Source organism: Corynebacterium sp. KPL1995 (assembly GCF_000477935.1).
Taxonomy (GTDB): Bacteria; Actinomycetota; Actinomycetes; order Mycobacteriales; family Mycobacteriaceae; genus Corynebacterium; species Corynebacterium pseudodiphtheriticum.
Genome location: NZ_KI515715.1, coordinates 697127 through 754797 on the forward strand (window position 1 = coordinate 697127; position 57671 = coordinate 754797).

48 protein-coding genes and 3 pseudogenes are annotated in these 57671 nt (G+C 54.7%); 29 read left to right on the top strand and 22 right to left on the bottom strand.

Features of this window, described 5'->3' with window-relative positions; all coding sequences use genetic code 11:
• Window positions 1-203 precede the first annotated feature (203 nt).
• Window positions 204-1955 (top strand): HNH endonuclease signature motif containing protein, encoded by a 1752-nt coding sequence (locus HMPREF1292_RS03085; RefSeq protein WP_023018705.1) that lies wholly within the window; start codon window positions 204-206, stop codon window positions 1953-1955.
• Window positions 1956-2012: 57 nt separating this feature from the next.
• Here HMPREF1292_RS03085 and HMPREF1292_RS03090 read toward each other — a convergent pair whose 3' ends face one another.
• A complete protein-coding gene (locus HMPREF1292_RS03090) occupies window positions 2013-3044 on the bottom strand; it encodes an LLM class flavin-dependent oxidoreductase (protein WP_021353324.1) in 1032 nt (343 codons plus the stop codon).
• A gap of 232 nt (window positions 3045-3276) precedes the next feature.
• Here HMPREF1292_RS03090 and HMPREF1292_RS03095 point away from each other — a divergent pair, with 232 nt between their 5' ends.
• Complete coding sequence (locus HMPREF1292_RS03095; RefSeq protein WP_034645658.1) at window positions 3277-4668, top strand: aldehyde dehydrogenase family protein; 1392 nt, start codon at window positions 3277-3279, stop codon at window positions 4666-4668.
• Here HMPREF1292_RS03095 and HMPREF1292_RS03100 read toward each other — a convergent pair.
• Entirely contained in the window at window positions 4665-5987 is a 1323-nt protein-coding gene (locus HMPREF1292_RS03100; protein WP_023018707.1) for an ATP-binding protein, read from the bottom strand. The two genes, HMPREF1292_RS03095 and HMPREF1292_RS03100, sit on opposite strands and share 4 nt — an antisense overlap.
• 239 nt (window positions 5988-6226) lie before the next feature.
• A complete protein-coding gene (locus tag HMPREF1292_RS03105; protein WP_023018708.1) occupies window positions 6227-7960 on the bottom strand; it encodes an alpha-keto acid decarboxylase family protein in 1734 nt (577 codons plus the stop codon).
• Between the two features lie 61 nt (window positions 7961-8021).
• Between HMPREF1292_RS03105 and leuS the strand changes: the two genes are divergently transcribed.
• The 4 genes from leuS to HMPREF1292_RS11220 all read left to right on the top strand — a co-directional run bounded on the left by leuS (window position 8022) and on the right by HMPREF1292_RS11220 (window position 13883).
• Window positions 8022-10907, top strand: coding sequence for a leucine--tRNA ligase (gene leuS, locus HMPREF1292_RS03110; RefSeq protein ID WP_023018709.1), 2886 nt, complete (start codon window positions 8022-8024; stop codon window positions 10905-10907).
• Between the two features lie 38 nt (window positions 10908-10945).
• Entirely contained in the window at window positions 10946-11866 is a 921-nt protein-coding gene (locus tag HMPREF1292_RS03115) for a hypothetical protein (RefSeq protein WP_023018710.1), read from the top strand.
• Window positions 11867-12070: 204 nt separating this feature from the next.
• Window positions 12071-13357: a Na/Pi symporter gene (locus HMPREF1292_RS03120; protein ID WP_023018711.1), complete on the top strand. Its 1287-nt coding sequence runs from the start codon at window positions 12071-12073 to the stop codon at window positions 13355-13357.
• A 64-nt stretch (window positions 13358-13421) separates the two neighbouring features.
• Complete coding sequence (locus tag HMPREF1292_RS11220; RefSeq protein WP_023018712.1) at window positions 13422-13883, top strand: hypothetical protein; 462 nt, start codon at window positions 13422-13424, stop codon at window positions 13881-13883.
• Window positions 13884-13907: 24 nt separating this feature from the next.
• Here the strand turns inward: HMPREF1292_RS11220 and HMPREF1292_RS03130 are convergent, their stop codons facing one another.
• The 6 genes and pseudogenes from HMPREF1292_RS03130 to HMPREF1292_RS03155 form a co-directional block, all read right to left on the bottom strand.
• A complete protein-coding gene (locus HMPREF1292_RS03130; RefSeq protein WP_023018713.1) occupies window positions 13908-15368 on the bottom strand; it encodes a hypothetical protein in 1461 nt (486 codons plus the stop codon).
• Between the two features lie 51 nt (window positions 15369-15419).
• Window positions 15420-15797, bottom strand: a complete 378-nt coding sequence (locus tag HMPREF1292_RS03135) for a DoxX family protein (protein WP_034654929.1) — start codon at window positions 15795-15797, stop codon at window positions 15420-15422.
• A 16-nt stretch (window positions 15798-15813) separates the two neighbouring features.
• Window positions 15814-16437: a response regulator transcription factor gene (locus tag HMPREF1292_RS03140; RefSeq protein ID WP_023018715.1), complete on the bottom strand. Its 624-nt coding sequence runs from the start codon at window positions 16435-16437 to the stop codon at window positions 15814-15816.
• Window positions 16434-17555 (bottom strand): sensor histidine kinase, encoded by a 1122-nt coding sequence (locus HMPREF1292_RS03145; RefSeq protein ID WP_023018716.1) that lies wholly within the window; start codon window positions 17553-17555, stop codon window positions 16434-16436. The genes HMPREF1292_RS03140 and HMPREF1292_RS03145 overlap by 4 nt, the downstream gene beginning before the upstream one ends.
• A gap of 58 nt (window positions 17556-17613) precedes the next feature.
• Window positions 17614-18474, bottom strand: a complete 861-nt coding sequence (locus HMPREF1292_RS03150) for an ABC transporter permease (RefSeq protein WP_023018717.1) — start codon at window positions 18472-18474, stop codon at window positions 17614-17616.
• 43 nt (window positions 18475-18517) lie between these two features.
• A pseudogene (locus tag HMPREF1292_RS03155) lies at window positions 18518-19419 on the bottom strand (ABC transporter ATP-binding protein); the annotation flags it as partial.
• Window positions 19420-20336: 917 nt separating this feature from the next.
• Here HMPREF1292_RS03155 and HMPREF1292_RS03165 point away from each other — a divergent pair.
• Window positions 20337-20690, top strand: a complete 354-nt coding sequence (locus tag HMPREF1292_RS03165; protein WP_021353308.1) for a hypothetical protein — start codon at window positions 20337-20339, stop codon at window positions 20688-20690.
• A 249-nt stretch (window positions 20691-20939) separates the two neighbouring features.
• Here HMPREF1292_RS03165 and HMPREF1292_RS03170 read toward each other — a convergent pair whose 3' ends face one another.
• The gene (locus HMPREF1292_RS03170; RefSeq protein WP_023018721.1) at window positions 20940-22364 is read right to left on the bottom strand and encodes an FAD-dependent oxidoreductase; all 1425 of its coding nucleotides are present in this window, start codon (window positions 22362-22364) and stop codon (window positions 20940-20942) included.
• A gap of 399 nt (window positions 22365-22763) precedes the next feature.
• Between HMPREF1292_RS03170 and HMPREF1292_RS10660 the strand changes: the two are divergent.
• A pseudogene (locus tag HMPREF1292_RS10660) lies at window positions 22764-23285 on the top strand (nitrite/sulfite reductase); the annotation flags it as partial.
• 109 nt (window positions 23286-23394) lie between these two features.
• The gene (locus HMPREF1292_RS03185) at window positions 23395-23805 is read left to right on the top strand and encodes a hypothetical protein (RefSeq protein WP_023018723.1); all 411 of its coding nucleotides are present in this window, start codon (window positions 23395-23397) and stop codon (window positions 23803-23805) included.
• A gap of 60 nt (window positions 23806-23865) precedes the next feature.
• Here HMPREF1292_RS03185 and HMPREF1292_RS11005 read toward each other — a convergent pair whose 3' ends face one another.
• Window positions 23866-24060, bottom strand: coding sequence for a hypothetical protein (locus tag HMPREF1292_RS11005; RefSeq protein ID WP_156912278.1), 195 nt, complete (start codon window positions 24058-24060; stop codon window positions 23866-23868).
• Window positions 24061-24797: 737 nt separating this feature from the next.
• Between HMPREF1292_RS11005 and HMPREF1292_RS03195 the strand changes: the two genes are divergently transcribed.
• Window positions 24798-25475, top strand: a complete 678-nt coding sequence (locus HMPREF1292_RS03195) for a type 1 glutamine amidotransferase domain-containing protein (protein WP_023018726.1) — start codon at window positions 24798-24800, stop codon at window positions 25473-25475.
• A gap of 91 nt (window positions 25476-25566) precedes the next feature.
• On the opposite strand, the gene HMPREF1292_RS03200 is transcribed toward HMPREF1292_RS03195, so the two are convergent.
• Window positions 25567-27183, bottom strand: coding sequence for an FAD-binding dehydrogenase (locus HMPREF1292_RS03200; protein ID WP_051137355.1), 1617 nt, complete (start codon window positions 27181-27183; stop codon window positions 25567-25569).
• 441 nt (window positions 27184-27624) lie between these two features.
• On the opposite strand from HMPREF1292_RS03200, the gene HMPREF1292_RS03205 reads away from it, so the two are divergent.
• Both HMPREF1292_RS03205 and HMPREF1292_RS03210 read left to right on the top strand, forming a co-directional pair.
• Complete coding sequence (locus HMPREF1292_RS03205) at window positions 27625-28302, top strand: ATP-binding cassette domain-containing protein (protein WP_023018728.1); 678 nt, start codon at window positions 27625-27627, stop codon at window positions 28300-28302.
• The gene (locus HMPREF1292_RS03210; protein ID WP_023018729.1) at window positions 28295-29617 is read left to right on the top strand and encodes a hypothetical protein; all 1323 of its coding nucleotides are present in this window, start codon (window positions 28295-28297) and stop codon (window positions 29615-29617) included. The genes HMPREF1292_RS03205 and HMPREF1292_RS03210 overlap by 8 nt, the downstream gene beginning before the upstream one ends.
• A gap of 65 nt (window positions 29618-29682) precedes the next feature.
• On the opposite strand, the gene HMPREF1292_RS03215 is transcribed toward HMPREF1292_RS03210, so the two are convergent.
• Together HMPREF1292_RS03215 and HMPREF1292_RS03220 are read right to left on the bottom strand one after the other, a co-directional pair.
• Window positions 29683-30300 (bottom strand): response regulator transcription factor, encoded by a 618-nt coding sequence (locus HMPREF1292_RS03215; protein WP_023018730.1) that lies wholly within the window; start codon window positions 30298-30300, stop codon window positions 29683-29685.
• 15 nt (window positions 30301-30315) lie between these two features.
• On the bottom strand, window positions 30316-31704 hold the full coding sequence (locus HMPREF1292_RS03220) for a sensor histidine kinase (RefSeq protein ID WP_232218003.1): 1389 nt from the start codon (window positions 31702-31704) through the stop codon (window positions 30316-30318).
• Between the two features lie 112 nt (window positions 31705-31816).
• Between HMPREF1292_RS03220 and HMPREF1292_RS03225 the strand changes: the two genes are divergently transcribed.
• The 4 genes from HMPREF1292_RS03225 to HMPREF1292_RS03240 are packed head-to-tail and all read left to right on the top strand — an operon-like array spanning window position 31817 to window position 35779.
• Window positions 31817-33022, top strand: a complete 1206-nt coding sequence (locus HMPREF1292_RS03225; protein ID WP_023018732.1) for an ABC transporter permease — start codon at window positions 31817-31819, stop codon at window positions 33020-33022.
• Window positions 33022-33717 (top strand): ABC transporter ATP-binding protein, encoded by a 696-nt coding sequence (locus HMPREF1292_RS03230; RefSeq protein WP_023018733.1) that lies wholly within the window; start codon window positions 33022-33024, stop codon window positions 33715-33717. The genes HMPREF1292_RS03225 and HMPREF1292_RS03230 overlap by 1 nt, the downstream gene beginning before the upstream one ends.
• Before the next feature lie 54 nt (window positions 33718-33771).
• Window positions 33772-35127, top strand: a complete 1356-nt coding sequence (locus HMPREF1292_RS03235) for a TrkH family potassium uptake protein (protein ID WP_023018734.1) — start codon at window positions 33772-33774, stop codon at window positions 35125-35127.
• Complete coding sequence (locus HMPREF1292_RS03240; RefSeq protein WP_023018735.1) at window positions 35120-35779, top strand: TrkA family potassium uptake protein; 660 nt, start codon at window positions 35120-35122, stop codon at window positions 35777-35779. Before HMPREF1292_RS03235 ends, HMPREF1292_RS03240 begins: the two co-directional genes overlap by 8 nt.
• Before the next feature lie 28 nt (window positions 35780-35807).
• Here HMPREF1292_RS03240 and HMPREF1292_RS03245 read toward each other — a convergent pair whose 3' ends face one another.
• The gene (locus tag HMPREF1292_RS03245; RefSeq protein ID WP_021353292.1) at window positions 35808-36074 is read right to left on the bottom strand and encodes a YdeI/OmpD-associated family protein; all 267 of its coding nucleotides are present in this window, start codon (window positions 36072-36074) and stop codon (window positions 35808-35810) included.
• A 1248-nt stretch (window positions 36075-37322) separates the two neighbouring features.
• Between HMPREF1292_RS03245 and HMPREF1292_RS03250 the strand changes: the two genes are divergently transcribed.
• From HMPREF1292_RS03250 to HMPREF1292_RS03265, 4 genes are all read left to right on the top strand, one after another.
• Window positions 37323-38543, top strand: a complete 1221-nt coding sequence (locus HMPREF1292_RS03250; protein WP_023018737.1) for a sensor histidine kinase — start codon at window positions 37323-37325, stop codon at window positions 38541-38543.
• Window positions 38544-38589: 46 nt separating this feature from the next.
• Window positions 38590-39261: a response regulator transcription factor gene (locus HMPREF1292_RS03255; protein WP_023018738.1), complete on the top strand. Its 672-nt coding sequence runs from the start codon at window positions 38590-38592 to the stop codon at window positions 39259-39261.
• Window positions 39262-39402: 141 nt separating this feature from the next.
• The gene (locus tag HMPREF1292_RS03260) at window positions 39403-40128 is read left to right on the top strand and encodes an ATP-binding cassette domain-containing protein (RefSeq protein WP_034645686.1); all 726 of its coding nucleotides are present in this window, start codon (window positions 39403-39405) and stop codon (window positions 40126-40128) included.
• On the top strand, window positions 40125-41657 hold the full coding sequence (locus tag HMPREF1292_RS03265; protein ID WP_023018740.1) for a hypothetical protein: 1533 nt from the start codon (window positions 40125-40127) through the stop codon (window positions 41655-41657). The genes HMPREF1292_RS03260 and HMPREF1292_RS03265 overlap by 4 nt, the downstream gene beginning before the upstream one ends.
• Window positions 41658-41738: 81 nt before the next feature.
• Here HMPREF1292_RS03265 and HMPREF1292_RS03270 read toward each other — a convergent pair whose 3' ends face one another.
• A complete protein-coding gene (locus tag HMPREF1292_RS03270) occupies window positions 41739-42170 on the bottom strand; it encodes a hypothetical protein (protein ID WP_023018741.1) in 432 nt (143 codons plus the stop codon).
• 88 nt (window positions 42171-42258) lie between these two features.
• Here HMPREF1292_RS03270 and HMPREF1292_RS03275 point away from each other — a divergent pair, with 88 nt between their 5' ends.
• A complete protein-coding gene (locus tag HMPREF1292_RS03275; RefSeq protein WP_232218004.1) occupies window positions 42259-42666 on the top strand; it encodes a hypothetical protein in 408 nt (135 codons plus the stop codon).
• A gap of 72 nt (window positions 42667-42738) precedes the next feature.
• Here the strand turns inward: HMPREF1292_RS03275 and HMPREF1292_RS03280 are convergent, their stop codons facing one another.
• Together HMPREF1292_RS03280 and HMPREF1292_RS03285 are read right to left on the bottom strand one after the other, a co-directional pair.
• Window positions 42739-44649, bottom strand: a complete 1911-nt coding sequence (locus tag HMPREF1292_RS03280) for a bifunctional ADP-dependent NAD(P)H-hydrate dehydratase/NAD(P)H-hydrate epimerase (protein WP_023018742.1) — start codon at window positions 44647-44649, stop codon at window positions 42739-42741.
• Window positions 44650-44705: 56 nt separating this feature from the next.
• A complete protein-coding gene (locus HMPREF1292_RS03285; RefSeq protein ID WP_023018743.1) occupies window positions 44706-45599 on the bottom strand; it encodes an Fpg/Nei family DNA glycosylase in 894 nt (297 codons plus the stop codon).
• A gap of 177 nt (window positions 45600-45776) precedes the next feature.
• Here HMPREF1292_RS03285 and HMPREF1292_RS03290 point away from each other — a divergent pair, with 177 nt between their 5' ends.
• Window positions 45777-47270 carry a DUF1846 domain-containing protein gene (locus HMPREF1292_RS03290; RefSeq protein WP_023018744.1) on the top strand — a complete coding sequence of 498 codons (1494 nt, stop codon included), beginning with the start codon at window positions 45777-45779 and terminating at the stop codon, window positions 47268-47270.
• A gap of 157 nt (window positions 47271-47427) precedes the next feature.
• Entirely contained in the window at window positions 47428-48411 is a 984-nt protein-coding gene (locus HMPREF1292_RS03295) for a rhodanese-related sulfurtransferase (RefSeq protein WP_023018745.1), read from the top strand.
• A gap of 60 nt (window positions 48412-48471) precedes the next feature.
• Here HMPREF1292_RS03295 and HMPREF1292_RS03300 read toward each other — a convergent pair whose 3' ends face one another.
• From HMPREF1292_RS03300 to HMPREF1292_RS03315, 4 genes and pseudogenes are all read right to left on the bottom strand, one after another.
• Window positions 48472-48939 (bottom strand): hypothetical protein, encoded by a 468-nt coding sequence (locus tag HMPREF1292_RS03300; protein ID WP_023018746.1) that lies wholly within the window; start codon window positions 48937-48939, stop codon window positions 48472-48474.
• Window positions 48940-48982: 43 nt separating this feature from the next.
• Window positions 48983-49975 carry a universal stress protein gene (locus HMPREF1292_RS03305; RefSeq protein ID WP_023018747.1) on the bottom strand — a complete coding sequence of 331 codons (993 nt, stop codon included), beginning with the start codon at window positions 49973-49975 and terminating at the stop codon, window positions 48983-48985.
• 19 nt (window positions 49976-49994) lie between these two features.
• Complete coding sequence (locus HMPREF1292_RS03310) at window positions 49995-50450, bottom strand: MarR family winged helix-turn-helix transcriptional regulator (protein ID WP_023018748.1); 456 nt, start codon at window positions 50448-50450, stop codon at window positions 49995-49997.
• A 78-nt stretch (window positions 50451-50528) separates the two neighbouring features.
• Window positions 50529-51272, bottom strand: a pseudogene (locus HMPREF1292_RS03315) (inositol-3-phosphate synthase); the annotation flags it as partial.
• A 193-nt stretch (window positions 51273-51465) separates the two neighbouring features.
• Between HMPREF1292_RS03315 and HMPREF1292_RS03320 the strand changes: the two are divergent.
• The 6 genes from HMPREF1292_RS03320 (at window position 51466) to rplI (ending at window position 57221) form a co-directional block, all read left to right on the top strand.
• Window positions 51466-53757 carry a transglycosylase domain-containing protein gene (locus HMPREF1292_RS03320; protein WP_023018750.1) on the top strand — a complete coding sequence of 764 codons (2292 nt, stop codon included), beginning with the start codon at window positions 51466-51468 and terminating at the stop codon, window positions 53755-53757.
• Window positions 53757-55283: a glycosyltransferase family 87 protein gene (locus tag HMPREF1292_RS03325; protein ID WP_023018751.1), complete on the top strand. Its 1527-nt coding sequence runs from the start codon at window positions 53757-53759 to the stop codon at window positions 55281-55283. Before HMPREF1292_RS03320 ends, HMPREF1292_RS03325 begins: the two co-directional genes overlap by 1 nt.
• Window positions 55280-55471, top strand: coding sequence for a hypothetical protein (locus HMPREF1292_RS03330; RefSeq protein WP_023018752.1), 192 nt, complete (start codon window positions 55280-55282; stop codon window positions 55469-55471). Before HMPREF1292_RS03325 ends, HMPREF1292_RS03330 begins: the two co-directional genes overlap by 4 nt.
• A 275-nt stretch (window positions 55472-55746) precedes the next feature.
• Window positions 55747-56034: a 30S ribosomal protein S6 gene (rpsF, locus tag HMPREF1292_RS03335; RefSeq protein WP_023018753.1), complete on the top strand. Its 288-nt coding sequence runs from the start codon at window positions 55747-55749 to the stop codon at window positions 56032-56034.
• Between the two features lie 61 nt (window positions 56035-56095).
• Window positions 56096-56671 (top strand): single-stranded DNA-binding protein, encoded by a 576-nt coding sequence (locus HMPREF1292_RS03340; RefSeq protein ID WP_023018754.1) that lies wholly within the window; start codon window positions 56096-56098, stop codon window positions 56669-56671.
• A gap of 88 nt (window positions 56672-56759) precedes the next feature.
• Window positions 56760-57221, top strand: coding sequence for a 50S ribosomal protein L9 (rplI, locus tag HMPREF1292_RS03345; RefSeq protein ID WP_023018755.1), 462 nt, complete (start codon window positions 56760-56762; stop codon window positions 57219-57221).
• Window positions 57222-57671 lie beyond the last annotated feature (450 nt).

Consider the following 57671-nt stretch of genomic DNA (forward strand, 5'->3'; position numbering starts at 1 on the left):
CCTCGATGAGTGAAATGTTGTGCTGTCCGTGAATATAATCGAGTTATGCAGCGATTATCTGGTGTGCTGGTTATGGATATTTAGGTTCCGTGGCGTAGTGCCCCAAGTTTCGGGGGTTTATTTGTGTTCGAACAGGGTTGTGGTTGTGTCTTTGTTTCGTTAAACTGGAACCATCTTAATTCGCACGAAAGTTCGGGGGTTCCATGACGAAAAAACAAGATGACGATCGTCGTGAGGTACGTGTGCCGTCCGAGTTTCCAGAAGGTTATTTCACGCATTGCAATCCGTATAATCGGCAAGCTGTGGCGATGTTGGAGTTACGGCGGCATAAATATTTAGTGTGGGAAAAGGCCGTCGAGCTCAATGTCGATGATTACGACGAACTACAGACCCTGTTGGTGGCTGATAGTGGCGAAACCGTTGCCCGGGTGGGTGATATCATCAGTGCTTTTTATCGCATGAGTGATTTGCCGAAGCTGCATGAGCTGGCAATGAAACTGTGGCATTTGGATATTGAGCATTGGGTGGCTATTGATCGGGCGATGCAGAAAGCGGGTGATGCTAGCGCGCATATCTTTTCTGTTATCGATGATCTTTTGGTTGATTTGTTAACTCCGACAAAGCCTGCCCAGCAGATGGTTAGCAAACGTACGATTAGTAGCCGGATTAATCGGGAGATTGAAGCTCTTGATTCCGCGGTGCGTACAGGTAAAACAAATAAGTCTCAGACTTCCCGGAAACCCTATGGGGTAGAACATATCCCTGTATCTGTGGCCAATGGGCATGATAGTCATGTGTTTCGGTTTGATACTGATGCTGCGACTGCGGTTGAGATTGATGCGCATATTCGTAATTATGCAAAGCAGGCTGGTATTTCGTTGCGTGATGCCACCGTGGAGTTGTTGTTAGGTAAGGCTGAAACTTCGGTGACGTTGAATTGTTATCGGGCTACAGATGTAGACGATGCTCCGTTGTTTGTGGCTACTGATACCGGTGGTGGGGTGGCCACGGTTTTTGCTGAGGCAGCCGATGTTTTAGCTGCTCGGGCGGGTAAGCATTATGACATGGATGCGGCGATGGGCGCTGTGGTATCTGGTTATGCGGCTACCCCGATGATGCGTTCTGCGGTGACTGGTAGGGATGGGCATTGTCGCTACCCAGGTTGTAGTAGGCCTGCCACGGTGTGTCAGATGGATCATGTGGTGGAATTTGCTGCTGGTGGTTCGACATCGCCGAGTAATGTGATCTCTTTGTGTCAGCATCACCATAATATTAAAACTGATAAACGTGTCCGGCCTATTTTTGAGCCTGTGAGTGGCAGTGTGGTGTGGTTGTTTGCGGATGGTTCGTGGCAGTCGACTGAGGCTGATGGTCCATTGGCTGCTCCGAATCGTAGGTGGGTGCAGTCGGTGCAAGAAAAGATGGATAGCTACCGGCAAGCAGTACGTGAGGAGGCAGAAGAACGGGCCCGCCGGTTGGAAGAACAAGAAGAAAAGTGGAACCGGAAGCAGCAAGCTTGGCAAGCTAAGTGGTGCCAGGAATGGAAAGAAAAATACGGCACAGAATACCGCGATCCGAATGATGACAGCGGTGCGGAGCGCGATGAGTATGGGGCGTATAAGTTTAAGCACCCCTGGGAGAGTTTCTGTGAAACTTGGGGCGCGGGTTCCTCGGAATTAGCAGAGATGTCGGCACGGATGACGAAAACGCAAGAGGAGCAGCGCTGGGCGAACAATATCTCCCACTTGGAGCGGACTTTAGTGGATCGTGATTTTGCTTTTGTGACGATTCCGAAGTGCCGCAGGCAGGTTGAGCGTATTCGGGAGGCGATTGCGGTGCTGCGGGACAACGGCCCCGGTTCTGCTGCGGATGGTCCGGCACATGAATCGTCGTATGATTTCAGCAAAGGTAAAACGAATGCACATACCGCTGACCCAGGCGAGCCACCCTTTTAAAGAAGAGACCAGGCCCAACTACTGCCTGGTCGTCGCCCTATAAAACGAAGTGCAGAACTAACGGTTCGCCGGCTCCCAGCCCAAAGCAGGGGCCACATGCTCGGCGAAATTCTGCAGAAGCCGCAGGTTCAGATCCACACCCAGCTGGTTCGGGATCGTCAGCATCAAAGTGTCCGCCTCCATCACGGCGGCGTCGTCCTTGAGCTGTTCGATCAATTGCTCCGGCTCGCCGGCATAAGTGCGACCAAACGTCGACTCATAACCATCAATAATGCCGATCTGATCATTCCCGCCGCTCATGCCAAACAACGCGCGATCCCGGTCGCTGACAATCGGGAACACGCTGCGGCTCACCGACGTCCGCGGAGTCCAATCATGCCCAGCCTGCTTCCACGCCTCGTGATAAGCCTGCAACTGCGCCGCCTGCAAATCACCAAAAGCCTCACCAGTGGCCTCCGTCAGCAACGTGGAACTCATCAGGTTCACACCCTGCTCAGCGGCCCACTCGGCAGTTTTCTTCGTTCCAGCACCCCACCAGATATTGCGCTGCAAACCAGGCGAATGCGGCATCACCGGTAGCGGAGTGCCCGGCTGATAAATCGGTGGATACGGGTCCTGTGCAGACTTGACGACGGCCTCACCACGCACGCCCTGCATAAACTTCGCGAACTTCTCCCGGGCAAGATCTGCCCCGCGCGGATCATCGGAACCGGTGTAGCCGAAAGCCTCCCAACCACGGTGCGCAGGCTCCGGTGATCCCCGTGAAACCCCCAACGCGACCCGGCCGTCGGCAAGCAAATCCAGTGCAGCGGCCTCTTCTGCCAAGTACAACGGGTTTTCGTAGCGCATATCGATCACGCCGGTACCGACCTCAATGTGCTTGGTGCGCGCGGCAATCGCAGAAAGCAATGGCATCGGCGCCGCCCCCTGCGGGGCAAAGTGGTGCACGCGGAAATACGCGCCATTCACGCCAATCTTGTCTGCCTCCACGGCAAGCTCCAGCCCCTGCTTGAGGGTCTGCTGGGCATTAGGTCCACGCTGGCCGGGGAACTTGTAATGGCCGAAGCTAAGGAATCCGAATTTCTTCATGACACCATGATAGATGATGTGTCAACTAACCGGTGGTGGTTGTGTGGCCCGTTTAATTTTCTCGCCCAGGTGGAAAATTGTAGACCGGTAATTAATTTTAGTGACTCGCGGCACTATCCCTGGGAAAGGCGGTTGTATATGCTGGCACTCAGATCACAACAGAAACTTCTGTAACAGACACTAAGGAGTTCCCGTGTCCGAAACCCATACCCTGACCACCTACGACGCCATTATGGACGCCATCACCACCGACGGTGGCAGCGATGGCAGCGCTGAGATCCACAACCCCGCCACCGGCGAGCTCGTCGGCACCTACCAGGTCCAAAACGAAAGTGACCTCAACGATGCCGTCGCTGCCGCACGTGCCGCGCAACCAAACTGGGAAGCACAAGGCGATCACGCTCGCTGCGAACTGCTGAACAAATTCGCTGATGCCATCGAAGAAGCTGCAGAACCACTGGCTAAGTTGCTTTCGCAAGAACAAGGCAAACCACTTAACGGACCCAATGCCCGATTCGAGGTAGGCGCGTGTGCCGCGTGGCTGCGGGCAACCGCCTCGTTTGAATCCCCGGATTACACCGCCGTTGATGATGACATCACCGCTACTGTGCACTACCGGCCGCTGGGTGTTGTCGGTGCGATTGGTCCATGGAACTGGCCGATGATGATCACCATCTGGCAAATCGCACCAGCACTACGCATGGGCAACACCGTCGTCGTCAAGCCTTCTGGGTATACCCCGCTATCGGTCAGTGCGCTGGTGGCCATTGCTAATACTGTGTTGCCACAGGACGTGCTGCACATTGTCACTGGTTCGGGTGGGGTTGGCGCAGCACTGACCACTCACCCGGACGTCGACAAGATCATGTTCACCGGTTCGACGGAAACCGGCAAGAAAATCATTGAGGCTTCTGCCCATAACGTCACCCGCCTGACCCTGGAACTCGGCGGTAACGATGCTGCCGTGGTGCTTGATGATGTCGACCCGCAGGCGATTGCCGAAGATCTGTTCTGGGGTGCGTTCATCAATACCGGGCAGACGTGTGCCGCAGCCAAGCGTATCTATGTTCCGGATGCGATTTATGATGAGGTCGCTGAAGCCTTGGTGGCTATTGCGAAAAAGATGCCGATGGGCAATGGTCTGGATGAGAACAACGTGCTAGGCCCGCTGCAGAACAAAGCACAGTTCGACATTGTCGATGGCCTGGTCAAAGCCGCAAAAGATGGTGGCGGGCGTGTGCTTGTTGGTGGAGATCCAGACTATGACGCGCCGGGCTATTTCTATCCGGTAACGATCGTGGCTGATATTGATCCAGATAACCCATTGGTTGCGGAAGAGCAGTTCGGTCCGGCTGTGCCGCTGATTCGTTATTCCGAGCTGGATCAGGCGATTGCGTGGGCGAATAGTTTGGATGTGGGGTTGGGTGCTTCGGTGTGGTCGGCGGATGCACAGAAAGCCCGCGAGGTTGCTGGTCGTTTGCAGGCTGGGACGGTGTGGATTAATAAGCATGGTGCGGTGGATCCGCGGGTGCCGTTTGGTGGTATTAAATCCTCCGGTTATGGCGTGGAGTTTGGTACTGAGGGGTTGAAGGGACTGGCCTACCCGCAAGCGATTAACGCTTAGCGGGGAGTGTTTGGCGCTGTTGCGATCCAGCGGGTTCCCGAGCCGCGTTGTGGACCAGCTGGATCGATTTGTGCTCGACCCAATGTGCGCAGATGGCGCAGCACGTTGGTGATTTCACCACGCGATATGCCGAAACGTTCTGCTAATTCCGCTGCAGCAACGGAGTTGCCGTCCTGGAGCTGCGCCTCAATGCGCTCTTGGACGCTGGCAGCCGCGGTGGGCAGATCCTTGCCAGACAATTGTGCCACCTGCGCGGATAACACCCATTCGTCTGCATTATTTATGCGCTGAACAACGCCGTAGTCTTCGAGTGCATTTAATAGTTCACTAGCTTCGAGCTGAGATGTTTGGGTGCTATGAGCAGTTTGCTTGAGGGTTATAAGCGGTGCGTGCCAGAGCTTCCACAGCACGAGCATCGTGTTTAAATTGTTGATTACTTCGTCACTGAATCGTTCTTGGAGCTCGTGGATTGCTTTGATAAAAGCAACGTCAGGGTTTCCAGCTGCAAAAATGATTTCGACAAATTCGTCGGTAGCGGTTACCTCTGGGACTTCACGTCCAGTGTTCAGCATCGCCAACCACATACGGTCAAAACCGCGAGATGATTCTTCGGCTAGCCCAATTGAACGCATGCTCGCTATTAACCGTCCGTTTCGGGGGACGGATTGTGTTGTGAGGAGACGGTTTTCGTCGACACCAGGGACCAATGGACCGGGTGACCACACTTTCAAGATGCGTGGCGACTGGTCGATGACGACCGGCTTCTCCGTGCGCCAGTCGCGATGGATGATGGCATTGGTGATGGCTTCGTCGATAGCCTGCGCAGGAAAACGAGGGATCGCCGATTCTTGCCCGCTGTCGAATTGCACCCGGACCATTTCTTGATCAGCTCGTTCTAGAATGAGCCGACGCAACGCTGGCAGTGCCTCAAGTAATGGAGTAGAAAACTCTGTGGCTTTTGGGTCTGCTCCGGGTAATGCTCGCCATAGGTGGCGAATTGTGACTTGGGTTGTGGATGCAGGCGTAAGCAGAATTTCACCTGCACGTTTGAGCCTGCCATCATCGCTGAGTAAACCGACCTCGCGCAAGAGTGCTTGGGTACCGGTTGGGGTGGCAGCGTCGATGCCGCGACGTTGGCGGTGTGAGCGTAACAGTCGCCGTAATTCAGTGAGGACTTCATGAGACAAATCTTCCACCGGATAGGAAGAAATACGATTGGAATAGTCATCATCCTCTCGGATGCGACGGATCAGGCGGCGTTCTTCTTCAGACATCGCACGGCAATTAGTGCCATCACGTTTTGTGGGCGTGACATCCATAGCGTCGAATATAGACAAAACCCCAGGAAGTTGTTTTCTGCGCGGTTTTTCTTCTTCTAAAACAACTAGCAAACAACTTGGGAACAACTTGCGCGATGTCAAAGCGGGCAAAGTCGTATATTTTCGCAGCTCAGAATAGTTGTTGCTAGTTGTTTAGAGTTGTTGTTAGTTGTTTCAATAAATAACAACAACTGCAATTCCTGACCTCTTAATTCCGCGGCGCCTTAGTTCCGTGACCTCTAGTTCCTAGGCCCGCGTGGTCCGTAATCGAATTCCGCGGTCATCGGCCCGAATGCCTGCAGGCCAGCTGGGGCGTCTTCTGGGTCCAGGTGGATTTCCAGGAACGCGCCCTGTTCGCTGTTATTAATAGCGGCGAAGGCGTCGGCAAGCTCGTCTTCGGTGCGTGCGGTATAGGAAACCATCTCGGTTCCGGGGACAAAAACCTGCGGTAACTTGTGATAAGCCCAATCGGCGATGTCGTTGTACTCGCGGTCCATGCCCAGGATGTAGCGCTCGATGGTGTAGCCACGGTTGTTCAACAATACGATGATTGGCTTTTGCTTCTCTCGCAGAATCGTCGACAATTCCTGGGCGGTCAGCTGGAAAGAACCATCACCGATGAACAACAGGTGGCGTGTGTCCGCATCCGCCATTTGGCTGCCCAGCAAAGCGGGCAGGGTATAACCAATCGAACCCCAAATGGCACTGTTGATGTAGCGAACATTTTCCGGCATGCGCTGTGGGCCCAAACCAATATTAGAGGTTCCGGCCTCCGCGATAACCGTGTCACCAGGGCGGATGAACTCGCGAACCTGCGGCCACAAGCGCGCTTGCGTCAGCTCGGCACCGGCGCGGACCTCAAAAGGCTCCGACAGTACTGCCTCCGGGTTCACGCTGCTGGGTTGCTTGGCTGCACTGTCCCCCGTGCTGTCTCCGGCGGCGCTAGTGCCCGAGCCAGCTCCGTCGGCAGAAGGTAGCCGCTCCAGCAATTTGGCCAACACTTCTGTGGTGTCCAAGCCCACGATGTGCTCGCCGTAAATATTGACGTGCTGGTCACCGAAATCCACGATATTTTCTTCGTACAACTCATGCGAGAAGCTACCCGAATTCACCTCGATGAACCGTGGGGTGCAGGTGAGCAAGAAATCCGAGCCTTCTACGCGCTCGCGCACACCCGGCCACGAGGCCTTGCCGTTATAGGTGCCCAAAAACAGTGGGTGCTGCTCACTCAGTAAAGCTTTGCCGGAAGCCATCTGGGCATAAGGCAGCTGAATCTTGTCGACGATCTGGGCAAACAAATCCAAAAACCCGTGGCGCTGCGCGTCCTGGTCGACGAGCAATACCGGGTTTTCCGCCGCCGCGAATTCCTGCACCAGCCGGTCCAACACTGCCTCGAGTTGCACCGGATCCGACGGTTCGAGCGAGGTATCCAGTGGTTCGTCCGGCACGGTGATGCTCAAGTGGGAAATATCGGAGGGCAGCTGCAGGTGCACTGGCCGCTTTTCCCGCAGGCAGGTCCGCAACGCGCGATCAATTTCGGTAAGCGCATTCATGGGGCTGATGCGTTCGGCCAGCGCGGTGAATGGGCGGAGTGAATCGAGCATGTTGCCGAAGTTGCCGTCGGCAAGCGTATGGTGCAGCAACCAGCGTTTTTCCGTGGCAAACAGCGGGGGAGCACCGGCGATCGAGACCATCGGGATGTGCTCGCAGGCGGCCCCGGCCAGGCCGTTGAGTGCGGAGAGCTCACCGACACCGTAGGTGGTCAAAAGGCACGAGACCCCGCGGGCGCGCGCATAGCCGTCGGCAGCATACGCGGCGTTGAGCTCATTGGTGCTGCCTACAAAGCGGATGCCGTCGGCGGCTTCAATTTGCTCCAGCCAGTTCAAGTTGAAATCACCCGGCACACCAATAACTTCAGTGATGCCGATTTCTTGCAAGCGGCGGATGAGGAAATCGCCAATCGTCATGCGCATGTTGTACTAGCCCTTCTGTGAAAACGGGACGGATCCCGTAAAGCTATTAGACTATAAAACCATGACCGAAGCGCGCGAAAACACAGAAAATCTTAGTGCTGAAAATGTCAGCAACACTGGCCCGGAACACCGTTATACCCCGCAGCTTGCCAACCAGATTGAGTCGCGTTGGCAGCAGTACTGGGACGACAACGGAACGTTTCATGCGCCAAACCCAACCGGTGATTTAGCTCTTGCCGACGGCACCCTGCCCGAAGACAAGCTCTTCGTCCAGGATATGTTCCCCTACCCGTCTGGCGCGGGCCTGCACGTGGGGCACCCGCTGGGCTATATCGCCACGGATGTGTTCGCCCGGTTCAACCGCTTATTGGGCAAAAACGTGCTGCACACCTTGGGCTATGACGCTTTTGGTCTGCCGGCTGAGCAGTATGCGATCCAAACCGGAACCCACCCGCGCACGACGACGGTGGCGAATATCGCGAATATGCGTCGCCAGTTGGGATCGTTGGGGTTGGGCCATGATAAGCGCCGTTCGGTGGCCACCATTGATCCCGAATTTTATCGTTGGACGCAGTGGATTTTCTTGCAGATCTACCAGTCGTGGTTCGATGAGCAGCAGCAGAAGGCCCGCCCGATCGACGAGCTGTACCCGATGCTGGAATCTGGCGAGCTGGCCACCAAGGACGGCCGCGAGTATGCGTCGTTAAGTGAAAAAGAAAAAGACCGGGCCGTGGATGAATTCCGCCTGGTGTATCTGAGCGATTCCACAGTGAATTGGTGCCCGGGCTTGGGCACGGTGTTGGCGAATGAAGAGGTCACCGCCGATGGCCGTTCTGAGCGCGGCAACTTCCCGGTGTTCCGCAAGAATTTAAAGCAGTGGATGATGCGCATTACCGCGTATTCTGACCGCCTGTTGGATGATCTGGAACTGCTGGATTGGCCGGAGAAGGTGAAATCCATGCAGCGCAACTGGATTGGTCGCTCGCGCGGTGCCGAGGTGGATTTCCGCTGCGAGGGCCACGACATCACGGTGTTTACCACGCGCCCGGACACGCTTTTTGGCGCGGAATACGTTGTGCTGGCCCCGGAGCACCCGCTTGTCGACGCTTTGCTCTCGCCGGTTCCGTACGACGATGACGTCGACGCACGCTGGACCTATGGCCATGAGGACCCGAAGGAAGCGATCGAGGCCTACCGTAGTGACATCGCCGCGAAGTCGGATTTGGAGCGCCAAGAGAATAAGGAAAAGACTGGCGTTTTCTTAGGCAGCTACGCCACCAACCCGGTCAACGGGAAGAAGCTGCCGGTCTTTACCGCGGACTATGTATTGACTGGCTACGGTACGGGCGCGATCATGGCTGTTCCCGCGCACGACGAGCGCGACTACGAATACGCGCAGGTCTTTGGCTTGCCCATCACCGAGGTTGTCGCTGGCGGGGATGTTTCTTCTGCCGCGCACACCGGTGAAGGCACTTACGTGAATTCCGCCAATGACGACGGGCTGGACCTGACCGGCAAATCCAAGGCGGACGCGATTGCGACGACGATCGACTGGTTGGCTGCGCGTGAGCTGGGCGTCGAGAAGATCCAATACAAGCTGCGCGACTGGCTGTTTGCCCGCCAGCGTTATTGGGGCGAGCCATTCCCGATCGTCTACGACGAGGCCGGTCGGCCACACGCGATCCCGGAAGATCAGCTGCCGGTCGAGTTGCCGGAGGTTGATGACTACCAGCCGGTGTCCTTCGATCCGGATGACCACGACACCGAGCCACAGCCGCCGTTGGCGAAGGCACGCGAGTGGATTGAAGTGGAGATGGACTTGGGCGAAGGCACCAAGACCTACTACCGCGATGCCAACGTTATGCCGCAGTGGGCAGGTTCGTCCTGGTACCAGATGCGCTATATCGACCCGACGAACAGCGACGCTTTCTGCGATATCGACAACGAGCGCTATTGGACCGGGCCACGCCCAGAGGTACACGGCCCGAACGATCCGGGCGGGGTGGACTTGTACGTCGGCGGCGTGGAGCATGCCGTGCTGCACCTGTTGTATGCGCGTTTCTGGCACAAAGTGCTGTTTGACCTCGGGCATGTGAGCTCGAAAGAGCCGTACCGCCGTTTGTACAACCAGGGCTATATCCAGGCCTATGCCTACACCGATTCCCGTGGCGTCTATGTGCCAGCGGAGGAAGTCGAAGAGCGCGACGGCGAGTTCTTCTACCACGGTGAGAAGGTGAACCGGGAATACGGCAAGATGGGTAAATCGCTGAAGAACGCGGTCGCGCCCGACGATATTGCCGAAAACTTTGGCGCCGATACCCTGCGTGTTTATGAGATGTCGATGGGGCCGCTGGCGGATTCACGTCCGTGGGCCACTAAGGACGTCGTCGGTGCGCAGCGTTTCTTGCAGCGCCTGTGGCGCCTGGTGGTCAACGAGAACACCGGCGAGGTGGCCGTCGTGGATGCGGAGCTGGGCAAGAAGGATCTGCAGCAGCTGCACCGCACCATCGCTGGGGTACGCGATGACTATGAGAACCTGCGGGTGAACACCGTCGTCGCCAAGCTCATCGAGTACGTGAATTACTTGACGAAGAACTACCCGGACGGTGCGCCGCGTGCTGCCGTGGAGCCGATCGCTGTGATGGTCGCTCCGGTGGCGCCGCACATCGCCGAGGAGTTGTGGACGCGCCTGGGCCACGAGGGCACTATCACCTTCGTGCCGTTCCCGAGCTTCGACGAGAAGTACCTGGTCGACGACGAAATTGAGCTACCTGTGCAGGTGAACGGCAAGGTGAAATCGCGGGTGCAGGTCGCTGCGGATATCTCCCAGGATGATGCCGTGGCCGCCGCGCTTGCCGACGACAAGGTGCTCGCGGCGATCGGCGAGAAGTCCGTGGTGAAGAAGATCGTGGTGCCTGGCCGCATGATCAACCTGGTGGTGAAGTAGCGGGTATTGTGACCCGGCAAACAGGCTAGACTAGGTGCATGAAACCTCATGCACGTAAACTCGCCCGCACGCTTGGCATCAGCGCCGTCATTGCTTTAAGCGTCGCGGGTTGTTCGAACCCAGAAAATCGTCCCGATCCGCAGCCTGCCGACAGCGCTGCGGATAGCACTGCCGATGCCGCTGCCACGGAGGCGGATTCTGCAGCGTCGGCTACGTCCACCGATTCGGCGTCGGCAAGCGAATCCGAGTCTGGCTCGGCGTCGGCAAGCGAATCGACCGGAAAATCGAGCGAGAAATCTTCAGGAAAATCCACCGAAAAAAGCTCCGGCAAGTCCACAGACAAGTCCAGCGAGAAATCCGGTTCCCAGAAATCCAGCTCGGAGAAATCCAGCAAGTCGAGCGGTAAATCCAGCTCCAGCAAGTCGAGTTCTAGCAAGGAACCAACCCCGGCGGCTGACCTCGGCGACGGTGAGACCATTGAACCGACCGTCACGGACGGCTTCTACCGCATTGCACTGCCGGATGGTTCTTTGTGTGAACTCCCGGAAACGGTCGCGCCGGGCGAGGACGGGCTGCGGTGTTTGCTGAATATCGATAAGCCGCTCAAGGATGTCAATGGGGGCATGACGCGCGGCATCGTGTTCCGTAACGGAATGTTTACTCCAGATGAACAACTCTCCACCACCGAGGCGGCTGAGGCGTTCATGGAGCGGAATGATTCTGCCGAAGAATTGAAGGGTGCGCAGGCAACCGCGTTCGCTGGCTATTCCGTAGTGGCAGAATCTGCCGATGAGATCGCATTTGTGGGTGCTACTGACGACGGCTTCGGTACCTTCTTTATCGCAGGTCAGGCTGTGTCTCCGTTCTGGAACCCGACGCCAGCATGGATTGAGGCACCGACAATAGCGGAGTACTTGCAGCGCATCATTGCTGCCGACGAAAAGGCCGGGCGTCGCTAGCCTCGTTAGGTTGCTCACAATCCAAAAAGTTTGCTTGTTTGTAACCTTGTGTGAACCTCGTATTTCCGCACGCCCTATACATTGCTTGTTGTAAGGCCCCGAGTGGGTCTGAAACAAACCAATCAGTGGCAGTACGCACCTCTAGTTTTCTTAAGTTTTCTGAGGGTGCGGGCTGCAAGTGCGAAGCAAGGTGTCAGGAAACAGATGATGTCACACACTTCCTCAGGGCAAACGCTCCCGGATCAGACCGCATCCGATGACCGCACCCTTGGCGACGCTCAACTACGGCTGGAACAGGGTGTGCAGGAAAAGCAAAAGGCTCCGCGTAATCCACTGAAGCGCCTCGGCATTGACACTGATAAGCAGTGGGTGAACTGGGTTGCTGTCGCCGTCAGCGTGTGGTTGCTTATCACCGCCGTCGGTGTGATCGGTGATGGCTTTAAGGCTGCCACCGGCGATCATGCGGAAGAGCTGTTCGCTTTCGCGCAGAACCCACTGATCGCGCTCATGGTCGGCATCCTGGCCACTGCGTTGATTCAGTCTTCGTCGACGACCACCTCGATTGTTGTCGGCATGATGGCCGGTGGTTTACCAGTTCAAATCGCCATCCCAATGTTGATGGGCGCGAACGTCGGCACCACGCTGACCTCCACGTTGGTCTCGTTGGGCATGGTGCGCGACAAAGAATCCTTCCGTCGTGGTTTCGCCGCAGCGTCCGTGCATGACATGTTTAACCTGCTGGCGGTGTTGATCTTCCTGCCGCTGGAGCTGATGTTCGGCCTGTTGGAAAAGGTCACAGGCTTCTTGGTTTCCGGCGTGAACGCCGAATCCGAACAGGCTGGTTTCTTGGCCACCGGCATGGAAGGCCTGGGCACGTTCATTGGCTTTATCACCGAGCCGGGCAAAGACCTGCTGGTTGCATCGACGAGCTGGTTGCCAGAGACCATCGCTGGTGTTGCGCAAATCTTGATTGGTATTGCGCTGATCCTCGGCGTCGTCAACTTCATTGGTGCGCTGCTGAAGGTCGTGATGGTTGGTAAGGCCAAAGACATTCTGCACAAGTCCTTGGGCCGTGGTCCGATCTCCGGCATTGGTGCTGGCATGGTAATCACCATGCTGGTGCAGTCTTCTTCGACGACAACCGCTCTGGTGGTTCCTCTGGCTGGTTCTAACACCTTGTCCATCCGCCAGGTCTATCCATTCACCATCGGTGCGAATATCGGCACCACGATCACCGCACTGATTGCCGCATTCGCATTCACTGGCTTGGAAGGCCAGGCTGCTTTGCAAGGCGCGCTGATTCACCTGATGTTCAACGTTTTCGCTGCGCTGGTTATTTACGGCATCCCAGGTGTGCGTGAGGTGCCGCTGTTTTTGGCGCAGGGCATCGCGAATATCGGCGCACGGAACAAACTGTATATCGCAGCGTGGGTGCTGGGCATGTTCTTGGTGCTGCCGGGCGTTTTGATCCTGCTAACCACCGTATTCTAGGAATCACCACTCATCCCGGTGCAGAACATGCTCGCCGGTGATATGAGATAAGGAAGTAATAACGATGATGGATCCGCACCACGACACCGGGGCTGACAATCTGCGCGGTAAGTCCGTAGAAGAGCAGCTGGAAAAGATTCTGCGTGAGGCCGAGGCATCGTTAAGTGAGCTGCGCAGTGAGCTGGCGGAGCAGCGCCGTCGCAAAGAGCTAAGCCTAGAGATTGAACGTTTGCCGGAGCATTTGGAAAACACGACCGTGCAGTGGTCTGTCGTGCGGGATTTCTTTTCTGAGTTGATTGGGGAACTGCGTGAGACCCGCGAAGATGAGCTTGGGACTAGCGAAGCTGGGGAGACTGATAGTGGCGCTGCTTCTGGGCAACACCAGAATGGCGGCCGCGAAGATAACAGCGACGACCTGCACAGCACCGATCAACACGGCTTCGAGGACGACGACCACGACGACCACGACGACGTAGAGAACAATAGCCACGAGAACCCACGCGAAGCGCACGGCTCACAGCGCTAGCGCTCAAACCCTGAAGCGCTAGCGCTAAAACCCCGATGAGCCACCCGCGCCAGAAAACCCAGAACTAAACGACGTATTCGTGCTCCCGCTGTTCGAACTACTGGATTGCGCCTCGACGGTGGAAGCATGCCAGCTGCTCAGCGCCCAATAAGGCACGAAGTTATTCCATCCATAACCCGGCCGGTAATCGGACGAAGTCAATCCCGGAGCTTGTGGTGCATCCGCCTTCGATTCGTCAATATCGCTAAACTTCTGCCTGCGTAGCTCTGTTAATGCCGCCTGATAATCACGCAGCACGATAATAAAATTGTCCAAGAAATTCTCAGCACTAGGTTCTTGGGCTAGAGCTTCGGTTCGCTGCTGGATCGCAGCCAATTCCTGGTAAAGACCGGAATCATCATTTCGCACCTTCATTTTCGCCTCGACGACGTCGTCACGCAATGACTGCGCCTCGGTGCGCCGGGTGAGTTCATCACCATTTTCCAAAGCAAAGATCGTGTCGATGTTGTCTTCGGCATGGTGCATTTTCTTCGCGGTCGAGGCCGCGTCACTGAGCTGGCCCGCGTACTGCAGGAATGTCTTGTCGTCGCTTCGCGGGCTGAGTTCGCTGAATTTGGAGACGTCGTCATGCATGTGCAGAAAGCGGTCCCGCACCTTGCGCCACTGGTTGCGCAACTGCTGATCCGCAAAAGCGGAGGTCAGTGAATGTGCGCGGATATCGATGGCGTCCAAACGCTGGGCGAGTGTGCCGAATTCAACGGAAATATAGTCGAAGTCTTCCCGCGCTTGGGCGATTTTCTTTGCACGGCTACGCCGATACCCGCCGGTTGTTGCTGCAACACCACCACCGAGGGCTGCGGCGCCGAGACCTCCCATAACGATGGCGGAGGTGCGGTTGGATTCTGCGCTATCGAAGTGCGCTTGCTCGAGGGCAGCGAGGTCGGTTGCTACGGATGCGCCGTGGACCAGGCCGCCGGGGATATTGCCGCCTTTGACACCGGGTTTGATCGCATCCAGTGATTCGCTCAGGTGGCTGCTGTCGCGCAATTCGAGTAACTCTGCGACGTCATCACCAGCGAAGATGAAAGCTTGCCGGGGATTCAGCCCCACGCCAACAAACAATGTGCCGTCGGCAAAACTATCGTCGCCGATGAGCTCCGGGTGGTGATCGCGCAGGTAGTTTTCCACGGTGTCGTTGACGTTGTCGTCGTTATCTGCGAAAACAATATAGTGCAGCTGCTTGACGACGCCCGGTACTTCGAGGCGTGCGGCATCACGTTCGAGGATCCGTTCGTCGTCAGCAGTGAGCACGCCGTCGGGGTTGTGAATGCGCAGGGCGAGATTGCTGTGTGTCGGGGCGTCGATCTGGTAGTGCGCCCGTTCTGGGGAGTCATAGGTGGTGGCGATGCCTAGTGCTGCACCACCGCCAAGCACCCCGGCGCTAAGAATCGAAGCTGCGATAATCTTTCCGACGGTTGGCTTCATATGCTTGATGCTACACCGTGGGGTGCGGGGCGCGGAGGGTTCGCAGATGGCCTAGCGATACTGCTTGCGGTTTTGCACCAGCACTGTCGTGCTGAGTGCTGTCATCCCTAAACAGTTGAGCCAGAATTCCTTACCTAAAAACTTTGCCTTCACATGCGCAAAGATTGCACACGCGAAATAAGCCACGACGCCGGTGGATGCAGCCGTTGTCACTTGCGGGCTGTTATTCGCAGTGCCACGCACAAGCCCGAAAGCGGCCAACGATTTGATGACGATCAGTGACCACCACCAATTTTGCGGAAACTTCACCCCATTCAGGCAATCCCGAATGAACTTGGGAGGTTTGATTGACATAGCTGCATCCCCAGCGAGAACTGCTGCCAGGAAATAATTTCCGCGCCCCGATGGATGATATCCGCGGAATTTCAGAGATAGAATTCTTCGTCTAAATCCACCCTGATTCTCGTGCGCGTAAATATGCTTCGAATCGGTTTTGCGCACCGAGCTTTGCCATTGCCGAGGAAAGATAGTTCCTAGTTGTTCCGGTAGCCAGGAAGACTTCTTTGGCAATTTGTTCTATCGAACCTCCTCTACCAGTGGCTTCGATAACGTCAGCTTCGCGTTCAGTCAGTGGGCTGGAAGTTGCGGTGATGGTCATAGCAGCGAGCTCTTGGTCGATGAAGCTTCTGCCTTCGTGTACCGTGCGGATCGCGGTGGCAAATTCTTCCGCGGTCGCAGTTTTAGGTAGAAATCCTTGTACCCCGGATGTCAGAGCTCGTTTGAGTTGGTGTGGCCGCGAATGACTCGTGACGATCACAATGGCAGTTTGAGGCGACAGGCGCGAAATTTCTTGTGCTAGTTCGACGCCATCAATACCTCCGAGCTGCAGGTCTGTCACCAGCACATCAGGTAGTCGGGATTCGAGGGCGTTGGCCTTTTCCCACCGAGACATCACCTCCTCACCGGAGGCGAAAGTCTCGGTCACCGTAAGATCGGCTTCCAGTTCTAACAAGGTGGCTAGCGATGAAGCGATCAGCTGTTCATCGTCGACGATTGCTACGGTGATCATCGGTTGGTGCCTTTCCAAGAAAGTGTCGCAGTGCACTGATTGTTTTGGTGAATAAGCGAGATTGTTCCACCGATTTGCTTAGCCCGTTCCTGTAGCGCTTGTATGCCACCGAGCGGCCCGAAATTGCGCTCCACCCCGTCATTGGTGATGGATACCGCGTGTTCTGAGAATGTGACGTTCACCTTGCTTGCGTTCGAGTGTTTCATCACATTGGTGGTCGCTTCACGGATGAACCAGGCGGCGGTCTGTTGGCAGGAGTTTGGGATGTCTTGTGGATGTCCTGTCACGGTGACTGCGACGTTTGCTTTTCTCAGTAGATTACTGGCCTCTTCAAGCTCAGAGTTTGGGTGCAACGTGCGATAGCCTGTTACCACTTGATGTAAATCCGTACGCATGAGACGTACGAGCTTTTCAATGTCGCGAAGTTCATCATCTGTCCGGTCGGTATCTTTCCTGTGCAGTGAGATGGCGAGCTGAGTCTTCAGGGACATCGCCGCTAGGCGTTGTCCCAAGCTGTCGTGCAGCTCTTGAGCAAAGCGTAGGCGCTCCTCCTGTATTTTCAGTTGTGACTGCAACTCTCGCGTGCGGTAGAGCGCTTTCACGATCCCCACCGACCACACAGTTACCTTGTTCAACAAAACCAACACTAATGCAAAAGCAACGATATAGACGGGATGATCTAGCTCAGGGTGCTCAACCACGAATGCAGTGATTACGCTTAATGCCACAACGAGAAGATAAGCGTGTTTAATGTGGATTGATAGCACGAACGCGAAGCTGAATAATAAAAATAGCGACAGCCCGCCAATGGTACCTGTGAGATGGGGAGCGCGTTGCGTGACAAGGAGACCGATGGAGATAGTCCAGCACAAAAGATTTACGGCAATAGCTCCCGGATAAAGTTTTCCGAGCGGTCGAGGTGTTGTTGAAAAGGCTGGTGTTCGTTCGATTGTCAGTGCAGTGAGTCCACCGTTGATTAAAACCACCAGAAGAACCAGGGAATCCTGAAATTCGCCGGGCGATGCCAAAACCTGTCGGAAGCTTAAGATAGCAATTGCTAGCAGCGCTGCATGCATCGAGAGTCGAACGTAGGTGGAGAATTTTTCGGTCTCTGGCATCTCCATGAACCCTCGTAGCATGGTCACTCTGTCAGGGTACATTGAGTTTGATTAACAATCAGCGGTTAGTTTCCCATTTCATGTAGCGGAATGCTGCCCACATTAGGGCAATACTCCAGACCAACATGAGTGCAAGCGGGTTCATTGCGGTGGCCAGAGTGGTCGTTAGCTCGCCATCTGTAGGTGCGGCATCCGAAGTAAGTGGTTGACCAGTCCATTCGATGAAGGTGAGATCGCCAAGCAGCGCAAACGGCGTGCGTGCTAACGGATCTTGGATTTGGTCGGGCAGGGTAGAGCGCAGCGGAGATTGTGAGAGCATTGCCAAAACCATGACGGGAAGAGACGTCATCTGTGCGGCTTCGGCATTGGCAGTGATTGAGCTGGTAAGCAGCGCCAAACCTGTAGAGATGACAATTCCTAACACAATGGCCAGAAGCAGCAGAATTCCTGTACGCGGTATGTCGCCTGTGTAGATGATGAGTATGCCAGACATTAACGCGGTAAGCAGGAGTGACATGATCGCTCCAGGCGTGGCCAGCGCAGCTATAATCTCTGCGCTGCGAGCTTCACCAGTACGTAATCGCTTGAGCACGCGTTCATCACGACGCGCAGTGGTCATGGATAGCACGGAGTAGAACTGGACGAACATCAGAGTAATAAGGAAAAACACTTCCATTGAGATTGCGGCCTGCACTTGTGCGTTTGCAGGCTGTTCGTCTCCACCCATGAACTGCATCAATAGGCCCACCCCAATGGGGAATACGATAGCCATGAATAGCAGTGTCTTGTTGCGCAGGTACTGTCGGATTTCGGCCATAGCTAAGGATCGGTAGCGCTTCCAGCCGGAACTCCGGCGATTGGCGGATTCTGAAGCCGATCCGGTGGCGGTAGTGGCACGGTGAGAGGTTGTAGAGGTCATTGTTTGCGCTCCTTCGTGGCTAGTTTGATGGTCTTTTGTCGCCAGCGATGCTCATGAACACCTTTTCCAGGGAGGCAGGGCGAGCGGAAAAATGTTCCAACTCAAGTTGGTTTTTACGTGCCCACTCCAAAACTGCGAGAGTGTCCTGGGGTAGCTGTTTTGTATAGATTGTGTGGCGTTTTTGTTCGGTGGTGATGGTGGTCCCCGGAAGCCGGGGCGGGGTATGGATGCTGGATACCGTGATCTCTGCGGAAACCGAATTCACCAGCTCGGAAAGCGTGCCCTCACGTGCAACGGTTCCTTCATTCATAATGGCGATACGATCACAAAGCGTTTCGGCTTCTTCCAAATAGTGGGTGGTTAGGACCATCGTCACGCCCTGTTTTTGAGTCGCAGGAGCAGATCCCAGACATTTCTACGAGATTCCGGATCGAGTCCCGTGGTGGGCTCATCGAGGAACAGAAGTTCCGGATTTCCGAGCAAGGCACAACCGAGGTCAAGCCGACGTTGCTCGCCGCCAGAGAGGGCCCCTACCCGAACATCAAGTCGGTGTAATAGCTCGACGTCGGCAAGTATTTCTTCTGGATCTCGGGGATTAGAGCATGTGCCCTGCCACATCTTGATAGTTTCCTCTACCGTTAGCTGCGAGGGAAGCCCACCCGACTGGAGCATGATGCCCATTCTTGGACGAATGAGAGCCCTATCATCGAAGGGGTCGCGCCCGAAGACCTTGACTTTGCCAGAAGTTGCAGGGGCTAGCCCTTCGAGAATCTCCAACGTAGATGTTTTTCCAGCGCCGTTGGTGCCAAGAAGGCCGAAGACATCGCCGCGGAAGACATGGAAGTTCAGTCCTTTGACGGCCCAGAACGCTTTCGTTCCCTGGCCATAACTACGGGTAAGGTCGCTGACTTGGAGCACTGTTTCATGTTTTGTTGATTCGTTCATGCTTCTATGCTGGCAAAAATTCGATCGTTTGCACGCGAAGATTGATCATTATTTTCTCTGTTAAAGATCATTAGGGTGGGATGACTTTTGTCATTACTTGCAGTGTGGTGTGGGTCAGGTTTCCGCTGGTTGCGCATGATAAAGCTCATATCGTCTACCTACATTTGGCACTACGCTTCAGGCGAGAGAATTGGCACAGTGGAAATACAAGAAATAAATGAAACTCGAGGGGAAAGGGATTCTCATGAAAGTTTTTCAAGACCTGATTCGGTTGACTCCAGCACCGACGATTGGCCGTGAGGCAGCTGTATTCTTCCTGACAATGGCAGTCCTGGTAATTTGCGTATATTTAGCGATAGATTCTGCTAACCGCACTCTGGTTTTAATACTGGTGGGTGTCCTGGCTGTGTATGCGGCTGGCCGATTGGTTTACCGATTGCTTAACCTCCATGGCGACGTTAGTCATAGGTGAGTGCGCCATTTTCGGTTTGTATTCTTCGCCTTAGTCAGTGAGGTGCCCTGGGGTTTGTTCCTAGGAATTTGCCTTAATTTCCATTATTTCGTGTCACAGGTTGCCGCCCCAAGACTCTTTTTCAACCTTGACGAGGTCTTTACACGTCTGGGTATGGATCGTCAGCATGTTCGAAGATTTTCCCAGCTGCTTAAACGAAATAAAACCTGAGCATTTCATGATGATCTTTAAGTGTCTTCGACTCTGATGTCGTGGCAGCTCTACCCAGTTCGATTCGTACCTATGAATTGGTCGGCCACATAAACAGCCTGACGAGCTAGTAAAACAATAAGATAGATTAAGAAGTGCGCTATATCATAACCACATCCATTGTGTTGTTGGGATTACTATGGAAGATAGTAGACACCGTTTAATTAAAACTACCTCCGAAACCTAAGGAGAAAGCATGTCCCTGATAACTCGCAACAAGAAGTCTCGCCAAAACATTGCGCTCTACGCGGGCTGGGTGGTCATGGGATTTTATGTGCTCTCATGGTTATTGGTCATCGAGGAGCCTTCCCGGGACCTCGCGTATTGGCTCGTTACTGCTCTCGCAGCGGTAATTGTTTTTGGGTGTGGGCTTTATGCCCGAAGTCGCGCACTTTTATTGTTGGCTCCGGCCTTATTCTTCGTAGAGATAATAGCGATTGTCCTCGGATTCGCGCTTGGTGTCGTGCTGATGATCCTGGGAAGCGTAGTTAATGCCGTTGTTATGCTTTTTGGCGGTGACCCGGTGTGGACAGATCTTTCCCCAATCTAAAACGGGCCTGGACACAGGTGCATCTAACGGAAGCCGAAGCTGGACGCGCAGCCAAATCCAACGTGGAATAGCGCGCGGCCCGGCGTGACCGTCAATAAATAATAAAACCCAGATCTGACAAGACAGATCTGGGTTTGTACAGCTTTTTACGGGGGCGTGGAGCCGCGGAACTCGCAGGCGTGAAACCGGGAGCCGCGGAGCTTGCAGCTGTGAAGCCGTGCAGAAAATGAAGCTTTTTAGCGCTCGCCGTTAGCTCTGCGGGTTACGGGAGGCTTCAAGCATTTCTTCAAACTCTACGAGCTTTTTGCGCTCGCGGCCTTCGGCCTCACCCAAAGCTACTTCGCGGGCATCCAGCAACTGGAAGCCCTCCCAGTTGGTCACTTCGACGCCGCGGGATTCCAACAACTCCACCAAGTCGGTGTTGTCGGCAGCAGACAGCTTACCGGCCGCAATATCCTCCAACAGCATGCCGATGGTCTCGGCGGCATCGGATTTCGTGTTACCAATCAGGCCAACCGGGCCGCGCTTAATCCAGCCGGTGGTATACAGGCTTGGCACAATTTCGCCATTCGGTTCTGTGAGTACGTGGCCGCCGTCGTTGGGGATGACGTGCTTCTGATCATCAAACGGCACACCCTCGATGCCCACCGAACGGTAACCAACCGCGCGGTAGACAGCTTGTACCGGCCATTCGGTGAATTCGCCGGTGCCTTGCACATTTCCGTCACCAGTCAGTTCGGTGCGCTCGGTCTTCAGCGCTGCAACCTTGCCATCCTTGCCGATGATCTCGACCGGGTTTTCAAAGAAATGAATCTGCAGCGTGTGTGGTGCTTCCTTCGGGTCGCGCACCGCGTACTGTTCCAGAATTTGGCACACCTGATCTTGCGACTTCGATGCGCGACGTGCCGCCTCGCCGGATTCGTCGTAATCAATATCTTCCGGGTCGACGACGACGTTGATGGTGTCCGAGTGGTCGAGTTCTTTCAGTTCCTGCGGGGTGAACTTTGCTTCGGCAGGGCCGCGGCGCCCGAACACGCGCACGGTGTGGGCCTGGTTTTGCGCCAGTGATTCGTAGACATTGTCTGGAATTTCGGTGACCTTCAACTCGTCGCCCGTCTTCGCCAAAATGCGGGAGACATCCAGGCCCACATTGCCGACGCCGATGACCGCGACTTGCTCGGCGGAAAGGTCCCAGTTGCGCTCGAAGCGGGGGTTACCGTCGTAGAAGCCGACGAATTCGCCAGCACCCCACACACCTTCCAGGTCCGCGCCAGGGATGTTCAGGTCGCGGTCGTCGACGGCGCCGGTGGAGAAAATAACGGCGTCGTAATGATCCTTGAGTTCTTCGACGCTGATGGTGTGGCCAACCTCGACGTTGCCGATAAACCGGATCTTCTCGTTGCTGAGCACGCGGTGCAGCGATTTGATGATGCCTTTAATACGCGGGTGATCCGGAGCCACGCCGTAGCGGATCAAGCCGAAGGGGGTGGGCATGCGGTCGAGCAAGTCAATATCGACGTTGCCGCCGGTCTTTTTAATCAGGATATCGGAGGCGTAAATACCCGCTGGGCCTGCACCGACGACGGCGACCTTCAGTGGTTTATCGCCTTCGGTGTTGGGGTTGGTGGTCACTGCGTCGGTCTGGTTGGACGCTGCTGCATTAGAAGTAGCCATTCGTGTGTATAGCGCCTTTCTTGGTTGGTTTCTCGTGCGAGTGCGTTCTTCTGCGCGTGCGTGATCACGCGCTTATTCGGTTCGCGTTAAGCAAGCAAGATCTATTTGAACCTATTTGTCTCTATTTTGCTAGCTAGCGATTTAAATTCAAATGATGTGGGCCACATTACTCCAGGTCGCATGCAGCATTTTTACATGAGTCAAATAGACCGACCTGTTCACATGGAGTGAACGAATTGGTTCGACCGGGCTTGTGACTTTCCGGTTGAACAGCAAAATCTACAACTAGCCCCGACTAAAACACCTGCACATCGCCGAAACCGTTTAGTGAGGCATTTTATGACTACAAACGCATCCGCGCGCCCAAAGCGGAGACCCAAAGCAGAAGGGTAGCGGAATATTGATGGCACCAGCCCTCTGAACAAAGAAGAGGAGGTGAAGCAAGAACAAGAAGCCTTCGAGGTGAAGCAGCGTGTGATCGATACCTACTCCAAGTAGGGTTTTGATTCGATCTCTGCTGATGGCATCAGCAAGTGCTTCAAATAGCTCGGCATTTATACCCAGCGCAAGCAAAAACTGGGTGGCGAATACGCCGGTCAATTAGAAAACCACGAGCTGCTAAATAAATATTTCATGATGCGCGTTCGTTTCGACGGCAGCCAAGCCGCCCCGGAAAGCTTGCGCGTCGTCGGTGAGGTCTCCCGGGATTTCGCACGGTCTACCGCGGATTTCACTGACCGGCAGAATATCCAGCTGCACTCGATACGCATCGAGGATGTCCCAGAGATTTGGCGCAGGCTGGATACCGTTGGTCTGACCACGATGATGGGCTGCGGTGACGTGCCGCGCGTGATCTTGGGTTCGCCCACAGCTTGGGTGGCGGGCGACGAGTTAGAAGAGCGCATTGGCGATATTGATTCCAGCCTGACGATTTCCCTGAACGACTACCCGAATGCGAGTGCACGTCGGCGAGAACTACAGGCAGCAACGCGAGAAGGGCGAGTTTTTGCGCAGTGGACTGTCTGTGCGGATGAGGAGGCCCTGTCATGAGGTTTCGCTGGAAACCAAACCCGAGCCGGCGGTGTCCATTAACGAGGCGCTGCGAAACTCCCTGCACAGGTCGCTGAATTTTCTCAATGTTTCACGTGGAACATCGCACACAGAGCAGAATTATCGTGACCCGGAACAGTCCCCAGCAGGTGCTTCCACCACGACGGAGCCGCTTGCCGACGACATTGTGGCACACAACCGGCAGCTCGTCACCAACTACGCCGATGCGCTATACGACGCCAGCGCCGAAGACATTCTGGCTTGGGCGGACGAACACGTGCCCGGCGATATCGCGGTTACCATGTCCATGGAAAACACCGTGTTGGCAGAACTCGCCAGCCGCTATGTCCCACGCGCCGGGGCCGCCACCAATCAACTTGCCTGGGTGTAAATTCTAGGCAGGGTCAGCGGCAGAATCTGGGCCAGAATCTGGAGTAGTCATGCCGCTAGTTTAAAACACTTGGTCATGCAGATCATAGGCTCCACTAGGAACGTATTTTTCGATCGTGCTGCAATTCTGCTTCTCAGTTCCCGGGCCGAATTTTGGGACGTACTGCTCGGCATCCTGCTCAGCGATGGGGACGCTGGTTTTATGGTTTCCGTATACGTATCCGACGATGCCGTGATCCGATTCAGTTTTTGACACTTGGCATTTTACGGTAAACATTCCGTGGTCATTGTTAACTGGTGCAGTGGGGTTGCCGTTGTGCTCGGCGTCAGGGGAGTCAGGTGCTTCTTGGTGCTGTGTTGCCGTGGCCGGTGAAGTTGGGGAGGTGGTGACTGGAACGTGCGTTTGAGGCGTCGGAGGTTCGCTCTCGGCTGTGGAGCACGCCGATAACATAGAAAATGCTACCGCTGTCGGGATAAATGCTGCTTGTAACCTCATAGACCCAAGGTTACTGTGATTCCCGTTATAAGGACGCTAATTCGTCCAATTCCTCTCGTCGCCTGTGGTGAAAAAGTGTTGGCTTCGGTAAGTCCGAGAACTTCTTTGAGAACCTCGTGTTGGATTTCTTCAGCTTCTTCTCAGGCGGCGAAATAGACCGGAAATCGACAAACTTCGCCACCAACCGGCTCTCCCAGAATGTGAAATAGTTGACAAATCATCTTTTTTCTCCAGAGTGCAGTAGCTGGGCTTCATGCATATCGCATTTTCTCTCGATACGGCCTTGAACAGCAGTTATATCGCTGTGGGTGCGAATTTCCGGCCCGAAATTGCGGCATTGTTCTGCCTCTGCCGCAAGACTCATGAAGAAAAATCTCGCCAACGAAGATCCATTGAAGCGTAGTCTTGGCGTCGTTGTCCTCCCGGGTGCAACGCACTTGCGGGTACAACACATCTGAAGAACATTAGATAGCTCAACTATATGCAAGGAGGAAGTTATGCCTTCCGCACTATTCGTAGTTACCGCTGCAGATAAATGGACACTGGCCGACGGCAGCGCACGCCCTACCGGTTACTGGGCCGAAGAGCTGATTGCTCCACACCGCGTATTCAAAAACGCTGGATGGAACATTGACTTCGCGACGCCAAATGCCAAGGCTCCAGTAGTAGACCAGTACAGCCTCGATGTTCTGTCCGACAGCGAGCGCGCAGAATACGAGAATTACCTCGGAGAAATCGGCTCGGAGCTGAACAACCCGCTTAATCTGGCTGATATTAACGAGGCTGACTATGACCTCGTCTTTTACCCTGGTGGCCACGGCCCAATGGAAGACTTGGCTTATGACCAGGATTCCGCCAAACTGCTGCAGGACCGTATTGAATCCGGTCGTGCGCTTTCCCTGGTATGCCACGCTCCAGCTGCTTTGCTCGCCATGGATAATGACAACTGGCCGCTGAAGGGTTACACCATGACTGGCTTTACCAACGCCGAAGAAGGCGAGGAGACCATCGCAGCTGCCAAGTGGGTAGTTGAGACTCGCCTGCGTGAACTCGGTGCTGACTTTAAGCAGACCGATCCGATGCAGCCATACGTCGAAGTAGATCGCAACCTTTACACCGGCCAGAACCCAGCATCGTCTGAGCCTCTGGCACAGCGTATCCTGCGCGACTTTTAATATGAGCGCTTAAACTACCGGCGTTTCAACAGGGCTCTGACAAGCCCGCGCTAACCTGCTCCAAGGGCACCGTTTTGCCCCCCGGGGCAGGTTATTTGTCTTTCGCGAGCGCTTCTCCCACGCGTTTACCGGAATGGATGCAGCCGCCTAAGAAGGTGCCTTCCAGCGCATTCTTGCCGTGCATGCCGCCACCGCCGAAACCAGCTGCCTCCCCGCAAGCAAGCAAACCGGGGATGATGTTGCCGTCTGAGTCGAGGCAGCGCCCCGAAAGGTCTGTCTCCAGCCCGCCTAGGGTTTTGCGGGTTAATACCTGCAGCCGTACAGCAATGAGCGGCCCATGTTTCGCATCTGCGAGTTTGTGCGGTGCGGCAGCGCGCACGATCTTATCGCCCAGAAATTTCCGGGCTGTGCGCAGATAATTCACCTGGGCATCCTTGGAAAACGGGTTATCCAGCTGGGAATCCCGATCAGCGACGGTGCGTGCGACACGCTCGCGGTCCAACAGGCCGTCGTCGGCAAGCGCGGCCATTTTTGCGGTTAACTCATCGAGGTTATCGGCGATCACCCAATCCACGCCATGGTCTTTGAAAGCCTGCACGGCCGGGTGTGTTTTCGGCCCAAGCTTGCTGGCCAGTTGCCGGATTGTTTTCTGCGTTAAATCTGGGTTTTGTTCGGAACCAGAAAAGATGAATTCCTTATCCGCGATGGTGGAGTTCAACAAAAACCAGGAATAGCCGTGGCCTGTTTTACCAATATGGCTTAATGCAGCGAGGTTATCGGAGCCGGGAAACAGGTTCGTTGGCAAGCGCTTGCCGGTAGCATCCAGCCACAACGACGACGGCCCGGAAATAATGCGGATGCCATGGTGTGGCCAGATGCTGTCCCAATTGTGCATTCCCTCTGGGTAGTGCCACATTCTGTCCGTATTCACTAGGTTTGCGCCGGCGTGCTTGGCGACGTCGATGCCGCTGCCATCCACGTGTGCTGGAACGCCAGCTACTAGATCGTCGGGACACGGGCCCCAGCGATCGCTTGGCCAGCTGGCGCGTACTTTTGCTAGATTGCCTCCGATGCCGCCGGTGGCGATGACCACGGATGCTGCATTCAGTTGAAATTCGCGCACGGCTTTTCTGCTCGAGGCCTGGCCGCGGGGTAGCGCATCATCGGCTGCTAATTCGACCCCGCGTACACCGGTGACACGGCCGGACTCGTCTTGTAGCAGGCCTTCCACGCGGTGGCGGAAGCGCCAGCTGAGCTGTCCGGTTGCTTCTGCCCGTTCGAGTGGTTCGCGGAAAACCCGCACCACTTCTGGGCCGGTGCCCCAGGTGAGGTGGAATCGTGGAACGGAATTGCCGTGGCCACTGGCATCGCCGCTACCGCGCTCGGCCCAGCCGATCGTCGGCAAGACATTGAGCCCCAGCTTTTTTAAATATTCGCGCTTTTCGCCGGCCGCGAATTGCACGTATGCCTGGCCCCAGGCCTTCGGCCAGCGATCATGGGGAGCGTCGTCGTAATCCGCACTGTTTTCCCAATCGCGCCAGGCGAGCTCATAAGAATCGCTCACCCGCATCAATTTTTGCTCCGGGCTTCCCACGTAAAACAAACCACCCAGCGACCAGAAAGCTTGGCCGCCCAAGTTATTGCGGTTTTCTTGGTCGAGGATCACGACCTGTTTCCCGCCCTGTAATGCCTCGTAGGCTGCAACCATGCCCGCCAGACCAGAGCCGACGATGACTATAGGGACGGTGGATGAGTCTGTGGACGTCTCTGTGGGGCTGCTTTGCGACGAGGTCTCTGGTGTTATGTAAGTCATATTGCAAGTCTAAATTAATAGCTTGCTGAGTGTGGGAAAATCTGTTGAAACCTAAACGATCGTAAGACCTGCAAGGATTTGTACACTCTGGGATCCCTTGGCGAAAGGCAAAAAGACTGAAGTCGGCTAGGGATCCGTTGTGCACTTAACGAGGTTCGGTCTTCCTCGGTTTACTTTAATCGCTCCGGCTAATTTCATCCTCGTAAAAAGGTGACTTGCTACATTCCTCGTCTAGTTAATTACTTATGTTACGTTAAAAGAGGGTATTGGACTAAAACAATACCCACACTCGGGCCACTTTCCAGGGGCTGCCCCCCAAATTAGAAAGTCATTTCCATGAGAACCGTCAGCCCCGTACTAGAAGTTCAAGCAGTTGCCGTCAAGGCGACCCCAAAGCACAGCGCCCCTTTAGCGTTGCCACTAGATTTTGAGCTTACTCACGGGCAAAAAGCATTGTTATCAGGTCCTTCCGGATGTGGCAAGACTACATTCCTGAACGCAATCGTAGGCTTACACCCCCTACACGAAGGAAACGTAGTGCTACTTGGCGAGTGCAACATATCTAAGACCTCAGTATCGACCCGCCAAAAATTACTCCGAAGCGATATTTCCTACGTCGGCCAAGAACTAGTAGCTTTCCCAGGCCTTACGGTAAAAGAGTATTTAGAATTCAATTTACAAGTTTGCAAGAAAAAAGTGAGCTCAGGGTTGTATATCGGAATTCTCGAATCATTAGGTGTAGAACACACTGTAAACCAGATGCTGACCGAACTTTCAAAGGGGCAATTACAGAGAGTCATGATCACTGGTGGACTCATACGACAACCTAAATTACTGCTACTTGATGAGCCGAGCAGTGCATTAGATAGCGACTCGCGGGACAGTTTATTCAGTGTCGTTGACGATGCGGTGCACGAGGGAACGGGAGTTCTCATGGTGTCACACGACCCAGTCGTCGAAAGCTTCGTTGATTCTGTAATCACTATGGAAAAGGACGATGCAAACCATGAATAAGAATTTGCAAAAAATTGGGGCGTCGATCGTCGGCGAGGCCAAAATATATTTCTTTGTCCTCGCACTAGCCCTCGGAATCACCACCAGCTTTGTTCTTGTTTTAGGTTCAGTCTGGTCGCGATTGATTGACGAGTTTCCGGATGACCAATTCAAGTTTATTGGTGGCAATATGCTCTTTTGGGCGACATTTGTCGCCATCGCCATGAACATTCCGCTTGCAGTTCTCGGTTCTTTACTCCTTCGGGAACAATCCATAACGCTTATACGCTTTGGACTAGGTCGGCGTCACTTTATCCGCGTAATGCTTGGGCAAATGTGGAAGCCGTTCCTCGGCGCCTTACTCCTCGCAGTCGTGCTTTATTTACCATTTTCTGCACTCTTAGAATGGCTTCCTGATGATAATGGAACTTCATTAATCAGTGTCAGTGGATTTGGCGTTCCTACTTTTTTCGGCATAGTTCTCGCAGTAATCAGCCTCTTCATTCCACTAACTATCTCGGTATTGTTTTTGAGCACGAATTTAGTGACCAGGGTGAACAATAGCTTCAGAACCTTACGCTCCATCAAACGCTGGCTCTTGCGGGGGATTTTCGCTTTAGGTGGGACCGCATTAATTATATTCGGAATAGTCTATGAAAACGGACAACAAGGTGGCATTCTTTTTACGGTAGGGATACTGCTTGTTGGTTCTACTCTTGTTCCCCAGGTGGCTCCACATATTGCACTCAATCTTACGACACTCGTTGCAAGGTTTTCCTCGTACCGTCCCAGCCCCGTTTTGAGTAAATCTGTGACTTCTGAATACCGGTCACGTTTTTCAGGTATCTCGTTATTCCTGTTCCTCATTGCAAGCATCCCCGCGTTACTTTTCAGCGCATCAGGTATGCAAGCCCGAGCCATGGGAGAAGGGGGCATTGCACAGTGGGATTTCTGGGTGCTCATGGCCGTGCCTCTAGCCTTTACGCTACTAGCGATTATCTCCGCAAGTCTCATACTTAGCCAATTGCTCAACCGTAGCCTCCATAAATTCCTCAAGCTAGGGATTATGAGTCGTGAATACCATTTCGCATTACTTCTCACACTTGCTTCAATAGTTTTTTCTTCGCAGGCACTAGTGCTTGCTTGCGTGCTTTTCCTAGGGCTACTCATGATGTTCGTCTGGAATATCAGCTTGATTGAAATGTTGAGTGAGTTATATTGGCAACCACTAATATCTGTGTTTATTCTCGTTATGATTTTTGTGCCGCTCCTGTATCTGGGATTCTCTGGTGTAAAGGGCAAAGAGAATCAAACCACTTTGGCATCGAGGAAATAGCTTAAAAAGGAATCTCTCGCCTAAGTGAAGTGCCCCAGATTCCGACTACGGCGCCCCTGGGCAGTCTAAATTAATCGACGCTCCCGGGCAGCCGTGACGGCGGCGGTGCGCGATTCCGCACCTAGTTTCTGAAAAATATGAATCAGGTGGGTTTTCACCGTCGCCTCAGAAATAAAAAGCTTCTTTGCCAAGGCCTTATTGCTCGCACCGGTGGCGAGTTCCCGCAGAATTTCAATTTCACGCTGCGAAAGGCTCTGCTGCGGTTGCGAAGTCCGCTGCGCCAGAGCCGCCGCCACATCCGGCGACAACGTGCGCTTGCCTTCATGGGTGGCGATGATGGCGTCGAATAAACTTGTCTCAGGCGAATCCTTCAGCAGATAACCCAACGCGCCGGCCTCAAGAGCAGCGACGATATCGGCTTCGGTGTCGTACGTCGTCAAGATCAACACTGGTGGACCGCCTGCCTTCGCTAATTTGCTGGTCGCGGTGATGCCATCAACCCCTGGCATCTGGATATCGCACACCACCACATCCACATCAGTGATGCTGCCGTCGACAAGCCCATCCACCGCGCTACCATCGGCGGCCTCGTGGGTGACATGCACCCCGTCGAAGCTATTCAGGATTGCGCGCAGGCCAGCGCGGACAACGGGGTGGTCGTCGAGAAGCATAACGCGGATCATGGTGGCCTCCTGGAACTAGCTAGCTGGTGTGTGCTGCGAAGTCAGCGGGATGCGGGCCGCAACAACCGTGCCTTCACCCGGGGTCGATTCAATATTTACTGTGCCAGATAATGCAGCAATGCGTTGCTGAATCCCACCAAGCCCGTAGCCGTGGCTGGACTCTTGCTGGGGTGCCCGCGCCGGGTCAAAACCACGGCCGTCGTCAAAAATATCGACGGTTAACTCATCACCAAGCACCGCGACCGACACCACCGCATGATCAGCATGGGCATGCTTGGCGACGTTATTCAATGCCTCTTGCACGCATCGCACCACCGCGGTGACCACGGACTCGGGCAGCCGACGGTGCGTATCACCAGAGAAATTCGCCCGGAATTCGGTGGATTCGCCCAAGCCGCTACCACGGCGACGCATGCGCTGGAGAATCTCAGTGATGGCATCTGGCAGATCTGCTTGCGCAGATGGTGCGGTCAGATCCCGTACGAAACGACGGGCTTCTGCCAGGTTGTCGCGGGCGGTGTCCTCGATGGTAGAAAGCACATCCGTTGCTGCATTTTTGGACTCAGGTGATGCTGCCTTGCCGGTGCTAGCGCTAGCCCGTCCAGCACGCGCCAACAACACGATGGAACTCAACCCCTGCGCGAGTGTGTCGTGAATATCGCGGGCCAGGCGCTCGCGCTCTTCCAAACGCCCCGCCTGGTGCTCGGTGGCTGCTAGTTCCTGCTGGGTTGCGGCTAATTCTTCCGCGATACGCCGCTGGGTCAGTGCCTCACGGTGCAACGCGCGATAACTCACATAAATTGCTACGGCAAAAACCGTGCCGATGCCCGGGCCAATCGCCACCGCAATATGCCAATGCTGTGGGTGCAACCACGCAACCACGACCACCCCAGCAGCCCACAACACCGCAGCGGCCAGCAAGTTCGCCGAACGGGGCAATACGGCAAGCGTGACAAAAACCAGCGGGAACAACACCCAAAGAAAATCATTCGCCAACACGAGTGCACTCAGCCACAGCACAACAACGGCGGCCCACCACCAGCGCGCGCTCCGTTGCTGATTCACAGGTGGGGTGGAAAAACTGTCCACACCGCGCCGGGCTCGGTATTCCACAACGATGCCGCCCGCATAAACCAGCCCTAGCGCGGCCGCGACCAGCAAAACGACCGGAAGCTGGGCGTGCGCTGTGTCGTCGGCAAGCCAGACCCGCACTGCCCCAAGAATGAGTAGCGCGCAAAACATCACGTGTAAACCCACCCGCAGGTTGCGTAATACCGTGGACAGGCCGGGGCCTGCTGGGCTTGCAGCGCCTGCTGGGCTTGCAGCGCCTGCTGGGCTCGCAGGGCTGGTTGTGTTTGCGGGGCTAGATGCGGCAGAAGCGGCGAGATTTCTCGGCGTAGTCACCCCGCCTAGGTTAGTGCGGAAAGCTGAGTGGCCGCGATCAACCATCTGGTTGATAGCAGAATCAACTAGCACCCCGATGTCGCACTGAACTGCAAAAACAACAATAGGAATTATGTTTTTGGCACTCAGAGATATCGTCTCCGCCCGTGGACGTTTCAGCTTGATTAGCTTCGTCGTCGGGCTGATAACCGTACTGTTGGTGATGCTCACTGGCCTGACCGGTGGGTTGGCTAAGCACAACACCTCTGCTTTGGAGGCCCTGGCCCCTGAGCGATATGTGTTCACTAGTGACGAGCCGTCTTTTCAGGAATCACAAGTCACCACCTCTGATGTGCAGGAATGGCAGGAGCTTGTCGACGCCGACAGCCAGGTTATCCCGCTTGGTACCGCGCAAACTCGGTTGGAAGCTGGTTCTGCGATGGGGGTCGCCGTGCTGGGCCTGCCTGCGGGGACTAAGGTTCCGGCGCCTGTGGTATCCGGTGCGGGTGCCGCAGGATCAGAAATAGCTGGTGCCACAGCCGCAGGTGCGGCACGAGAAGCAGAAGCAGGAGCAGATTCGGCCGCGTCGCTGGAGACACAGGAGCCGCAGGAGGCGGTGCTGGACGAAGATGGCATCGTCGTCAGCCAAGAAATCGTTGCCGAGGCCGGTGTGCAACCAGGTGAAACGGTAGAAATCGGTGGCGTCGAACAGCCCGTGAGTGCCGTGGTAGAAGACGAGCACTATTCGCACCAGCCCGTCGTCTGGGCAAGCACGCAGGTGTGGCAGCAGATTTCGCGCGCGCATGACGACGTCGTCGGTACTGTCCTGGCGGTGGATACCCGGGACCGGCACGCAGGTGCCTTGCGCGATGAGGAATGGCAGGATGCCGAAAACCAGACCGCGGATAGTGTTGCAACTGTCGAGGATTCTTTTTCTGGCTTGGCTGCCTACCAGTCGGAGCAGGCATCGCTCCAGTTGATTCAGGTGTTGTTGTATGCCATTAGTGCTTTGGTGACCGTGGCGTTTTTGAGCGTGTGGACAATCCAGCGCAGCCGTGATCTTTCTGTGCTCCGCGCACTTGGTGCCAGCCCGGGGTATGTGTGGAAGGATGCGCTGGGGCAAGCCGCTGTGGTGGTTGGCATCGGCGTTGTGCTCGGCGCCGGCGTCGGCTGGGCAGCAGGCGTGTGGGCTGGCAACTCTGTCCCGTTTGATTTGCGGTGGACCACCATCGTGGTGCCCGCCGCGGGCATCTGGGTGCTCGGTATGTGTGGCGCATTGGTAGCAACCCGACGAGTGAAAAAGATTGATCCGGCATCGGCATTGGAGGGAAAATCCTAATGAATATTGAAAATAAAAACACGCAAGTTAAAAATCCAGCGGTCGCTTGCCACAACGTTACCGTTGATTTCCCCGACGGCACCGGCACCGTGCGCGCTTTGGATCAGGTGTCCTTGCAGGTTCTTCCGGGGACGGTGACCGCCATCGTGGGCGAATCAGGATCCGGCAAATCCACTTTGCTTTCAGCTATGGCGGGGTTGTTGCAGCCCACGGAAGGTGAAGTGCGTATCGCCGGTGAACTGATGAGCGTCGGCTCGGAGGAAAAGCGCAGCGAATTACGGCGCCAGCACATCGGGATGATTTTCCAGCAGCCGAACTTGTTGGAATCGTTGTCTGTTGCCGAGCAGTTGTTGATCACCGACCATTTGCGTGGACACACCCCGCGCCGGGAGCGGGCAGAAGAGCTGTTGGCCAAGGTGGGTTTGGAGGGGCTGGGCAGCCGCAGCGTCGGCAAGCTATCCGGTGGTCAACGCCAGCGGGTGAATATTGCACGCGCAGTGATGAATGATCCGGATGTTTTGCTTGCAGACGAACCAACCTCCGCGCTGGATCAGGAATTGTCGCAAGAGATCATGCAACTATTGCAGCAGTTATCACGTGATTTGGGGATCGCGACGTGTGTTGTCACCCATGACCGGGGGATGTTGAAATACGTGGACGAAGTGGTGGAAGTCATCGACGGCAAAATCAAGTAAAAATTTTGCATAGTGGTATTACTACTAGCCGCATGAGGTTTAGAATACCGACTTGTGATTTTCCATTCAGGCGCACACCGTCGGCGGGGTTTTAGCCCCGCGCAGCTGGTCTCCGTGAGCTTCCTGCTGCTCATTCTCGCGGGCACAGTCCTTTTGTTGCTGCCCGTCTCCCGCAGCGGGGTGGACAACCCTGAGTTCACCACTGCACTATTCACCGCTACGTCCGCGGTGTGCCTCACCGGCTTAACAGTCGTGGATACAGCGACGTATTGGTCTCATTTCGGACAGATAATCATCTTGGTACTTGTCCAAATCGGTGGTCTTGGCATCATGACCTTGGCCACGGTCGTGAGTTTTGTGCTGGCCGGGCAGATGGGCGTCAAGGGGCGGCTTCGTGCCGTTGCAGAACAACGCGGAAGAAACCTAGGTGAGGTGCGCACCGTCATCCTCGGCACAATTGGTTTTTCCTTAGCCGTGGAATTGGTGATCACCGTAGTACTCGCCATCCGTTTTGCCACGAAATACGGATATGCCTTACTGCCCGCAGTATGGCAGGGGGGCTTTCATGCCATTTCTGCATTCAATAACGCAGGATTTGGGCTCCAGTCCAACAACTTGATTCCCTATGTCAACGATTCTGGAATTATCTTGCCGGTCGCCGCGGGCGTGATCGTCGGTGGTTTGGGGTTTCCTGTACTGCTAGAAATCAAGGAGCGGCGTTGTTCGAAAGTTCAACGTCCGCGGTCGTTGACTTTGTTGTTTACCCTGGTTGGCACCGCGATTTTGCTGGTTGTCGGCACCATCGGGTTTGGCATCATGGAATGGACGAACAGCTTGCGCGAGCTGAGCCCGTGGTCGGCGGTGCAAGCGGCATTTTTTCATTCTGTATCCACCCGCACTGCCGGATTCAACTCGGTTGACCTATCGAACCTGCGGCCTTCTTCGCTGATGTTAACGGATTTTTTGATGTTCATCGGTGGTGGATCCGGAGGCACCGCAGGCGGAGTGAAAGTAACCACCGCCGCCGTACTAGTGGCAGTGTTGATCGCCGAAGTGCGCGGTGACGACGAGCTACTGGTTGCTGGTCGGCGCATACCCGGGCGTATCGTGCGTCAGTCGATGGCAGTATTCATGATGGCTTTCATTCTGATTGCCGGCTCCATCATGGGGCTACAAATGCTGCTACCGCAGTTCAACTCCCACCAGATCACCTTTGAAACCATCTCTGCATTCGCTACCGTTGGTCTGACCACCGGTATTACTCCGGAGCTGCCGGAATTCGCGCGTGTATGGCTGGTAGTGCTGATGTATGCCGGGCGTATCGGCCCCATCACGGTTGTCGCTGCCCTAGCTGCCCGCACCAACCAACGCCGCTATTCACTCCCCGTAGAAAGGCCTTTCATTGGCTAAGCTGTTCTTCCACCAAACCAAACAACCCGTCGTCATCATTGGCCTTGGCCGATTTGGCATGGCGCTGGGTGAAGAACTAGTCCAATCCGGCGTAGAAGTACTGGGCATCGATATAGACGAGGCGGTAGTAACCAAAGCCGCTTCGCTACTCACACACGCCGTCATCGCCGAAACCACCGACCAAGAAGCACTACGCCAACTCGGTGTACACGATGCACACCGAGTGGTGATCGGCATCGGATCCGATATGGGGGCGTCGCTACTAACGGCATCTGCTGTGATGGACCTGGGCGTGCCTAATGTTTGGGCGAAAGCAGACAACCAGCAACAGGCCAAGATTCTGACACAAATTGGTGTGCACCACGTTGTGCGGCCAGAGCGGGATACTGGCCGACGCGTGGCACACTTGATCGCTGGGCACGTGCAGGAATATATCGAGTTCGATTCCGATTTCGCCATGGCTAAGCTAGCCCCACCGCTGTGGATGCATGGGCGGAAAGTAGAACAGACCCCGCAGGGGATCGCCATTGTTGCAGTACGCTCGGCAGATGCGCACTTTTCTACTCCACCTGCTGGTTACGTGCTCCGCTCCGGTGACCTAGTGATTGCTGCCGGGCGGATCAATGACCTTGACAAGTTCGCGGATTCTTAACGCCGAATCTGCGCATACCAATTATTCTTTATTTGCCGTTTCTCTCGCGGTGTGTGCATCCGGGCCAACAGCACGGGCGACGTTTGCCTTCGTGGAGTTCTTCGCAGGTGCGTCGGATGCGGCGGGCGCGGGTTTCTTCCTTTTTCGCATCTGATACCCAGCAGATGAATTCATTGCGAGCTAGTAGGGTGAGTCCGTTCCACAGTTCTGCGAGATTTTCGCGGTCTAGGGCCTGTTGCAGGTCGTCGGGAAGCGTGTGAACGGCACCGTCGTAAAGCACAGCCTGTGTTGTCATGACAACCAATTTAGTGGAAGTGGTTCGGCAGGGGGTATGCAGTGATCGTTAGCGTAATCCCTGGCATTGCATTCTTGGCTATCTGAAGTGCTCAGATTTTGCCACCTAGTCGGACGGAATAGAACGTGGGATACTTCATTCTCTATCGAAAAGGGGGTCGCTGAAAAGAAGTTGGACGGCACCGTGATTGTCCATGATCAGAACGGAAAAGTTGCTGCTACCCTCCAGAAATCTTTCCTTTTTTGGGAGCAGGGCTAGCCGTAGCGGGAGCTGTGATAGGTGCCGGTGCTGCTAGTGTCGGAGGAGGTTACACTTGCGGTAAAGCTGCGATAGGCCGTTAACTACCCAGGCAAATAGAAATAGTCTAGAGAGATGATCCTTTTGAAGAATTCCCCACAACGAACTGTAGGGTTTTGGTTTTCCGTTATCGGCTGGCTTATTTTAACCTTCGGCGTAGGCTATGTAATCGCTAGCGGAAATACTGTTGCTACAGTCTTTCTGTCAGCCTCATGGGGACTTTTGACTGTTTCAATGGTTGCCCGGTTTTCTAAATAAAAAGGGAATCCTTTTAGTGCACAGATGGGGATGCGGACGCAATCTTGGAGTATTTCGTCCGCATCCCCGATTTGGATCATAACGGAGGTTTTGGGTCTGGTGCCGATGCGAAAAATCTGAGTCAGTCTTCAGCAGTTCGTTGGTATCTCGCAGCTTGTGGTTTTCCTGCCGCCATGGGGCCAGCTCTGCGATGAGCATGGGTTTTTCGTGGGTAGTAGTTCCTTGTGCCCGGGCTCGTTGTAGTCGCTGGCGTGCCGTGCGCCAGGAGGTACTAACCTTTGGTGCAACGATTTACATTCGATCTCTATTAACAAGACCTTTCGGCAGGATGCGATCCTCAATTAAACGAATGACGTGGCCCTTCGCATCCCGATTATTTTTTGGGCATAGTCCAGATTTTGCCCCCCTACTCAGACGGAACAAAACCGGGGCACTTTAAACCGCCGGAAATATTCATTTGACAAGGGGATTCAGTTCAAATGGCCTGAGCTATTTGTTTGAACGTCTTCATAAAGCGGAAACCTGTGAAAAGATCGGTTTGGTGATAAGCGGCAACCAGATCCCCTCTAACTCGAGCCAACTGAATAAAATCGGGATAAGCTTTACTAGTGTTGGATCGAGAAATCTCACGACAGTGGTGAAGGGTAAACTCGCCATTCTTTGACATTAGCCCACCGAAGCGAGGACACCGTAATGATTCAGAAAATACCCTTGAAAGCTTGGGAGCTAATGTTTTCTTTATTGGTGCTCTTTTTGGCTCTCTTTTACGTTTCTATAGCGTTTGACGGGGGACTACATAGATCCATTCAAGCTGCTTTGGCTGTTGCTTTTGTACCCGTCAGCTTTTTCTGGCGGATTAAACCCATATTGTCTTCATTCTTGATGGTGATGGTTCTGTATGCATGGTCCGTTAATTGGATTACCGCACTCCCAACTAACCTGGGGTTAACTCCTTTCTTCTTATTTCTTCCGGTCGCCGTATATGGGGTTGCGCGACAATCTGACAGTAGAAGGTGGGTGACTGGCATTGCACTGTTAGCTTTTGTCTATTGCATTATCTCTCCAGTCATGTGGCAATTTGGGACTGACGCAATGGCCTACCGTAGCCTTGAACAGGCCATCTCATGGCTCCTAGTACAGTGGCTCGCGCTTTCCATTGTCCTGCAATTCGGTCGGGCTGAACGGAAACAAGAACAGCAGAGGGAACGCGATAGAAGAATAAAGGAACGGTCAAATTTAGAGAAATTAAGAAAAATCCAAACCCAAGAAAGGATACAGATTGCGCGAGAAATTCATGATGTCCTAGCCCATAGTTTGACATTAATTAATGTCCAAGCATCTGCAGGAGAAATAGCTGGGAAAACCTCTGCCGATAATAGCGACAACGCACAAGAGGAAGCCCTAAAGAATATTCGTAGAATCAGTTCTGATTCGTTAGTGGAAGTTCGTGGGATTGTTCGAGCATTAAGAGATAACACTAGTAAAAGCCAAGAGCAAGGCCTCACTGGGCTAAGCAATATGTATTCTCAATTAGAGAATTTTTCTAAAGCTGGACTCAAAATCCACGCTGATTTGCCATCTCCCGAAGAGATGCAGGAACTTGTACAATCTGTACCTCTAATTACTCAATTGGCTGTACGCAGAATCATCGATGAGTCACTAACGAATATCCTTCGTCACCAGGGTGTTGAGACTTCTACGAGTATAAAGATGTTGATTTCGTTTGCTGCTAACGAGCTTTCTTTGGTTATTACAAGCAAATCAAAAGGAAAGAGCGTTGAAGCGTTTGAGGGCTCGGGAAGTGGCTTAATCGGTATGCAAGAAAGAGTTGCCAATCTCGGCGGCTGGATTACTTTCAAGCACAAAGATGGTACGTTCTCCGTAACAGCTTCGGTGCCGATTCTGCCGGGATAGTATCCCCGGATGGGGGAAAGCATGAATTATTTAAACGGTGGTAGAGATGAAGATTCGAGTACTAATCGCAGACGACCAGCCGCTAATGGCTTCTGCCTTGAAGACTATTTTAAGTACTCAAGCAGATCTTGAAGTTGTTGGCCTGGCGCAAAATGGGATTGAAGCGGTCCAGATTGCCTCCCGATGGAAGATTGACGTCGCGGTGCTGGATATTCAAATGCCACAAATGAATGGGTTGGAAGCTGCAAAACAAATCTTAAAAGAGCATAAAGATACTAAGGTGCTGATGCTAACAACTTTCAGCGACGATAATCTAGTGGAAGATGCCCTAGAAGTCGGAGTTCACGGGTTCCTACTCAAAGACATTGATCCTGAAAATCTCATCAGTTCTGTACGTCGAATTTATGAAGGAGCATCGGTACTTTCTCCGGATGTGACTAACTTCGTATTCGAGGAATTTCGGCGAAGATCAAATTGGAAGCATAAACCCACGAATGATGAAATGGAGATAGTGAACTCTCTGACCGAACGTGAAAAACAAGTCTTAGGACGGGTTGCCTGTGCGGAGACGAATGCAGAGATTGCGGGTGCTCTTTTTATAGGTACCGCGACGGTCAAGACATATGTTTCTCGGCTGATAAATAAATTAGGAGTTCGAGATCGCGTTGGTTTAGCTGTCTGGGCACACAAAAACCAACTGACGAATCCAGAAGAATAATCGCAGTTTTAAGCATCTGGACAAACGGCTCGCTTCATCCTCTAGACTGATGCCGAATTCAGTCGCCTGACGTAGTAAGACGTCGTGAAAAACGTCCTAGAGATAGATGCTTTTATCTCAGGTGCGCCGCATCATAGAGTCATGGCTAAGACAGACGGACTAACACCTGCAATCTCATGTAATGATCTACGGATTAGTTATTCAGGACATGTGGTTCTTGATGGTTTCTCGATGGATGTAATCCCTGGTCGGGTCCATGCGCTTCTGGGGCGTAATGGAGCAGGGAAATCTACTTGTTTCCGTATGATTCTCGGTTTGGAAGACCGCGGACAAGGGGCTATCCAAATTCTTGGCTCTCCCCGGACTAGAGACAGTCTGAAAAATATCGGGGCCTCCATCAACGGGCCAGCCTTCTACGGCCACCTCTCAGCGCTAAATAATATCCGTGTTCACGCTAAGCTGCTGAATATTCCAGATCTCCAGGCGCAGGAAGCGCTTGATTTCGTAGGACTGGGACACGCTGGGAGAAAGAAGGCGCGCTCTTTTTCCACTGGTATGAAGGCGCGACTTGCTCTTGCAACAGCAATTCTTGGACGTCCCCCCATCCTTATTCTCGATGAGCCTCAAAACGGTCTTGATCCGCAGGGGATCGCAGATCTGCGAATTCTTATACGTAATTGGGTGAAGTGCGAAGGCACCGTTTTGATTAGCTCCCATCAGCTCGGAGAAATTTCTAAACTCGCTGATGACATCACGATCTTAGCCAAAGGTCATAGTGTTTATTCTGGGCCGTTGAGCGATTTTGCCGCAAGAGATCACCTTGAAGAACGCTTCCTGGACATGACCCAAGGAAGTGAAGAATCATGAGCAAAGTAAGGCCTGTGTTCGCTCGATCGCAGAGTGCGCCGAAGGCGTCCGGTATTATTCAAGCCGAAATTGTTCGTACAAAAGGATCAGCAGTGCAATGGTTTCCACTGATTGGTCTGTGGATTGGTATTACTAGTTCGACCTTAGCTTTCTGGTCTGCTGAGGGTCATGATGCCTCGGGGGCGCTGGCTTGGCAGGCTATGTACGTCACTGGTATGGCTGCTCCTCTTCTCGCTTTATTAGCTGGTCTGGCAGAAGAAAGGGAAAAAGCGAACCGATACGGAGGAACAGATACTCGTCCGGTGTCTCCATATGCTATTCGTGCGGCACGTATTGGTGTTCTCATTGGAGTGTCTGCATTGTTTCACCTGATGAACTTTGGGTCGTCCTGGGCATTAACAATATTGGATGGACGTGAAGGGGCGAATTCCCTTCTTGTTGCAGGTGGGCTAGCGTTTATGTGCAGCATTTCGACGCTTTGTATTTTCAGCCTGGTTGCACGGTATTTCTCCATTGTGATGACGTTATTAGCGGCGGTGGTGTATCAAGTAGCCGGAACTCTTTTATCTGAATCCGCACTGTGGAATCTGCTTCCACCGACCTGGCCAGTGCGTTTGCTTCTACCCGTGCTTGGCGTTCACTCCAATGCGGTCCCTTTGACTGAAGGAGAGTTACTTGCGCAAGAAACTCCTTTGCAAGGAATTGTCCTTAATAGCCTCTTTGCGCTTGTTACTCTTAGCTTGGCGATTTTCGCGCGGGGCCGCCAAAGAAAAGTTACGAACAAGAAAAATACGCAAGCCCAACCGCAACAAAGCATTTCACCTGCACAGTTTTCTCTTGATTCTGTATACGCTTCGCCTGATTTCTCTGGGCGCAATAGTCCAGACAACCTAGCTCTTGCTTTATCGTCCATCAGGATCGCATTATTCCGTAGCAGTATTTCGTGGTTGCTATTTGCCGTGTTAGCGGTTTTTGGGGTAATGGCTGCCTTTTATCCAGCAAGCTATATCAGCGGCTTCTATACGTTTTTCGTCCTACCCTTAGGCGCAGGCCTTCTTCCTATCTTGAGTTGGAAATTGTTGTCTTCTGCGTGGAGAGTCACTGTATTGGAGAACGCTAAAACTCGTGTTTCCTACCTTATGTGGCATTCCATCTTGCTCGTTTTTCTCGCGATAGTGCTAGGAGTTTTGCATACGCTTGCGGGCGGGACTTTTCCTGAAACGATGAAGCTTATCGTGCTGTGGTCAACGACGGGAGTAGTGCTGGTGAATATAAGTACCGTGCTGTGTGTGTCCTACGGTGTTGGCCTCACGATCGCATGGTCAATCTTTATCACAGTGTTGTCGGCGACTCTGGGAGGCGATGTCCTGGCTGAATCCATCCTGTGGGTTGTAGCGTTGCCTGCCTGGCCAGAGATTGCTGATACTCCAGAACGGCTCATTTTTGCAGTAATAACTGAATTACTCGTTCTTGGTTTAACAGTGCGTTGGTTTTTCGCGGCACTCAGAAAGTTTGAGCGAAGATCCTAGGTTCTGATATTCAGAAAGGTGGTTACCCTAAAACTATGGCTCCCAATTTCAATGGTTTATAGCAGCAGAATCCGGGATGCTTCAATTTGCAAGGCCCGCCAAACGAAGGCTTTCGTTTAACTGGAAAACTGAGGCCCAGAAATCTCCTGTTTTTGCGGTAAGTGCATTAGCAAGCAGGGATCCGGTTACATCAAATTGCTCTAGCTGAGGATAATAAATTCCAAGTAGGTTATGCTCATGGCTAATTTTCTTGTCCAAGATACAAGCATGCGCCCATTGCCCTGCAAACCGCCTGCGTAAACCTTCTCCCAGGAACATCTCGTATTCAATTCGGCGAGGGACAGGAATCGTTTTTGCGTTCGCAAGGAACCATTTTTCGCAGGTCTTTAATGATTCTTGGCTCCACGGGGTGCTTTGTTTTATTCCGGGGAGTAGAAGGTGCTGTTTCGAATCGACGTAGTCTTTCGCCTTCTGCGTCCAATCGGCAAGATTTACCTGCGAACTAGCCACCATACCGGCCCTACCTTTCATAATTTAAGTTAATCTGATCATAACTTCCGGAAAATCGGGGCAGTCATTTTTCGCAGTAAACTGGTGCTAAATGCCTCTCGTAAGCAAAGGAACTGTCATGCGCATTAATGAGCACGAATGGGAACTGGTAGAAGGTCTCAATCTGCCGTACCAGGAGGATGAGAACTCCACCCATGCGCAGTCACGCCAAGCCCGTGCGGTGCCACAAGTAACCAAGGTCGCCGAGCTAGAAGGCGCCACCGTGGTGCGGTTATCTTTCCGCGCCGGTGACACTATGGCGAACCACAAGGCCCCGCGCCCGATCCTGGTGCTGGGGCAAACGGGTTCAGTCACGTTCACCATCGGTGATGCGGATGCTGGTGAGCCCGTCGATGAAATCACACTCGCTCCGGGGAAAGCCGTACATGTCGACGAAGGCAAAATTCACGCCTTGCATGCCGACGCCCCGGCCGTGGTCACACTGTTGATCCTGGGTTAACAAGGCCAGCGGTGCAACGGTGAATGCTCTCAGCTCGTGTACGGAGTCGTGCTTGTTTTCGCCTTACCGATCTTACTGCCTGGAGAAATATGCCAGCGCCCGGGGTATCGCGGTAGCAATCGCGCTTGCCGACGTCGGCGCCATCCCAAATTCTGTTTGTGCAGCAAGCTGCGCGGCCCAAGAATGCACGACGACAGCGCGCCGGAAAACGTCGGCAAGATCCGCCTGGGCTGCCTCGTTGTGTTTAGCTTCCGGAGCGGCTGCTGGTGCATTCCACTCGGCGAGGAAAGCTCCCAGAATTCCGGACAGCACATCACCGGAACCAGGCGTGGCAGCCCACGAAGAACCCGTATTCACCGACACCAATCTGCCGTCAGGGCTGGCAATCAGAGTGATCCGCCCTTTGCGCAGCACCCATGCATTGAGTTGTGTCGCCAGGGCACGGGTAGTGCGCAAACGGTCGGTGGTGCCAGAAAAACCAGAGGTGCCAGCGGTACTAGCCGTAGTGGCGTCGTCTGTAGAAGCATCCTGATCCGACGCAGATAGCGAGTCTGCTAAACGCTGGAACTCTCCATCGTGAGGGGTCAGCAGCACCGGGCTAGTGCTTGCCCGGTCGCGCAGGAGCTCCCGCAGCTGCGCGCTAGCCGCTAACAACGTGATGGCGTCGGCATCCAACACCAGAGGCTGAGCGCCCCGCAACGCATATTCCAATTCCAACGCCGCGGAAATATCCGTTCCGCGCCCCGGCCCAACAACCAATGCTTGCACCCGCCCGGCGGTGCGCACACTGGTATGTGTGACTGCTTCCGGGTGCGCGCGCACCACATCACGCGTGAGTTCAGCAGGCCCAAGCACCCGCACCATCGATGGCGTAGCGGCGATCGCACCGGCCGCAGATAAAATGCCCGCGCCGGGATACGCCGCCGAGCCGGCACATAGACCAACCACGCCCGAGGAGTATTTGTCCCCAGCTGGCTGCGGTTCTAGGTTTCCGGGGCCGCTGCCGACGCCGACTGTGCCATGCTGGAATTCTGGTTCCGGTGCGCTGCCGCTTGCCGACGCCTGAGTCTTGGTTGCGATTGTTGGAACCTGGAAAAATTCGACGCTGCCCTGCTCGGAGCTAATGCTGGCGCTGCTGTTTTCTCCGTTATTGATGTCCGCACAATGTTGGTGTGCAAGTTCTTCCGCAAACGAACGCGGACCCTGCGGCAATTGCAGATCGGCGATCACGACCTTCCCGCACGCAGGTGTTGCCGCGTGCGCCAAGCGACCAGCACCAAAAGAGATAGTGACCGTCGCACGCACATAGCTATCGCCAGAGCGGCGCTCACCTGCTGGTGCTTCCGGAGCAGTGGCGCCAGTATCGCAGTGCACCCCGGTAGGTACATCAATGGCAAGAACATCGGTGCCTGCGCGCCGCTGCGTGGAAAAGAACTCGGCGAGTTCGCCGTGAAGGCCGCGGCCTGCAGATAAACCAGCGATCGCGTCGATAATCAGTGCTGGTGCTGTCGCTGCCCCCGGCGCTGTCACAGCTTCCGCTGTCGTCGCTGCAGCTGTCGTCTTCGCCGCGGCAACTAGTTCCCGAGCACTTACCTGCTCACCACCGGCGGCGCAAAAGGCCTGCCACGCAGCGGAGTGCACCTTCGGGGAGCCGTCGGCACGCGTAGCCACCGGCACCGCCTGCACACGGTAACCCGCTAACAACAAATGTGTGGCGGCAAACAAACCATCGCCGCCATTACCGCCGGGGCCGACTGCAACCACGACGTCTGCCGTCCCCGGCGCTTGCATGTCGCGCCCGCCTGTAGCCTGCTTAGCCGTTTCCTGGTGCGCGGGGGTGCGCCGAGATTGCGCCCGCAACATATCCAGGGCGGTATCGGCCACGGCAGCGGCGGCGAGCTTCATCATCTCGTCGTCGGCCACCTCATGGGCCAGGAGTGCTTTTTCCGCAGCGCGGATCTGATCAGCAGAATAAGCGAACATAAACCCAGCTTAACCACCCCGGCTTAAGCCTGTGGTGGCAAGCTACGCCCCAATGATCAAGCCTGGCAAGTCGGGCACCAAAACAGATTGCGCCCCTCGTAAGCTTTCATCGCAATATCTGAACCGCAGACATAACAATCATCTCCCGCGCGCCGGTAAACATAGACTTCGCCGCCGTGCTCGTCGTCACGCGCCGGGCGGTGCATCACCTCTGGGGTGTGCTCGTCGCGCACCGTATTGATCTCGCCGTCGACCACGCCCTGGCGCATCAGCGCCACCAGGTCTTCCCACATAGCGAAAAACACGCTGCGATCAATCGCATTACCCGGAGTAAACGGCGACTGCTGATGCCGGAACAACACCTCCGCGCGATAAATATTGCCCACCCCCGCAAACAGTTTCTGGTCCATCAACAACGAGCCGATGCTGCGCTTCGAACGCTGCACCTTCGTCCACACCTGCTTCGGATCGGCATCATCACGGATAGGATCTTCCCCGATCTTGCCGACGGCGATGGCGTATTCCTCGTCCGTGATCAGCCGACACCACTGCGGGCCGCGCAGATTCGCCGCCAGAATGTGGGGGTTCCCGCTGTCGGAGTTGCCTTCGGCGGCGGAGGTGCTTCTGGTTTTGGTGCCAGAATCATTCGCGTCGCCGTCGGCAAGTGTTTCTATGCGCAATCGGATCTGGCCCCAGACCTTCTCGCGATCCTCAAAACGCAAGTGTCCAATCAGGCCCAAGTGGATATAGATGATGTGCTCGTCGGACGCGGCGTCGAAGTGCAAAAATAAGTGTTTGCCAAAAGCTTCCGCCCGCTCGAGCCGGGAGCCGTCGACAAGCGTTGCTTCCGTGGCAAAACGGCCCTGTGGGCTGGTGATATGCAGGCGCTGGGTGCCAAAAATGCGGGTGAATTCGTCGGCAAGACGGTGGATGACGTGACCTTCAGGCATGTCTCTAGCCTAGCGCTGTGCTTGCGCTATGTTCGTGCTGGGCGCTGGATGATCAGAGCTTAGGCCTGTCGAGTGACAGCTATTATTTATCGCCGTGCTGGGCGCGTATACTAGTCATGCGTCATAGATTTTTCGAGGCTGCACGCGGGGGATCCTCGCGAGAGAAAGTAAGGCACAATGGCGCATAAGATCGGGTTTGATCGCGAGAAATACATTCAACTCCAATCGGAGCACATCAACGCGCGACGGAAAGAAATCGGCGGCAAGCTTTATCTCGAAATGGGGGGCAAGCTTTTCGACGACCTGCACGCATCACGCGTCCTGCCGGGATTTACCCCGGATAATAAAATCGCGATGCTGGAGCAGCTGAAAAACGACCTGGAGATCATGATCTGCGTGAACTCCAAGGACCTGCTGCGCAATAAAATCCGCGCGGACCTTGGCATTACCTACGAAGATGACGTGTTGCGGCTTGTCGACGTCTTCCGTGAGCGCGGTTTTTTAGTGGAAAACGTCGTCATCACCCAGCTGGAAGACGGTAACCACCAGGCAGAAGCCTTCATCCAGCGCCTGCACCGCATGGGGCTGAAGGTTTCTCGCCACCGCACGATCCCGGGCTACCCCACGGATGCTGACCGCATCGTGTCCGAAGATGGCTTTGGCCGCAATGACTTTGCAGAAACCTCCCGCGATCTGATCATCATGACCGCGCCGGGGCCGGGTTCCGGCAAGATGGCGACCTGCCTATCGCAGATTTATCACGAACACCAGCGCGGCGTGAACGCCGGTTACGCAAAATTTGAAACCTTCCCCATTTGGAACCTGCCGCTCGAGCACCCCGTCAACCTGGCCTATGAGGCAGCCACCGCAGATCTGGACGACGCCAACGTCATCGACCCGTATCATCTGTCGGCCTATGACCAAAAGGCCTCGAATTACAACCGCGACGTCGAAGCCTTCCCGCTGCTCAAGCGCCTGTTGGAAAAGCTGGTGGGGGCTTCGCCGTATCAGTCGCCAACAGACATGGGCGTGAACATGGTCGGCTACTGCATCAGCGACGACGAAGCCTGCCAGGAAGCCGCCCGCCAGGAAATCATCCGCCGTTATTTCAAAGCCCTGGTTACCGAGCGCACCGACGAACTCGACAGCACGTTATCTGGGCGCGTGGCCGTGGTGATGAACAAAGCCGGTGTTGCCGTCGACGATCGCGCGGTACTTGCTCCGGCGCGCCGGGTGGCTGAGGAAAGCGGGCAGCCGGGTTCTGCCATTGAGCTTGCCGACGGCACCATGGTCACCGGAAAAACCTCCAGCCTGCTGGGTTGTTCGGCGGCAATGTTGCTGAATGCCTTGAAGCACTTGGCTGGTATTCCTGACGACGTCTTGTTGCTGGCTCCGGAAGCCATCGAACCGATCCAAACGCTGAAAACCCAGCACTTGGGTTCGAAGAACCCCCGTTTGCACACTGATGAAGTATTGATTGCGTTGTCGGTGTCTGCAGCGAATTCCGCTGATGCTCGCGCGGCACTGGCGGCGTTGAAGAACCTGCGGGATTGTGAAGTGCACACCACCACGATTCTGGGACCTGTTGACGAAGGCATTTTCCGCAACCTTGGCGTGCGCGTGAGCAGTGATCCGGTGTTCTGGCGTAAAGGTTTGTATCACAAGGTTTAAGCCTGCGGCTTCTTCTGTTCAGGCCTGGCGTGCCAGGTATTTCGGCACTGGCCCCGGCGTGCCCGGTGTTTCGGCACCGGCCCTGCAAAGTATAGACGTTCGGGGCAGAAACACCAGCGTTTAGGAAAACTTCCAGCTGGTTATTAAAATGCGGCTTATGACTAGCCGCAGCGAATCGCTTGAATCCAAAATCCTGCTGTATTACCAGTTCACCCCTATCGCAGACCCGCAGGCGGTGATGCTGTGGCAAAAGGCTTTGTGCGAATCGCTGGGGCTGAAAGGCCGAATTCTCATTTCCAAGCACGGCATCAACGGCACCGTCGGCGGCACGGTCGCTGCTTGTAAGCAGTACCGCAAGCGCACCCGCGAATATGATGGCTTCCATTCCATGTCCTTCAAATGGTCCAATGGCGGTGCCGATGATTTCCCACGCTTGTCGGTGAAAGTCCGTGATGAAATCGTTGCTTTCAACGCTGCTGATGAGTTGAAGGTTGATGAAAACGGCGTGATCGGCGGCGGCGTGCACCTGAAACCGGAAGAAGTGAATAAACTCGTCGAAGAGCGTGGCGACGACGTGGTGTTTTTCGACGGCCGCAACGCCATGGAAGCCGAGATTGGCAAGTTTAAAAATGCGGTGGTGCCGGATGTGGAAACCACGCATGACTTCATCAAAGAAATCGAATCCGGTAAGTACGACTGGATGAAGGACAAGCCGGTGATTTCCTATTGCACGGGCGGCATCCGTTGTGAAATTTTGTCTTCGTTGATGAAAAACCGCGGCTTCAACGAGGTCTATCAGGTCGACGGCGGCATCGTGCGCTACGGCGAAAAATACGGAAACAAAGGCCTGTGGGAAGGCTCGTTGTATGTGTTTGATGAGCGCATGCACATGGAATTTGGGCAGGACAATGACCCCAATTTTGTGCAATTAGGGCACTGCATCCACTGTGGAGTGGGCAATAATAAGTTCAATAACTGCATCAATGAAGACACTTGCCGCAGGCAAGTGCTGATTTGCGATGATTGCTATGCTAACCCGCGCACCGCGCATTGCGGGCGCGAGGACTGCCAGGAAGTTGCCGAGGCTATCGCGCAAAAAGAGGAAGCAGAAAAAGCAGAAGCGCAAAAGCAGGGCGCGTAGCTTTCTGCAGTGCTGCGGCGCCTCGATATTTTATACCGAGGCGTTTTAAACCGGGGACTTTTATAGCGCCAGTATCTGCACGGCGCCGAGCCCCCAAAACATGGCGTTGGGCACTAATACCCAGAACACGCCCATCCAGGTGCGCCACCGCACGCCGGCGCGGAGTTTGCGCACCATGATGATCGCGCAGATCACCATGCTGAAAAACGGAATCGTCCACGCGAGGATCGGCCACCAGGTGTGCGAGGCTTCGGTGCACAACCAGGCCGCTTCGCCGGAATCGCACAACTCACCGCCGGTGAGTCGGCTGAACAGCAAGGAACCAAGCCCGACGACGAAAGATCCCACCATGGCCCAAAGCAAGTAGCGCCTAGCCTGGCGGGAAGATTCTTCGTCTTTGCCCGCGCGCATATATGGGTCTGGGCTATTGGCTAGCTCGTCGAGGCTACGAGGATTCCGCGTGAACCGAGACGGATCATCGTCGTAGAGATCGTTTTCTGGGTGCGGAAAATTCGGGGTAGCAGGCATGCCTCTAGTCTAGGGGCGTTGGCTTATTCTGGCTTTTGCGCACCTAATCTTGCTGTTCTTGCTGTTCCTGCCGTTCATACCCGGCGGGTAAGACCACGGCGGGAACGCGAATATTCTGTAGGAATTCCGAGGTTGGCGAACCAATAAAAACCCGTGGCGAAGGTCCTGCATCGCTGGAATCCAGACATAACAAGTCGCCCTTTTTCCACTTCAATGCGTCGATTGCGCCTTTCCACCCGTCGCCGGAGCCAATGCCGGTCTCTACGGTGATGTCTGGGAAGCAGTCCATGATGCGATCGCGTGCACGGTCCAGCATCGCTAGTGCATTCTCGTGCCACTGATCGGTAAGATCCTGCACCAAAGATTTTTTGATTGTGACTGGGATATCGACCAGTCCGGTAGGCGAAAAAGCGACTATCCGCAATGGTAATGAAAGCTTGTTGGCTAAACTCGCAGCGTACAGAAGTCCAACCTGTGAGGTGTCTTCGCCGGATTCTAAAAACGCGTAGTTCAGGCGGGTGATGCCATGTTTGGATAGCTTTGTTGCACGGGGTGCCAAACCCAGTGGACTCGGTGAAGAGTGCAATAGTGCAGAGGTCGTCGACGAGCTGTGAAAACGCCCTTTGGGGGTCGAAGCGCTGGAGCCGACGATGACGAGGTCGGCAGCGAAATCTTTGGCTGCTTCGGTCAAAATTGGGGCGGGGGAGGAACCATCGGCAAACACCGAGAAATCATCGTCCCAACACTGTGAGGGAATCTCAGCTTGCGTGAGCGCTTCTTCTACTGCTGTGGCGCACGCTTTGGCCTCTTTGTTGAAAGATTTTTGGTATTTGCCGCCTAGTTTCGCCAATGAAGTTGCTGGCCATGGGCGTAGCAAAATGGAAATCACGCGGATTCTGACGGGCATGGACCGGGCGAGCCATGCGGCGTAGGCGATGGCTTCGTCTCCGGAAGACGTTGGGTTCCAGGCGACGAGAACGCGGAGCGGTTGGCGCGCGCTTGTCGACGATACGGCGCCGGCAGAATCAGTGGCCATGAAAACTTAGTGTAGTTCGTTAGTTGTTTTCGTTGTGCTTTGCCGGGGTGTAGCGCTCTGCCAGCTCGACAATGACGTCGGCAAGCTCATGCGCGTTGGCCAGGGTTGCTTCGTCCAAATGATCCAGCAATTGGGCTAGCGTTTTGCGACGCGCTTCCCGTGCTTCCTCGTATTCAGTTTTGCCGAGGTTGGTCAGGGCTACTTTGACTCCACGGCGGTCGACGCTGTCGCGTACACGACGAATTAGTTCCCTGCGCTCCAGTTGCACCAAAGCATTGGAGGCGGTAGGCATACGGATGCCTTCTGCCTCGGAAACCGCGCTGATGCGGCTGGCGCCATTTTTGTACAGAAACTCCATGATGGTCATCTGGGCCGGGGTCAACGAATAGTGACTAGCGATGCGGTCGTAAAGAACTCGTAAGCGAGTCATTGGTTCCTGGAGTTTCGCTGCCACTTCTTCCGCTGTTTTACTCATGGCTGATAGCTTAGTCACTTTTAGCAATGAATGCTTTTAGTTGGGCTGCAGCCTCGTCGTCAGAAAGCTGAACTGGTGGAGATTCGAAGTCACCGACTGCGTCTTCGATACCTTCTTAGACGCCAGGCGCTGTCGGTCCAGCATGTTTTTAAAGTTCATGTTGCCGCCGACGTTCAACTGCATAGTGCGGTCTAGACGGACGCCACGATCCTCGAAAAGCTTCGCCATCACTCGGTGAGTGATCGTTGCGCCGACCTGCGATTTGATGTCGTCGCCAACGATAGGCAACCCGGCGTCAAGGAATTTCTGTGCCCACTCGGGGTCGGATGCGATGAATACTGGTAGTGCGTTGACGAAGGCGCAACCCGCGTCGATGGCGGCCTGTGCATAGTATTTGTCGGCTTCTTCCGAACCCACAGGGAGGTAAGAGACGAGTACGTCAACCTCAGCGTTGCGCAAAGCTTGGGCGACGTCTACTGGTTCTGCCTTGGATTCTTCGATGGATGCCAGATAGTGCATGCCCAGCCCATCCAGGGTGGGGCCACGTTGCACTGTTACCCCGGTGGGCGGAACGTCTGCAATGCGGATCGTGCAATTAAGCGATGCATCGAGAGCGTCGGCAAGATCGCTGCCAACTTTTGCGGCATCAACATCAAACGCGGCGACGAATTCCACATCACCAACGTGGTATTCACCTAGCTGGGTATGCATGAGGCCAGGGATTTTCTCATCGACAGGTGCGTTGCGGTAAAACTCCACGCCCTGCACCAGGGAAGTAGCACAATTGCCGACACCGGCGATGGCCACACGAACTTTGGACATGATGATTGCTCCTTTCGTTAGCCAGGCCAGCTTAAAAGCAACACGCTGCGGAAACAGTGCCGAAATGTTGGTGTATCGATCAAGTACAACGAGGTGTATCGATCAAGATGAACCCACGGTGGTTTCCACCAACTGGACACACCCCGTATTCTTTGAAGAGATATTTCTACAAGGCAATGACAGAGGTTTGACGGTGACTGAGAACTCCCAGACTGACACCGACGACGCCCGGCAGCCGCGTACCCGGCGCCAGAAGATATGGATCACGCTAGCGATCATCTTCGTGGCTATTTTGGCGATTCCAGGCATGATTTTTGCGGTCGCTTATGTGCGTGCCGATACCCCGGAACCAAGCGAGGTGACCACCGCGCAGGTTTCCCATATCTATGCCTCTGACGGCACCACCGAGCTGGCTCGTTTAGTGCCGCCAGAAGGCAACCGCACGTTCGTGTCTTTGGAAGACCTTCCAGAGTATGTGTCGAATGCTGTGCTGGCCGCCGAAGATCGTGATTTTTGGGATAACAGTGGCTTTTCCGTATCCGGCTTTTTGCGTGCCGCCTGGGGGCAGGTCACGGGCAACGCTAACGCCGGAGGCGGGTCGACGATTACCCAGCAGTACGTGAAAAACGTCATCGTGGGTGACGATCACTCCTATGCACGAAAATGGAATGAATTGGTCCACTCCATCAAAATGACTAATGAGTGGGACAAAGCGCAGATCCTGGAGTCTTATCTCAATACCGTGTACTTCGGACGCAATGCTTACGGTATTGAAGCTGCGTCGACGGCGTATTTCAACAAACCAGCCACCGAGCTGACGATAGAAGAAGCCGCGGTGCTGGCCGCGACTATCCAGGTGCCGAACCAACTAGACCCGTGGAATAACCGGGAACGGGCGGAAGGTCGTTGGAATTATGTGCTGGACGGTTTGGTCGAGATGGGGCTGTTGCCAGCAGAACAACGCGCCGGGATGTTTTATCCGGAAACTCGCGACCCAGCTGAATACTCGGCGTACACGGAAGCCACCGGTCCGAACGGTCACATTAAAAACAAGGTCATCGAAGAACTGGAAACTTTAGGCATTACCGAAGACGATGTGACCAACCGCGGTTTACAGGTAACCACCACAATCGACCAGCATGTACAGAATTCCGTGCTGCAGTCTGTGGAAGAAAACATGGCGGGGTTGCAAGAAGATGCCCGCTCGGCTGTGGTGACCATCGAGCCAGCTACAGGCGCGGTGCGCGGTTACTACGGTGGGGACGAAGCATCTGGTTGGGACTACGCTTCAGCCGGGCTGCAGACTGGATCAACGTTCAAGATTGTTGGCCTAGCCGCCGCTTTGCAACAAGGCATCCCGTTGGGGGCTAATTACGCTTCGACGCCTGTGATGCTGCCGGGTGGCATTGAAGTCACCAACTGGGACGGCAATGGCTGTGGTGTGTGCTCCATCGCCACGGCGTTGGAATACTCCTACAACACCTCATTCATCCGTTTGCAGGATGACTTGGTCAACGGCACGCAAGATACCGCTGATATGGGACACGCACTGGGAGTGGCCAAGTCTTTCCCTGGTGTGCCGGAATCGCTGACTGAAAACGGCGAGCAACCTTATGAAGGCATCGTGCTGGGGCAGTACCAGTCGCGAGTTTTGGATATGGCGACTGTGATGGCCACGCTAACCAACCACGGGGTTTATAATCAGCCGCATTTTGTTTCTCGCGTAGAAACTTCCCGCGGTGAAGTGCTCTACGAGCACAACGATCACAAGCCAGAACGGCGCGTCTCTGAGACAGTTGCGGACAACGTAATCCAAGCGATGCAACCAGTGGCTGCGCATGCCGGCCAGGTGTTGGCTGGAGGCCGTCCGTCGGCAAGCAAGACCGGTACCGCACAGTTGGGCGATACCGGACTGAACAAGGACGCTTGGATGGTTGGTGGCACCCCAGAATTGTCCACCGCAGTCTGGGTGGGTACTGCCGACAACACTTCGGCGATTTTCAATCAGTACGGCGGCAATATGTATGGCGCCAATACTCCTGGATCGATCTGGAAGGACTCCTTAGATCGAGCGCTGGAAGGACGCGAGCAGGCTTCCTTCGAAAGCGCAGCCCCGGTGCGTTGGCGCACCTATGGCAATTCCGGCTCAAACCTGATCGAAAGCTATGTACCACCGGCATCTAGTGGCACGGGACGTTCCGGTTACGGTAGCGGAACTGGTGGGGCCACGACGCCAAACCAGACTCCGGAAACCCCTGCAGACGGTGCAGAGGATGACGAACAACCAGGCCAAGGCGAGCAAGCTCCCGCGCCGGGTGGACAGGCGCCAGGAGGCCAAGGCCAAAACGGTGGACAAGGTGGCGCGACTGGCCAGGGCGGCCAGGGCGGTCAGAACCAAGGGGGTGGCCAGGGCGGGCGCCAGGCGCCACCGGCTCCGGGCGCAGTCATCGAAGACGCCATCAACGAGTTGGAGAACCTGCTGTAATGAACAACCGGGCTGGCTGGGTTGCGCCTGCTGAGACCGAACCGGCAGCCCGGCGGTTGATCGATTTCCTAGGTGGGCACGTCGGTAAGCATGGGAGGCTGGCGCATTCACGCTGGTTTAACCCCGTGCAGGTGATCGTCTCAGTGGCGATGTTGTTTCTTGCGGGAGGGTTCCTCAGCAAGGCGCACTGCACCCGCGGCAGTATCAATCCCGATACTGGTGCGATTGATCTCAACTGGTCGGGCAACCGGGCTTATGTCTCCGCTTGCTATAACGACATCGTGCCGTTGTTTGCCGGGCGTGGGTTGGACACCGGAGTTTTTCCTTACGCTTATTCCTGGCAGGAAGGCGACCTGACCCGTTACCTGGAATACCCTGTGGTTACGGGGTATTTTCAAGGCTTCATGGGTTGGTTAGCCCGCATTAGCTACCCTCCAGTGGAAGCCATCAGTAAACACCTCGTGCCGGTGCCCATGGCCGGGTGGTATTTCGTGCTCACGGTTCTGGTGCTCGCGATACTGTGGGTAGCGACTGTGCGCATGGCCTGTGCACTCGCAGGCAGACGCATTTGGGACATCATTCTGGTTGCTGCAAGCCCATTGGTACTGGTGCACGCTTTTACCAATTGGGATATTCTCGCGATTTTCTTCGCAGTGGCTGGCTTGTTGGCATTTTCACGCGGACGCACGGTCTGGGCCGGAATTGCTATTGGGCTAGGTACCGCAGCCAAATTATGGCCGGTGTTTTTGCTGGGCGCTTTCATTGTTTTAGCACTACGCTTGCGCAGATTCCGGTCGTTCATCATAGTGGCGGTGAGCACCGCGGTGACATGGCTAGTGGTCAACCTTCCGGTACTGCTTGCTTACCCAGAGGCATGGAATGAATTCAATCGTTTGAACAGCACGCGCAGTTGGGAATGGACCACAATTTATGCTGTTGCCGCACGTTTGACGCTTTTCGACGGCTTCGACCCGGAAGGTGCGGAGGTTCCACAAATCCTCAACAGCGTGAGCCTAGTGCTGTTTATGGCGAGCTGTCTGGCAATCGCCATTGTCGGGTTCGTCGGCAAGCGCCAACCGCGGGTGGCGGAACTAGTTTTCCTAATTATTGCCGCGTTTTTGCTGTTCAATAAAGTCTGGTCGCCGCAATATTCGTTGTGGCTGGTCATTCCGGCTGTGCTGGCGTTGCCACGATGGAGGCTGTTGTGGGCCTGGATGGCGGTTGACATGTTCGTCTGGCCAGTACTGATGTGGCATATGCACGGTTCCGATAACAACGGGCTGCCGGCGGAATTTTTGGATCTCGTGGTGCTCACGCGCACCGGGCTGATTGTGGTGTTGGTGGTCTGCGTGGTGCGACAAATGCTCGGGCGTAGCGAGGATACGGTTTATCAGGCCCATAACGGTTATGACCCGTTGGCCGGGCCGTTGCAAGTGTCACCGGAAAAAGCGGCAGAGCACGTGCAAATGCGGGAAGGGCGCGTAAGCAAAACCATGTGGCATGCGAATGAAAAGGAGAATGCATGAACGCCATCGTTATCAGCGGAGTTATTTCCATAGTGATTGGGTTGGGATGTATCGGTGCTGCATATTGGGCTATTCATCGCAAACCTACCCGTCGGCCAGCCGTGGTGTTTGGGCTGATTGCACTACTGTTTCTGACGGTCATACCGACTATGCTGGCGGTATTTTTCGCTACTACTAACGCTGGCTAATTTAGCGCTGGGTAATTTAACGCTAGTCAGTTTAGTGCTGGTTAATTTAGCACTAGTTAATTTAGTGCAGGGGACTTTGCGTGTCGTTTGTGCAGTCAATTGTGCAGTCAATTTGTCAGCGATACGCCAGGCCGGGAACAGCAGCTCCGCTAATGATTGCGGATATCCCCTGGGTGCGCTAATCTTTGAGGGTTGCTTGACGCAACGAACCCTCCTGCCATATCCGCGAAGGTGATATGGCCGAAACGACAAGACCATAGGAGGTGATGAGGTCCGTGCGTCGCTACGAAGTAATGATCATCCTGGATGCTAAGCAGGATGAACGCACCGTTGCCCCATCCCTGGATAAGTTCCTCGAGACTGTCCGCAAGGATAACGGCAAGGTGGAAAACGTTGATGTGGTAGGCAAGCGCAGCTTGGCTTATCCAATCAAGAAGAGTTCCGAAGGCATCTACGCCGTCATCAACCTGGAATGCGAACCGGATTCGGTTAAAGAGCTTGATCGGCGTCTGAACCTTTCCGATACCGTACTGCGTACCAAGGTTCTGCGTACCGACAGCTAAATCCGGATACTGGAGGTCGTAGACGACGAACCTGCATCCCGGAAAGCACTGAGGAGAAAACATGGCACAGGGAGATACCAACATCACCGTGGTCGGCAACGCAGTTGCGGACCCAGAATTGCGCTTCACCCCATCGGGTGCAGCGGTGGCTAACTTCCGTATCGCTTCCACCCCGCGGCGCTATAACGCGCAAACGCAGCAGTGGGAAGACGGTGAGGCCCTGTTTTTGACCTGCAACGCTTGGCGCAACATGGCGGAAAACGTTGCAGAATCGGTGTCTAAGGGTATGCGAGTGATCGTCACCGGCCGTTTGCGCCAACGTTCCTTCCAAACCAAAGAGGGCGAAAGCCGTACAGTCTTTGAAATTGAAGTGGACGAGGTAGGCCCGTCGCTGAAATACGCTTCCGCACAAGTGAACCGGAACCCGCGTGAGGGCGGCTCCGGGAACTTTGGTGGAGGCGGTAACAACCAGTCGAACCAGGGTGGTTTCGGCGGAGGTGCTCCTTCCGGTGGTGCGCAGGGTGGATTCGGTGGTAACCAGTCCAACCAGTCGAACAACAACGGTCCGGATAATGATCCGTGGAATTCCGCCCCACCCGCTGGTGGTTTCGGCGGAGATAGCGAACCTCCATTTTAAGATTTAGCTCGTTTATTCACCGCAAAACTGCTACACCGCGCCACATGATTGGCGGGGCCTAGCAACAAAACAACGAAAGGCAGGGATCATGAAACTGATCCTCACCGCTGCCGTTGAGAACCTCGGCGCCGCAGGCGAAGTCGTAGAGGTTAAAAACGGCTACGGACGCAATTACTTGCTGCCGCGTGGCCTGGCTATCCCAGCCACCGCCGGAGCAGAGAAGAACATCGAAGGCATTCGCCGTGCTCAGCAACAGCGCGAGATCCGCGACTTGGATCACGCTGTTGAGGTCCGCGAAGCTCTGGACAAGCTGTCCCTGAACGAAGTCGTCGTCAAGGTCAAGACTTCGTCCAAGGGCAAGCTCTTCGGCTCGGTCACTGCAGAAGACGTTGCCGAGGCTGTTGCCAAGGCTGGCGGTCCGAAGCTGGACAAGCGAATCATCAACTTGCCAAAGGCATTGGTGAAAAAGACTGGTAACTACCAGGCAGAAGTTGAGCTGCACTCTGATATCAAGGGCAAGATCAACTTCTCGGTCGTCTCTGCTTCCTAGAGAAGCTCTTTAAGTTAACGACAACAGCATTAACAACACTCCCCGTTCGGGTGGTCTGTGAGGGGCCATTCGTGCGGGGAGTTTGTCGTTGGGCATCCCCGTTTTTGGTGTGGGAACTTCTCACAGCTCAACGATAGGGCTGTGGATAACTTGTGGAATTTGTGTAGAAAATTCACTGCACGACCACACTGGTAATGGCCGATTTGCATGTATAAGACTGGTGTGCCGTCAGGACTTTCTGCAGGTACAGGTATTTTTCAGAAGTTATGCACAGCTTGTAGATTTAGCGTAACCCTCAATGATCTGCAGTTTTTCGGAAGTAATGCGTCGTAAAGAAAGGCTTATCCACATAAATTCCACAAGCAGCGGAAAAACCGCAGGTCGATTTCTCTTAACGTGTCAATTTGGCACGAAGTCTCCACTGGCTTGTGGAATATCCTGTGGATAACT

Bases quoted from the DNA above. Each gene is read 5' to 3' on its own strand.
- HMPREF1292_RS03085 (WP_023018705.1), top strand. From the start codon at position 204: ATGACGAAAAAACAAGATGACGATCGTCGTGAGGTACGTGTGCCGTCC.
- HMPREF1292_RS03090 (WP_021353324.1), bottom strand. From the start codon at position 3,044: ATGAAGAAATTCGGATTCCTTAGCTTCGGCCATTACAAGTTCCCCGGC.
- HMPREF1292_RS03095 (WP_034645658.1), top strand. From the start codon at position 3,277: ATGGACGCCATCACCACCGACGGTGGCAGCGATGGCAGCGCTGAGATC.
- HMPREF1292_RS03100 (WP_023018707.1), bottom strand. From the start codon at position 5,987: ATGGATGTCACGCCCACAAAACGTGATGGCACTAATTGCCGTGCGATG.
- HMPREF1292_RS03105 (WP_023018708.1), bottom strand. From the start codon at position 7,960: ATGCGCATGACGATTGGCGATTTCCTCATCCGCCGCTTGCAAGAAATC.
- leuS (WP_023018709.1), top strand. From the start codon at position 8,022: ATGACCGAAGCGCGCGAAAACACAGAAAATCTTAGTGCTGAAAATGTC.
- HMPREF1292_RS03115 (WP_023018710.1), top strand. From the start codon at position 10,946: ATGAAACCTCATGCACGTAAACTCGCCCGCACGCTTGGCATCAGCGCC.
- HMPREF1292_RS03120 (WP_023018711.1), top strand. From the start codon at position 12,071: ATGATGTCACACACTTCCTCAGGGCAAACGCTCCCGGATCAGACCGCA.
- HMPREF1292_RS11220 (WP_023018712.1), top strand. From the start codon at position 13,422: ATGATGGATCCGCACCACGACACCGGGGCTGACAATCTGCGCGGTAAG.
- HMPREF1292_RS03130 (WP_023018713.1), bottom strand. From the start codon at position 15,368: ATGAAGCCAACCGTCGGAAAGATTATCGCAGCTTCGATTCTTAGCGCC.
- HMPREF1292_RS03140 (WP_023018715.1), bottom strand. From the start codon at position 16,437: ATGATCACCGTAGCAATCGTCGACGATGAACAGCTGATCGCTTCATCG.
- HMPREF1292_RS03145 (WP_023018716.1), bottom strand. From the start codon at position 17,555: ATGCCAGAGACCGAAAAATTCTCCACCTACGTTCGACTCTCGATGCAT.
- HMPREF1292_RS03150 (WP_023018717.1), bottom strand. From the start codon at position 18,474: ATGACCTCTACAACCTCTCACCGTGCCACTACCGCCACCGGATCGGCT.
- HMPREF1292_RS03165 (WP_021353308.1), top strand. From the start codon at position 20,337: ATGTCCCTGATAACTCGCAACAAGAAGTCTCGCCAAAACATTGCGCTC.
- HMPREF1292_RS03170 (WP_023018721.1), bottom strand. From the start codon at position 22,364: ATGGCTACTTCTAATGCAGCAGCGTCCAACCAGACCGACGCAGTGACC.
- HMPREF1292_RS03185 (WP_023018723.1), top strand. From the start codon at position 23,395: ATGAGGAGGCCCTGTCATGAGGTTTCGCTGGAAACCAAACCCGAGCCG.
- HMPREF1292_RS03195 (WP_023018726.1), top strand. From the start codon at position 24,798: ATGCCTTCCGCACTATTCGTAGTTACCGCTGCAGATAAATGGACACTG.
- HMPREF1292_RS03200 (WP_051137355.1), bottom strand. From the start codon at position 27,183: ATGGTTGCAGCCTACGAGGCATTACAGGGCGGGAAACAGGTCGTGATC.
- HMPREF1292_RS03205 (WP_023018728.1), top strand. From the start codon at position 27,625: ATGAGAACCGTCAGCCCCGTACTAGAAGTTCAAGCAGTTGCCGTCAAG.
- HMPREF1292_RS03210 (WP_023018729.1), top strand. From the start codon at position 28,295: ATGAATAAGAATTTGCAAAAAATTGGGGCGTCGATCGTCGGCGAGGCC.
- HMPREF1292_RS03215 (WP_023018730.1), bottom strand. From the start codon at position 30,300: ATGATCCGCGTTATGCTTCTCGACGACCACCCCGTTGTCCGCGCTGGC.
- HMPREF1292_RS03225 (WP_023018732.1), top strand. From the start codon at position 31,817: ATGTTTTTGGCACTCAGAGATATCGTCTCCGCCCGTGGACGTTTCAGC.
- HMPREF1292_RS03230 (WP_023018733.1), top strand. From the start codon at position 33,022: ATGAATATTGAAAATAAAAACACGCAAGTTAAAAATCCAGCGGTCGCT.
- HMPREF1292_RS03245 (WP_021353292.1), bottom strand. From the start codon at position 36,074: ATGACAACACAGGCTGTGCTTTACGACGGTGCCGTTCACACGCTTCCC.
- HMPREF1292_RS03250 (WP_023018737.1), top strand. From the start codon at position 37,323: ATGATTCAGAAAATACCCTTGAAAGCTTGGGAGCTAATGTTTTCTTTA.
- HMPREF1292_RS03255 (WP_023018738.1), top strand. From the start codon at position 38,590: ATGAAGATTCGAGTACTAATCGCAGACGACCAGCCGCTAATGGCTTCT.
- HMPREF1292_RS03260 (WP_034645686.1), top strand. From the start codon at position 39,403: ATGGCTAAGACAGACGGACTAACACCTGCAATCTCATGTAATGATCTA.
- HMPREF1292_RS03265 (WP_023018740.1), top strand. From the start codon at position 40,125: ATGAGCAAAGTAAGGCCTGTGTTCGCTCGATCGCAGAGTGCGCCGAAG.
- HMPREF1292_RS03270 (WP_023018741.1), bottom strand. From the start codon at position 42,170: ATGGTGGCTAGTTCGCAGGTAAATCTTGCCGATTGGACGCAGAAGGCG.
- HMPREF1292_RS03275 (WP_232218004.1), top strand. From the start codon at position 42,259: ATGCCTCTCGTAAGCAAAGGAACTGTCATGCGCATTAATGAGCACGAA.
- HMPREF1292_RS03280 (WP_023018742.1), bottom strand. From the start codon at position 44,649: ATGTTCGCTTATTCTGCTGATCAGATCCGCGCTGCGGAAAAAGCACTC.
- HMPREF1292_RS03285 (WP_023018743.1), bottom strand. From the start codon at position 45,599: ATGCCTGAAGGTCACGTCATCCACCGTCTTGCCGACGAATTCACCCGC.
- HMPREF1292_RS03290 (WP_023018744.1), top strand. From the start codon at position 45,777: ATGGCGCATAAGATCGGGTTTGATCGCGAGAAATACATTCAACTCCAA.
- HMPREF1292_RS03295 (WP_023018745.1), top strand. From the start codon at position 47,428: ATGACTAGCCGCAGCGAATCGCTTGAATCCAAAATCCTGCTGTATTAC.
- HMPREF1292_RS03300 (WP_023018746.1), bottom strand. From the start codon at position 48,939: ATGCCTGCTACCCCGAATTTTCCGCACCCAGAAAACGATCTCTACGAC.
- HMPREF1292_RS03305 (WP_023018747.1), bottom strand. From the start codon at position 49,975: ATGGCCACTGATTCTGCCGGCGCCGTATCGTCGACAAGCGCGCGCCAA.
- HMPREF1292_RS03310 (WP_023018748.1), bottom strand. From the start codon at position 50,450: ATGAGTAAAACAGCGGAAGAAGTGGCAGCGAAACTCCAGGAACCAATG.
- HMPREF1292_RS03325 (WP_023018751.1), top strand. From the start codon at position 53,757: ATGAACAACCGGGCTGGCTGGGTTGCGCCTGCTGAGACCGAACCGGCA.
- HMPREF1292_RS03330 (WP_023018752.1), top strand. From the start codon at position 55,280: ATGAACGCCATCGTTATCAGCGGAGTTATTTCCATAGTGATTGGGTTG.
- HMPREF1292_RS03340 (WP_023018754.1), top strand. From the start codon at position 56,096: ATGGCACAGGGAGATACCAACATCACCGTGGTCGGCAACGCAGTTGCG.
- rplI (WP_023018755.1), top strand. From the start codon at position 56,760: ATGAAACTGATCCTCACCGCTGCCGTTGAGAACCTCGGCGCCGCAGGC.